The organism is Streptomyces violaceorubidus (assembly GCF_000717995.1).
In the GTDB taxonomy this organism is placed as follows: domain Bacteria; phylum Actinomycetota; class Actinomycetes; order Streptomycetales; family Streptomycetaceae; genus Streptomyces; species Streptomyces violaceorubidus.
Map to the genome: position 1 here is coordinate 1 of NZ_JODM01000032.1, position 57150 is coordinate 57150.

Sequence of the window (57150 nt, forward strand, 5' to 3'; positions counted from 1 at the left end):
CTGGTGGCCCTTGCGGCAGATCTTTACGGTGGCGGCACTGCCCCGGGTCACGGTGTGGTGGATCATCACCCCGTGCACCGGCCCCCAGGCGCCCTTGTGGTTGCGGTTGTGGTCCCGCCAGTCGCCGACCTCGACGACGGTGAGGCCCTCCGCCTTCAGTGCCTTGAGGAAACTGCTCGCGGACATGGGTGAGGCCACGGCCGGCTCCTTCACGCTGCGCGACGGCCGCCCGACGCGACTGCCTCGTACGGAGCTTGTACCGAAACGGAGCACCTCCTACTGCTTGCTCGGTCCGTGTGCGAATCGTTTCGGACAACATCATCTTGGCCAGGGGTGCCGCACAGGGCGGGGCGGAGAGGAGCGAGTCGCCGAGCCGCCGGACAAGCCCCCATATCTGCCCCGGACATCCGTGATCCATTCCCGCTCTTTCGTGTAATAGCACCGGCACGCTCCGTGAGGAAGGCTGGTCCACGCACATCGATGCCGGGCGTAGCCGTCCGGCATGACCGGGAGGGCAATTCCTTATGTCGGTAGGCGAAGAGGTCCGCACCGAGCAGACCAGGCCGCAGCAGAGCCTCGGCACGGCGGCCGCGCGGAACCTGGCCACCACCACCAAGTCCGTTCCCCAGATGCAGGAGATCAGCTCGCGCTGGCTGCTGCGCTCGCTCCCCTGGGTGGACATCCAGGGCGGCACGTACCGGGTCAACCGGCGTCTGACCTTCGCCGTCGGCGACGGTCGCGTGACGTTCGTGAAGACCGGTGACCGCGTGGAGGTCATCCCCGCGGAGCTGGGCGAGCTGCCGGCCCTGCGGTCCTACGAGGACGACGAGGTCCTGTCGGAGCTCGCACAGCGCTGTGAGCAGCGGGAGTTCGGCCCCGGCGAGGTCATCGCCTCGTTCGGCGGCCGGGCCGACGAGGTCTACCTGCTGGCGCACGGCAAGGTCGAGAAGATCGGCACCGGTCCCTACGGCGACGACGCGGTGCTCGGCGTCCTCGCCGACGGCGCCTACTTCGGCGACCAGGCTCTGCTCGACGGGGACGCCATCTGGGAGTTCACCGCCCGCACGGTCACCGCCTGCACGGTGCTGGTGCTGCCCCGCCAGGAGGTGGAGCAGGTCGCGGAGCGGGCGGACTCGCTGCGCGAGCACCTGGAGCAGCAGCGCTCGATCCCGGAGCAGCGCTCCAACAAGTACGGTGAGAAGGAGATCGACCTCGCGGCCGGTCACAGCGGCGAGCCGGACATCCCGCACACCTTCGTCGACTACGACGCCCGTCCCCGTGAGTACGAACTCAGCGTCGCCCAGACCGTGCTGCGCATCCACTCGCGCGTGGCCGACCTGTACAACCAGCCGATGAACCAGACCGAGCAGCAGATCCGGCTGACGGTCGAGGCGCTGAAGGAGCGCCAGGAGCACGAGCTCATCAACAACCGTGAGTTCGGCCTGCTGCACAACTGCGAGTACGACCAGCGCATCCAGCCGCACGACGGCGTGCCCGGCCCGGACGACCTCGACGAGCTGCTGAGCCGCCGGCGCGGCACCAAGCTGCTCCTCGCCCACCCCCGTGCCATCGCCGCCATCGGCCGCGAGCTCAACAGGCGCGGTCTCGTCCCGGAGACGATCGACGTCGCCGGGAACCGCATCCCGACCTGGCGCGGTGTGCCCATCTATCCCTGCAACAAGATTCCGGTGACCGAGGCCCGTACGTCGTCGATCATCGCGATGCGTACCGGCGAGCAGGACCAGGGCGTCATCGGGCTGCGGGCCACCGGCATCCCGGACGAGATCGAGCCGAGTCTGTCGGTGCGCTTCATGGGCATCAACGAACAGGCCATCATCAAGTACCTGGTCACGGCCTACTACTCGGCCGCGGTCCTGGTGCCGGACGCGCTCGGCGTCCTGGAGAACGTCGAGATCGGCCGCTGGCAGTGACGCCACTGTCCCGAACACCGTGTTCCCGCCCTCCCGGGCGGGTACACCCCCGGGGTACGGACGGGCCCAGGGGGAAGGTGAGTCCATGACGGAGATCCGGCGTGGCGCCGTCGCGACGCGCCGTCCCACCGGAACGCCGCCGGAAAGGCACGGGCCCATCGGCACACAGCGCGAGAAGGAGCCGGGGGAGTCGTCCGACGGGCACGAGGCAGCGGTACTCCTGAGCGAGTCGCGGGCGTCGGTCGACCCCGAACTGCGTTCCGCCCTCGCGTCGCTGCCCGAGTCGATGCGCCGGATCGCGCTCTACCACTTCGGCTGGCAGCACGCGGACGGCACACCGGCGGCGGACAACGCGGGCAAGGCGATCCGGCCCGCGCTCGTCCTCACCGCGGCGACCGCGCTGGGCGGGTCGGCGGCCCGCGCGGCGGCCGGCCGGGCCGCCGCGGCGGTGGAGCTGGTCCACAACTTCACCTTGCTGCACGACGACGTGATGGACCGGGACGCCACCCGGCGCCATCGGCCGACCGCGTGGGCCGTGTTCGGTGACGCCGACGCGATCCTCGCCGGGGACGCCCTTCAGGCGCTCGCCCTGCGGCTGCTCGCGGCCGACCCGCACCCGGCGTCCGCGGCGGCTGCGATCCGGCTCGCCGACTGCGTCATGGAGCTGTGCGAGGGCCAGCACGCGGACACGGCCATGGAGCGGCGCCCGCCGACTGAAGTCACGCTCGACGAGACCCTCGTCATGGCCGAGGCCAAGACGGGTGCCCTGCTGGGCTGCGCCTGCGCCCTCGGCGCGCTGTACGCGGGTGCCGCCACGGAGGAGGTCGAAGCGCTGGACGCCTTCGGCCGTCAGGCCGGACTGGCCTTCCAGCTCATCGACGACGTCATCGGCATATGGGGCGACCCGCGCCACACCGGCAAGCCGGCCGGTGCGGACCTGGCCGCCCGCAAGAAGTCACTGCCGGTGGTCGCCGCCCTCACCTCCGGCACCCCGGCCGCCGCGGAACTGGCCGAGCTGTACGCGGCTCCGTACGAGGACCAGGAGGACCTGGAGCGCACGGCCCTGGCCGTGGAGCGGGCCGGCGGCCGGGACTGGGCGCAGGCCCAGGCGGCCGACCGGATGGCGAGGGCCATGCAGGAGCTGGCCCGTGCCGTGCCCGAGCCGGAAGCGGCGGGCGGCCTGCTCGCGCTGGCCGAGTTCGTGACCCGGCGCAGCACCTGAGCGCCGCCACACAAGACCCCGGAGCCCGTGCAGGGCCGTACGGCACCTGACCGACGTACGGCCGCACCGCCGACGGCTCCGGTCCGGTGGGTCCCGCACTTCCCCACGGTGTGCGGGGCCCGCCTCTCTCTTTTCTCGCGGGGCCGCATGCCCGGCGGCTGGTCCCAACCGCCATACGCACATGCGGCGTTGAGCGGAAGGGGCCCCGGACAATCGCATATCCACTCCCATATGACTACGCATGCAGTACTCTGCCTGTAGTGGTCACAGTGAAGGGGAGACCGGTTTGCGCAAACTCACGTACTTCGTCGCCTGCTCGATCGACGGCTTCATCGGCGGCCCGGACGGCGACGCGTCGTTCATGGTCCCGTTCGTGGACGAGGAGTTCTTCGAGTTCCTGAAGTCGGAGTACCCGGATACGCTGCCGACCCACGGCCGTCGGCCACTGGGCATCGACGACCTGCCGAACAAGCGGTTCGACACGATCGTCCAGGGAAGGGCCAGCTACGACCTGGCCCTCAAGGAGGGCGTCACCAGCCCGTACGCGCATCTGCGCGAGTACGTCGCCTCGCGCACGCTCACCGAGTCGCCCGATCCGAACGTCGAGATCATCTCGGCGGACCTGGTCGGCAGGATCAGGGAGTTGAAGGCGGAGGACGGCGACCTCGGCATCTACCTGTGCGGCGGATCGGTCGTCGCCGGCGAGCTGTTCGACGAGGTCGACGAACTGGTCGTCAAGACCTACCCGGTGGTGCTCGGCACCGGCATGCCGATGTTCGCCTCCGGCTTCGAGGTCACCGAGTTCGTGCCGGACTCGGTGCGGACCTTCGGCAACGGCGTCGTGGTGCGGACATACCACCGCAAGCGCTGAGCCGCCGTCCGGCGCGTGGGTCCCGGCCTGGACGCCCGGTCTGAGGAAGCAGGGCGGCGGCCCGCGCCGCCGAAGCCGGCCGGAGGGGGGACCATGGACAACCCCTGACCCCGAGAACGCCGCAGGACAGCCCGAAGGGGCCCGGCCAGGAATGGCGGCCGGGCCCCTTCGGGCTGTCCTGCGGCCTGCGATGGTGCACCGATCGCCGGCCCGGGAGGCTGACGTCCGTCAGGCCTTCTTGGTCTCCCAGAAAATCTTGTCGATCTGGGCGATGTAGTCCAGGGCCTTCTGGCCGGTCGCCGGGTCCTTCGAGCCCTTGGCGGCCGACAGGGCCTTGAGGGTGTCGTTGACCAGCTGGTGCAGCTCCGGGTACTTCTCGAAGTGCGGGGGCTTGAAGTAGTCGCTCCACAGCACGGAGACGTGGTGCTTCGCGAGCTCGGCGCGCTGCTCCTTGATGACCGTCGCGCGCGTCTGGAAGTGCGGGTCGTCGTTGCCGGCCATCTTCTCCTGGACGGCCTTCACCGACTCCGCCTCGATGCGGGCCTGGGCCGGGTCGTACACGCCGCAGGGCAGGTCGCAGTGGGCGCTGACCGTGACCTTGGGGGCAAACAGGCGGGAAAGCATGAAGCGTTCCTTCCTCGTGATCGTCTTCTCAGGGGGGACATTACTCCCTGGGAGACCCGATTTCGCGAGTGCCCCCGTGGGCTTAGGACAAAAGTCCGGGGTGAGACTGAGACTGGTGGAGGAAAGACCGGGGAGGTGCCGGGTGATGCCGGAGCAACTGTCGCAGGAGACCGAGCGTGCCAGAGGGGCGTTGCCCTTCGGGCCGGCCGAGGTGACCGGGCCGTCGATGGTGCCCACGCTGCACCACGGTGACGTGCTGCTCGTGCATTGGGGAGCGCGGGTCCGGCCGGGTGACGTGGTCGTCCTGCGGCACCCCTTCCAGCAGGACCTGCTCGTCGTCAAGCGGGCGGCCGAACGGCGCGGGACCGGCTGGTGGGTGCTCGGGGACAACGCGTTCGCGGGCGGGGACAGCACCGACTACGGGGTGGTCCCGCCGGACCTGGTGCTGGGCAGGGTGCGGTTCCGGTACCGGCCGCCGCGGCCCGGTCAGCGCTCGCCGCTCGCCGTGGTCCGCTGGGCGCTGTCGGCACTCAGGCCGGTGCCGGCCGACCGGTCCGCCTCCAGGCGCTTGCGGGCGCGGTAGGCCGCCACGTTGGCGCGGGTGGCGCAGCGGTCGGAGCAGTAGCGCCGGGAGCGGTTGGTGGAGGTGTCCAGGTAGGCGTTGCGGCAGGGAGCCGCCTCGCACAGGCCCAGCCGGTCCACGCCGTACTCGGTGAGGTGGAAGGCCAGGCCCATCGCCGCGATGGCCGCGAAACCGGCGGTCGCGTTGGAGGGGTGGTCCGCCAGGTGCATGTGCCACAGCGGGCTGCCGTCGTCGTCGCGTTGGTCGTGCCCGGAGATCTGCGGGCTCACCGGGAACTCCAGGAGCAGTGAGTTCAGCAGGTCCACGGCGAGGGTCTCGTCGCCGCCGTCGGCCGCCTCGAAGACCGCGCGCAGCCGCGCCCGGACCGAGCGGAACCGGGTCACGTCGGCGTCGGAGGCGCGCCGGGCCGCCGACTGGTTGGCACCGAAGAGCTCCCGGACGGCCTCCACCGAGGTCAGGGAGTCCTGCCCCCGCGTCGGTTCCTCGGTGTTGACGAGACGCACGGCGTAATCCGAGTAATAGGCCAGTTCCACTTGTAGTCCTTACGAAGGGGCTCTAGGGTCGTGCCTGCGGTCAGGTAACAGCTGATCGTGCTCCCAGGGTATTACGTGACGCAGCATGGAGGGGCTCGATGACGAACGCGGACACCACCACCACGACCACGACCACCACGACCGCCGGGGCGGGTGCCGACTGGCAGGCCTGGCAGCAGAGCTGGGACCGGCAGCAGGAGTGGTACATGCCGGACCGCGAGGAACGGTTCCGGATCATGCTCGACATGGTCGAGGCGCTCGTCGGTCCCGCCCCACGCGTGCTCGACCTGGCCTGCGGCACCGGCACCATCACGGCCCGGCTGCTCGACCGGTTCCCGGAGGCCACCAGCACCGGCGTGGACCTCGACCCGGCGCTCCTCGCCATCGCCGAGGGCACCTTCGCGGGCGACGAGCGGGTCTCCTTCGTCACCGCCGATCTCAAGGACCCCGACTGGCCGTCGAAGCTGCCGTACGACGCCTACGACGCCTACGACGCCGTGCTGACCGCGACGGCCCTCCACTGGTTGCACGCCGAACCCCTCGCGGATCTCTACGGCCGGGTCGCGGGGCTGGTCCGCGACGGTGGTGTGTTCATGAACGCGGACCACATGATCGACGACACGACGCCCCGGATCAACGCGGCCGAGCGCGCCCAGCGGCACGCGCGGATGGACGCCGCCAAGGGCGAGGGCGCGCTGGACTGGTCCGAGTGGTGGCAGCTCGCCGCCAAGGACCCGGTGCTCGCCGGGCCCACCGCCCGCCGCTTCGAGATCTACGGCGAGCACGCGGACGGCGAGATGCCCTCGGCGGCCTGGCACGCGCGCGTGCTGCGCGAGAAGGGCTTCGGCGAGGCGCGGCCGGTGTGGTGCTCGCCGTCGGACACCCTGCTGCTGGCGCTCAAGTAGGAGCACGCGCCGAGGGGCGGTACGGAGATCCGTACCGCCCCTCGGCGCGTCATCGTGCGGTCGGTCAGAGGACCTTGGACAGGAACGCCTTCGTCCGCTCGTGCTGCGGATCGGTCAGGACGTCGCGCGGGTTGCCCGACTCGACCACCACGCCGTTGTCCATGAAGACCAGGCTGTCGCCGACCTCGCGGGCGAAGCCCATCTCGTGGGTGACGACGACCATCGTCATGCCGGACTCCGCGAGGTCGCGCATCACGTCGAGGACGTCGCCGACCAGCTCGGGGTCGAGCGCCGAGGTCGGCTCGTCGAACAGCATCAGCTTCGGGTCCATCGCCAGGGCCCGCGCGATGGCGACGCGCTGCTGCTGGCCGCCGGAGAGCTGCGAGGGGTAGTTGCCGGCCTTGTCGCCCAGGCCCACGCGCTCCAGCAGGGCCCGTGCGCGGTCCCGGGCCTGGGACCTGCTCATGCCCTTGACCTGGACCGGCGCCTCCATGACGTTCTCCACCGCGGTCATGTGCGGGAACAGGTTGAAGCGCTGGAAGACCATGCCGATGTCCCGGCGCTTGAGGGCGACCTCGCTGTCCTTCAGCTCGTAGAGCTTGTCGCCCTTCTGGCGGTAGCCGACCAGCTCCCCGTCGACGTAAAGACGTCCGGCGTTGATCTTCTCGAGGTGGTTGATACACCTGAGGAAGGTGGACTTGCCGGAGCCGGAGGGGCCGATGAGGCAGAACACCTCGCCCTGCCTCACCTCCAGGTCGATGCCCTTGAGGACCTCGACGGCACCGAAGGACTTGTGGACGCCTTCGGCCTTGACCATGGCGGTCATGCCGCACCTCCCGTCGTGCTGGAGCGGTTCGACAGGGAGAACAGGTTCGCCCTGATCTTCTGCAGCGGGGTCGGCGGCAGACTGCGGCTGGAGCCGCGGGCGTAGTAGCGCTCCAGGTAGTACTGACCGATGCTGAAGACCGAGGTCAGCAGCAGGTACCAGGCCGCCGCGAGGAACAGCATCTCGGCCGGGGCGCCCGAGGTCTGGCCGATGTCCTGGGCGACCCGGAACAACTCGGCGTACTGGACGACCGACACCAGGGAGGTCGTCTTCAGCATGTTGATGACCTCGTTGCCCGTCGGCGGCACGATCACGCGCATCGCCTGCGGGACCACGATCCGGCGCAGCGTCTTGGCATGGCTCATGCCGAGCGCGTGCGCCGCCTCCGTCTGGCCCTCGTCGACCGCGAGGAGCCCGGCGCGGCAGATCTCCGCCATGTACGCCGCCTCGTTGAGGCCGAGTCCGAGCAGCGCCGTCAGGAACGGCGTCATGAAGTCCGACCACTCGTCGCGGTAGAACGGGCCGAGGTTGATGTACTCGAAGACCAGGCCGAGGTTGAACCACACGACCAGCTGCACCAGGACCGGCGTGCCCCGGAAGAACCAGATGTAGAACCACGCGATGGACGAGGTCACCGGGTTCTTCGACAGCCGCATCACGGCGAGCAGGATGCCGCCGACGACACCGATCAGCATCGCGAGGACGGTGATCAGCAGCGTCTTGCCCATGCCGGTCAGGACGCGGTCGTCGAAGAAGTAGTCCGGGATCGCACCCCAGTTGATCTTGCCCTGGGAGAACGCGTAGACGACCGCGACCAGCAGCGCGATCGCGACGACCGCCGAGACGTACCGCCCGTAGTGCCTCACCGGGATGGCCTTGATGGCCTCCGGCGGGGTCGGCGGGGTGCCGGACGGGCCGCCCGCCGTCTTGTCGATGTCAACAGTCACGGATGTTGCCTTTCAGCGCCCGCCGCGGGGTCACTTGCCGCCGTTGACGGTGGACTGGGTGACGGCGCCTTCGGCGACGCCCCACTTGTCCATGATCTTCTTGTACTCGCCGTTCGCGATCACCGCGTCCAGCGCCGCCTTCAGGGCGTCGCGCAGCTGCGTGTTGTCCTTGGCGACCGCGATGCCGTACGGCGCGGCCTCGACCTGCTCGCCGACGAGCTCGAAGTCCTTGCCGCCGCCCGAGGTCTTCACCGCGTACGCCGCCACCGGGAAGTCGGAGGAGCCGGCGTCCGCGCCGCCCGCGCGCAGGCGGGTCTGGGCCTGCTGGTCGTTGTCGAAGGCCTCCATGGAGATCTTCTTGCCGGCCGGGCACTTCTTGTTCTCGGTCTTGGCGAGGTCCTCGGAGACCGTGCCGCGCTGGAGCACGAGCTTCTTGCCGCACAGGTCTGACCAGGTCTTGATGCCCTGGTCGTCGCCCTTCTTGGTGTAGATCGAGACACCGGCGGTGAAGTAGTCCACGAAGTCGACGCCCTGGCCGACCTTCTTGCCGGTGTCGGAGTCGATGCCCTCCTGGCGGTCCTTGGTGTCGGTCATCGCGGACATCGCGATGTCGTAGCGCTTGGAGCGCAGACCGGTGATCAGGGTGTCGAAGGTGCCGTTCTCGAACTCGAACTTCACCCCGAGCTGCTTGCCCAGGGCGTCCGCGAGGTCCGGGTCGATACCGACGGTCTTGCCGGAGTCGTCCTTGAACTCGACCGGGGCGTACGCGATGTCGGAGCCGACCTTGATGGTGCCCTTGTCGCGGATCGACTGCGGCAGCTTGTCGGCGAGCGGAGCGCCGCTCGCGGACTGGTTGTCGCTGCCGGAGTCGCTGTTCTCGGTCTGGTCGCCGCATCCGGTGAGCAGCAGGGCGCCTGCGACCGCGATCGCACCGACCGCTGCTAGCCGGGAGTGCGCGGCGGTCGTACGACGGGTGGAGCGTGCGGTCATGGTGGTTCCTCCGGCGGATGAGGGAGTTGCCGATGGGACGGGACGCCGGCCGGGGGACCGGCCGGTGCCGCGGGTCGACGAGAGCACACACCTTCGAGTGCCGCGACCTCGTGTGATTACGGCATCTTGCCATTCGGACTCGGCCGTTCAGGGGGGCCGTCATGTCAAAATCGGATAACGGGTCGGCCCCCGAACCGGACCAGGTCGGTACATCCCGACCGAACCTTTACGGGAATCTGCCCCTCCGGCCGGAAGATCTGCGGAATTTCTCGTTATCCGGGCATGGATCACGGGTGGACGGGGTCGTCGAAGGTGTCGTTCGCAGCCCTGTCAAGAGGCGCCGGGAGGTTGTCCGGAACCATGGCTATGAGCCATGTCACCGACATGCGGCGTTCGGGGTCCGGCATGTGAGCTTGCGCTTATCGGACTCGTCGCGGGGGGTGCCCGTCGGGTAAGAAGGTTCTTTACACCCCTCATCAGGGGCTCAGGGCGCGTGTGCGGCGCGCCCGTCGCGCAGGGGCCCGCGTGGCCCAGACAGCCATCTCCCTGTGCGGTGCCCGCCCACTCCTCACCAGGAGTGGACAAACCCTCAAACCATGAACTCTTAAGGGGTAAGACAAAGTGGCAGCGGAGATCGTCAATCCTCGCAGCGACAGCGAAGCCGGTGCGGAGCAGGGGGAGGGCGCCGAGCCGCTCGACTCCTTCGACCCCGCGTTCGCGCTGCACCGCGGCGGCAAGATGGCCGTGCAGGCCACCGTGCCGATCCGCGACAAGGACGACCTGTCCCTGGCGTACACGCCCGGCGTCGCGAAAGTGTGCAGCGCGATCGCCGAGCAGCCCGACCTCGTCCACGACTACACCTGGAAGTCGTCGGTCGTCGCGGTCGTGACGGACGGTACGGCGGTGCTGGGACTCGGTGACATCGGGCCCGAGGCGTCGCTCCCGGTGATGGAGGGCAAGGCCATCCTCTTCAAGCAGTTCGGCGGGGTGGACGCGGTCCCGATCGCCCTGAACTGCACGGACGCCGACGAGATCGTCGAGACCGTGGTCCGGCTCGCGCCCTCGTTCGGCGGCGTCAATCTGGAGGACATCTCGGCGCCGCGGTGCTTCGAGATCGAGCGCAAGCTCCAGGAGCGCCTGGACATCCCGGTCTTCCACGACGACCAGCACGGCACGGCCGTCGTGACGCTGGCCGCCCTGCGCAACGCGGCGCGGCTGAGCGGGCGGACGCTGGGTGAGCTGCGGGCGGTGATCTCGGGCGCGGGCGCGGCCGGTGTCGCCATCGCCAAGATGCTGGTGGAGGCCGGCATCGGGGACGTCGCGGTCGCCGACCGCAAGGGTGTCGTCTCGGCCGACCGGGACGACCTGACCCCGGTCAAGCAGGAGCTGGCCTCCTTCACCAACAAGGCCGGGCTGTCCGGCCCGCTGGAGGCGGCCCTCGCGGGTGCCGACGTCTTCATCGGCGTCTCCGGCGGTACGGTGTCGGAGCCGGCGGTGGCCTCGATGGCCGAGGGCGCGTTCGTCTTCGCGATGGCCAACCCGAACCCCGAGGTGCATCCGGAGGTCGCCCACCAGTACGCGGCGGTCGTCGCGACGGGGCGCTCGGACTTCCCGAACCAGATCAACAACGTGCTGGCGTTCCCGGGCATCTTCGCGGGCGCGCTTCAGGTGCGGGCGTCGCGGATCACCGAGGGCATGAAGCTCGCGGCGGCCGAGGCGCTGGCCTCCGTGGTGGGGGACGACCTCGCCGCGGACTACGTCATTCCGTCGCCGTTCGACGAGCGGGTCGCGCCGGCCGTCACGGCGGCGGTGGCGGCGGCGGCCCGGGCGGAGGGGGTCGCGCGCCGGTGACGGTGTGAGCCCTGTGGGTGGCGTGTGGTGAGCGGCCTCGTCCTTGGTGGACGGGGCCGTTCGCCTTTGGGTGCGGGTGCGGGTGCGGGTGCGGGTGGGGTGGCTGGTGCTGGGCGGGGTGGGGCGCAAGAGGGGGTGTGTCACACGGTGCCGTGGTTCCCGTGGGGCGGTGGGGAACCTATCGTCAAGGTCATGTTCGCTGTCTACGCCGCCCGAATCGACCGCGACCAGCCCTTGGCCGGCCTGGAGTCGGGAGAGCTTCCGGCTCCCGAGGTCCGGCCCGGCTGGAGTGTCGTCGATGTCCGGGCCGCCTCCCTCAACCACCACGACCTGTGGTCCCTGCGCGGCGTCGGCCTCCCCGAGGACCGGCTGCCGATGATCCTCGGCTGCGACGCCGCCGGGATCGACGCCGACGGCAACGAGGTCGTCCTGCATTCCGTGATCGGCCAGACCGGCCACGGGGTCGGCCCCAAGGAGCCCCGCTCCATCCTCACCGAGCGCTACCCGGGGACGTTCGCCGAGCAGGTCGCCGTGCCGACCTGGAACGTCCTGCCCAAGCCCAAGGAGCTCTCCTTCGAGGAGGCCGCCTGTCTGCCGACCGCCTGGCTGACGGCGTACCGGATGCTGTTCACCAACGCCGGGGTACGTCCCGGTGACTCGGTGCTGGTGCAGGGCGCCGGCGGCGGGGTCGCCACGGCCGCGATCGTGCTCGGCAGGGCGGCGGGGCTGCGCGTCTTCGCGACCAGCCGGGACGAGGCCAAGCGCAAGCGGGCCCTGGAGCTCGGTGCGGTGGAGGCCGTCGAGACCGGTGCGCGGCTGCCGCAGCGGGTGGACGCCGTGATCGAGACCGTGGGCGCCGCCACCTGGTCGCACTCGATCAAGTCGCTCCGGCCGGGCGGCACGCTGGTCATCTCCGGTGCCACCAGTGGCGACCGGCCCTCCCACGCCGAGCTGACCCGGATCTTCTTCCTGGAGCTCAAGGTCGTCGGCTCCACGATGGGTTCCAAGGACGAGCTGGAGGACCTGCTCTCCTTCTGCGCCGCCACCGGTGTGCGGCCCGTCATCGACGAGGTGCTCCCCATGGACCGGGCCCGTGAGGGGTTCGAGCGGATGGCCTCCGGCGGGCAGTTCGGCAAGATCGTGCTCAGCAACTCCTGACGCGTACCCCTGCATACGGCGGGTCCGGCTCCCCGGGCCCGCCGTTTCGCGTTCACCGGCCGGCCACCACATGTCAACCAGGGTTGACACCCCGGGGATGTCAACTTACGTTGACGGTATGAGTGAAGCAACGGATCTCGCCACGCGTGCGGGTGACCGCGATCCCCGGGTCGGGCTGCGGGCCGTCGCCGCCCTGCGGAAGCTGGGGGAGCAACTGGAAGCCGTACAGGTGCGCAGTGCCCGGCAGCAGGGGTGGTCGTGGCAGGAGATCGCCACGGAACTCGGAGTCAGCAGGCAGGCCGTGCACAAGAAGTACGGGAGGCATTGATGTTCGAGCGATTCACCAAGGACGCCCGCGCGGTCGTGCAGGGGGCGGTCGGACACGCAGAGGAGGCACGGGCGGGGACCGTCGAGCCCGAGCACCTGCTGCTCGCCCTGCTGGACCGGGAGGGCAGCCGCGCCTCCTTCGCGCTCGCGGCGCTCGGCGTCGGCGAGCACCGGGACGCGGTACGACGGGCCCTGCGGGACGCACGGCGCCGTGCAGGCCTGTCGCAGTCCGAGACGCAGGCCCTCGCCGGACTGGGGATCGACGTCGCGGAGATCGTCGCCAAGGTGGAGGAGGCCCATGGCGTGGGGGCGATGTCCGCCGACGACCGGACGGGCGGGCGCCGGTGGTCCGGGCACCGGAGCTTCGGCCGGGGCGCCAAGGAGGTCCTGGAGAGGGCGCTGCGGGTCGCCGTCGCCCGCCGTGACCGGCACATCGGGGACGAGCATCTCCTGCTCGCCCTGACCCTGCGCCCCGGTGTGCCCGCAGAGGTGCTCGCCGACCACGGAGTGACCCACGCGTCGCTGACCAGGGTGCTGGGCGGCGGCGCCGGAAAGGCCTGTGCCTGACACCGGTGCCTCACCGGCGCCGCGGCGCCCCCCACGGAGCGGCGGGGCGCCGTCTCAGGGCCCCACCGGTCTCAGCCCTTCGGCGTGCGCAGGATCGCCCCGATGTGGGCCGCTGCGTCCGACAGCCGACGCCGGGTGTCGCGCAACTGGTCGGCCGTCACACCGTGGTCCCGGGCCGCGTCGCGAATGTCGTCGCGGAAGCGGTCGAGCAGCCGGTCCAGGTCGCGGGCCGGGTCGCCGGTCGACTCCGAGGCGTCCTCGTGGGCCCAGCTCGGCGCGTACCCGGCGGGGAAGTCCTCGGGCGTGACGGAGTACTCGGGCTTGCGGGTGGTGCTCCCGGAGTCGGTGCGGCCGAATCCCCAGTCCCTGCCGAACTCCTTCCCGAAGTCCTTGCCGAAGTCACCGACCTCCTTGGCCAGTTCGCTCAGCCCCTCGCGCAGTCCCGTCGGCCAGTCGCCCCGCGAGAAGTGGTCCTGCACCTGCTCCTGCACCCGCTGGGCGATGCGCTGGACCTCCTCCTGCGCCTGGGCCCGGGCCCGCTCCTGGGCCTCCTTGGCCTGGCGCCGGGCCCGCTGGGCCTCGTCGCGGGCGCGGCGGCTCTCGTCCTTGGCGCGGCGGGCCTGCTCCTTCCACTCCTGCTTGACCCGCCGCATCTCCTCCTTGGCGGCCTGCCAGGCCTCCTTCTCGTCCGTGTCCCCGGCACCGCCGGGGACACCGGGCCCCTCGTCGTGCGCCCCGGAGGTGCCCCTGCGGGCGGCGGTGGCCGCGGCCCTCATCTCCCGCCGCAGATCACCGGCCGCGCCCCGCACGTCGGCCCGGATCTCGGCGGCCAGCTCGGCGACCGACTCGCGGATCTCCAGCTCCAGGTCGGCCAGCTCACCGCTGCGGTCGGCCAGCTCGGCGCGCCCGGCGTCCGTGATGGCGTACACCTTGCGGCCGCCCTCGGTGGTGTGGGTGACCAGGCCCTCCGCCTCCAGCTTGGCCAGGCGCGGATACACCGTGCCCGCGGACGGGGCGTACAGGCCCTGGAAGCGTTCTTCGAGGAGCCGGATCACCTCGTAACCGTGGCGCGGGGCCTCGTCCAGGAGCTTGAGGAGGTAGAGGCGGAGGCGGCCGTGGGCGAAGACTGGGGGCATGTCAGAGCACCTTCTTGTCGGTGGTGCCGTCGGAAGGGGCGCCGGTGGTGCCCTGGTCCCGGACGGCAGCGGAATTGTCCCCCGAGTCGCCCTGCGTCCGGCCCGCCGGGGCGGAGTCCTCCGGCTTTTGCTCGGACGGTGAGTCCTGCGCCGTCGGGCGGCGGAGCAGGGCGATCGAGCCGGTGACCGTGGTGGCCTTCAACCGGCCGTTGCCCGCGCCGAGCCGGCCGGTGATGCGCTTGGCCCCCCACTGGCCGCCCACCCGGAGGTCCTCGAAGGCGCTGCTGACCATGCCGCTGGCCGTGTTCGCCTCGACCTGGGCGTCGGCCGGCTGGGGCAGCCGGATGGCGATCTCCCCCGAGACGCTGTTCAGCTTGATGTCGGTGGGGCCCCCGGCCGGGTCCAGGTCGACGATCATCGATCCGGTGACCGAGTCGGCCCGCACGGAGGAGCCCGCCTCCACCACCGTCAGGTCGCCGGAGACGGAGGTGAAGCTCAGGTCGCCGGTGAGGGCCTGCGCCTCCACGTTCCCCGAGACGGTCTCCGTGCGGACGGGGCCCGCGAGGCCCACCAGGGTGGTGTCCCCGGAGACGCCCTTGACCTCGGCGGGTCCGTCGAGGCCCGAGACCACGGCGGCGGCGCTGACCGCGCCCACCTCCACCCGGGTGCCGGTCGGCACCGCGAGGGAGACCACCGCGCTGCGGCGCCAGCCCTTGCGGTCCAGCCACTTGAGGAGGCCCTTCCAGGGCAGGTCCTCGTAGGCCACCGTGAGCACGCCGTCCCGGTGGGTCACGACGAGAGGTGGTCCCTCGATCTCGGAGACCTCCAGACGGGCGGAACCTTCGTCCGTGCCCACCACGTTCACCGTGCCGCTGACGATGCGTACGTGGAGACGGCTCACGGACTCGTCGAAGGTGAGCTTCCTGGGCTCTGCGACGGACCACTCGGACATGGTGCAGACCTCCTCGACCGAACGCGCCATATCGCGTCCCTCCCCATTCACGATATATCGCGGCCGCGGAAAGTCAAGACACCCGTTCTGCTGATCAACGATCGGCCGGGCGGACCGACCTGCCCCGACCTGCCCCGACTTGGCACTGCGCCGGCGCCCTGTTGCTGTGCCGCGCCGAGCCGGACCCGCGGGCCCGCGCCCTGTCCGGCGCCCGGTGGACCGCCGAGCCGGCGCGAGGGCGCGACGCCGCCCGCCCCGCCGTCCGGCGCGTACGGCCCTGCCGTCCGTCCACCGCACGTTGCTCCTGCGCCGCCCCGGGCACCCGCGCGGCGCCGTTTGCATAGGCTTGGGGGCGGATTCGGAACACGGACGCACGCAGGAGAACACCACATGTACTTCACCGACCGCGGCATCGAGGAACTGGAGAAGCGGCGCGGAGAGGAAGAGGTCACCTTCGAGTGGCTCGCCGAACAGCTGCGTACGTTCGTCGACCTCAACCCGGACTTCGAGGTGCCCGTCGAACGCCTCGCCACCTGGCTCGCCCGGCTGGACGACGAGGACGAGGACGAGGAGTAAGGGCCACTCGGCACGGCCAGGGGTTTAGCCTGCTCCCCCCGACGGGGTAAGAGACCCTCCACAGCGGCGGGGGAGCCGGAAGCGAACGGACGGGGGCGCCGTGGCCGGTGGGATCGAACAGATACGGCTCGACGACGGGACGGTCGTCTGGGCCAGGGTGAACGCGTCCGACGACGCGGCGACCGGGGACGGCTTCGAGGACACCGGAGTGCGGGACCGCGTCATCGACATGGCCGGGGGCCTGGCCGACACGGTCGGCGGTGTCGTGCGCTCCCTGCGCGCCGGACTGGACACCCAGGAGTCCGTCGAGGTCTCCGTCGGCTTCGGCATCGAGCTGTCGGCGCAGGCCGGCACCGTCGTGGGCGCCATCGCGGGAGGCGGCGGCAACGCCTCGCTGACCGTGTCGTTGACCTGGACCGAACCCGCCCGTCGGGACGGCGCACCGCGACCCGGACCGGAAGGCGGTGCCGTTCCTCCGCCCGGACCTCCGGCGTCCGGGGCCGTATGAGCGCCCTCGAAGACCTGGTGCGCCCCTCGCTGGCGCGCATCGTCGCACCGGGTGACGGGTATGCACCGGAGCGTGGCGAGTACTGGGGATCGGGATTCTTCATAGCGCCCGGCTGGCTGTTGACCTGTGCCCATGTGGTGGGGAAGGGGGGAGCGGAGGTGTGGCGGAGTCGGAGCCCCGTGGGGGTCACCTGGCAGGGCGGCACCACCACGGGCGAGGTGGTCCTCGCCAAGCCGAGGCCCGAGCCGGCGCACGCGGGTCGCGGCCGCTGGGAGTTCCCCGACATCGCGCTCGTCCGGGTGCACGGCGCGGACGACGCCCGGTGCGTCTGGCTGAGCGATCGCGCCCCGACCATCCCCGCCCCGGTCTCCCTGCACGGCTGGTCGCGGCAGACCGGCGCCCTCGGCCTGCGGCACGGCGTCGGTGAGGCGAGTGGCCGGGACGGCAAGGCCCTGCTGCTCACCGGCGCGCTGCCGGTCGAGGGCCTGTCCGGCGGACCCGTGGTCGACCTGCGCCACGGCTCCGTCATCGCGATGAACAAGGGCGTCAGGCAGACCGAGGGGGCCGCCGTCCCGGTGACCGCGCTGCGCGAGCTGCACGACCTCCGCGGGGGCGACATCCTGCACACCGTCATGCGCGAGCACGACCTGTACCACCTCGCCCGCTTCAACCGGCCCGGAGCGGACACGGACTGGACGCGGGTCCAGGCCGGGCTGCGCGATCCGGGCGCCCCCGGCCTCACCCCCGCCCAGCGCCTCCATCTCTACGGCCACCTAGCCCAGTTGCCGCCGCCCAGCGGTCCGGGCGAGATCGCGGACCTCGTGCAGGAGGCCAAGTCCCGCGTGGTGCAGTCGGACTTCCGCTCGCCCTTCCCCGAGGACCTGCGCACCTGGCGGGAGGGCGCGGCCCTGCTGCACGGGCTGCGCGACCTCGGCGACAAGGGCGGCAGGCCCGAGCTGGACCTGGACGCCGTACTGCTGTACGCCGCCAAGGTGGCCCGGCACACCGTGCTGGAGCGCCCCGGCGACACCGACCCCGAAACGCTGCGGCACTTCACCCGGTGGATCGGGGAGCAGGCGGTCCTGTACGCCCAGCCGGTGATCCGCGAGGACATCGTCCGGCTGCTCGGCGAGGTGAGCGAGCCGTTCCCCGCCCGGCCCGCCGCTCCCGTCCTCACGCGCGAGAGGTCGCCCCGCACCGGGGCCGACGTCCTCGTCGACATCGGGGAGCCGGTCTACGGGGAGCGCTACCCGCTGAGCGTGCGCCTCCTGTACGACGGCCGGGACGTCACCCCCCTCTACAGCAACGACCTCGGCGTACGGCGCCACGAACTCCAGGAGCACCTGAGGGAGCCGCTCGCCGAGGCCCTGCGGCTGGGCGACCGCGGTGAACACCTGGCGGTGATCGAGGCGTTCCTGCCCCGCGCCCTGCTCGACGAGCCGATAGACGAGTGGCGGCTCGTCCCCGAGGGCGGCGCGGCCGGTGACGGGGGCGAGTACGAGGAGGACGACTTCTTCGACGAGCAGTCCATGCCGCTCGGACTGCGCCGTACCGTTCTCGTCCGCGACCGCCGCCGCAACGCCAAGGCGCCCATCCCCGAATGGCGCCGGCGCTGGACGGCCACCGCGCGCGGGCCCCTTGCCGGAATCCCGCTGCGCGGCGAGTCGACGGACACCGGGCACCAGTCGGGAGGGCGCCGGGAGAGCAGACTCGGCACCTTCCGCCGGCTGTCGGGCAGCGGCGACGGCTGCGTCCCGGTCTTCTGCGGACCTGTGGGAAGCGGCGCCGGGCGGGAGGCCATGGACGTCGCCCTCGCCGCCGGTCACCCCCTGGTGCTGTGGCGCAGGGACGGCCACGACCACGACGGGTGCCGGGCGTTCCACCGCAGCGCCGCCCGTCTGCTGTCCCTCGCGGGCCGGGCCGAGGGCCTGCACGCGCACGTGCGCGACCTGCGCATCGGCGCCTTGGACCCCGAGATCGCCCTGAGCGAGGGGCTCATGGGCAGGATCGCCGTCCTCTACGACCCGCCGGACCGTCCGCCGTACGCGTCGGAGATCATGCGACCGCCTCCGCCGGCCGGGCCGTAGATCGCCTGATGTTCCCTCAGGATCCGTGGAACTGCCGGTGTCCGGGTAACAGGAAAGCAGGAGCGGCCGGGAGTCTCGGCAGGCCCGGCGGCCGGACGGTAACGTCGTACTCGAACGGCCCGGACCGCTGCAAGATCACCAGAGCTGGAAGGAGCCCATGGTGAACGACTGGCGGATCTACCGCGGAGTGGGTCAGCCGCACGACGGCGTACGGCGGTTACCGGAGCCGCCCCCCTGGCGGGACTTCACGCGGGCGCAGGACGGCGCACCGGCCGGGTCGCAGGACCCCAGCGGCGCCCGCCGGCTCGGCGTCCGCCGCCGCCGTGCGGAGAACTACGCGCCCCGCCCCGCCGAGGTCGACGCCGTCAACGCGGCGCTGTACCTGCGCCGCCCGCTCCTCGTCACCGGCAACCCCGGCACCGGGAAGTCCACCCTCGCCTACGCCGTCGCCCACGAGCTGAAGCTGGGCCGGGTGCTGCGCTGGCCGATCGTCAGCCGGACCACGCTCCAGGACGGTCTGTACCGCTACGACGCGATCGGACGGCTCCAGGACGTCCAGTTGGAGCGCGCACGCGGCGCCGCGGGCGACGGGAGCGGCGGGAGCGACCGGGGCGACCCCGGCGACGCGGACGGCGGGGACCGCGGGGACGACGCAGCGGACCGCGCCCCGGGGATCGGGGCGTACATCCGGCTCGGGCCGCTCGGCACCGCGCTGCTGCCTTCCGAACTGCCCCGGGTCCTGCTCATCGACGAACTCGACAAGAGCGACCTCGACCTGCCCAACGACCTCCTGAACGTCCTGGAGGAGGGCGAGTTCGCCATCCCCGAGCTGGAACGCGTCGCCGACCGCCGGCCCGTGGTCGAGGTGCTGTCGCACGACAGCGGCCGGGTGGCGGTCCACGGCGGGCGGATCGCCTGCACCAACTTCCCGCTGATCGTCCTGACCTCCAACGGCGAGCGGGACTTCCCCGCGCCGCTGCTGAGGCGCTGCGTCCAACTGGAGCTGGAGCCGCCGGGGGAGGAGCAGCTCACCGCCATGGTCGAGGCGCACCTCGGCGAGGAGGGGGTCGCCGCGGGACAGGACCTGATCGGCAGGTTCCTCGACCGGGAACCGGGCGAGGTGATGGCCGCGGACCAACTCCTCAACGCCCTCTTCCTGACCCAGCACACCCCCCACGCGGAACGGCTCACCCGCGAGCGCATCGCGGACCTGCTCATGCAGCGGCTCGACCGGTCGAGGTGAGGGCCCGATGCAGGGGGCGCCGCTGGAGGAGCTGATCGGCCGACTGCGCCGCGCCGGCCTCGACGTCACCGCCGAGGACGTGGCGGACGCCGTCTGGCTCGCCCGCCGACTCGGCGCGGCACCGCCCCGCGCCGCCGTCGGCCGCCCCGACCCCACCACCGACCCCACCACCGACCCCGACACCGTCACCGACTCGGGCTCCGACTCCGAACCGGTCGGCAAGCCGGACGGCGGATCGCCGTCCCCACCGCCACCCGGGCCGTCGGACCCGGCCGGCGGAGACGCTGCGGCACGGCACGATCCCACCACCCCCGGAACAAGGGCGTCCACCCCGGTCCCGCTGCGGGCCGCGGGCGCCGTCACCGGCCGGGGCGACGGCGGCGGCACCCACGCCACCTTTCCGGTGCGCGCCCCCGCCGCCACCGCGCTGCCCGGTCTCCTCGGCCTGGAGAAGGCCCTGCGCACCCTGGGCCGCTACCGGGCCACGGGCACCGGGTTCACCGAAGGCGGCATCGACGAGGAGGCGACCGCCGAGCGTGCCGCCGTCACCGGCTTCGTCCTGCCCGTACGGCGACCGGGCCGCAGCAGGCGGTGCGACATCCGCCTCCTGATGGACACCGGACCCGCGATGGCCGTGTGGGGACAACTGGTCGAGGAACTGCGCCAGGCCTGTCAGCAGTCGGGGGCCTTCGCCGCCGTCCGGGTCCACCACCTGTACGCCGACGCCGCCGGGAACCCGGCCATCGGTCCGGCCGCCGGACCCGGCCGTCCGCCGCCGCTGCGCTCGCCGGACGAGCTGCACGACCCCTCGGGCCGCTCCGTCACCCTGCTGGTCAGTGACTGCGTGGGCACCCTCTGGCAGAGCGGAGGGGCCCAGCGGCTGCTGCGGGATTGGCCGCGTTCCTCGCCCCTGGCCATCGTCCAGCCGCTGCCACCGCGCCTGTGGGGCCGTACGGCCCTGCCCGCTGAGCCCGGACTGCTGGTCCGGCCGGCCGACTTCGGCGGGCGTCTCACCTTCCACCCGGACGACGAGCCGTGGGACGAGCCCGACGCGCCCGCCACGGCCGTACCGGTGCTCCAGCCGACACCCGAGGCGTTCGAGACCTGGGCGCGGCTGCTGGCCGGCACCGGACCCACCAGCGAGCGCGCCTGGGCCGCCCGGACGGCGCACCGCCCCGCGCCGCTGGCCCCGGCCGGCACGGTCGCGCGCGGCGACGACGAACTCGTCCGCGCGTTCCGGGCGACCGCCTCCCCGGGGGCGCTGCGCCTCGCCGTGTACCTGGCCGCCGCCCCCCTGACCCTGCCCGTCATGCAACTCGTCCAGCGCGCCATGCTCCCCGACACCGGCCCCATGGAACTGGCGGAGGTCCTGCTGGGCGGCCTGCTGCGGCGGTTGCCCGGCACGGAGGAACAGCCCTGCTTCACCTACCCGGGCCGGGTGCAGGACCTGCTGCTGTCCACCCTCGACCAGGACACCGCCGGACTGGTCCTCAAGCACTGCTCGGACTACGTGGAGCGCCGCTTCGGCAAGGGCACCCGCAACTTCGCCGCGCTGGCCGCCGTCCGCCTCGCCGGGCGCGACGCCGGGGCCGCCGACGCCGGTCCGCTCACGGACGACGACTTCGGGCCGAACGCCGGGGACAGCGCCGAGGCCGAGCTGTTCGCCCGCGTCCCCGCCCGCGTGCTGCGCTTCTACCTGCCCGACCTGGTCACGCCCGAGCCCCTGACGGAGGCGGAACGACTGCTCGGCCAGTGGCGGACGCTGGCCGACCCGGACGTGCTGCACCGGGCGCGGGAGCACGCCGAGGCCGCGGTGCGGGCCGCGACCAGGGCCGACGCCGCCACGGCACCCGACGAGGGCGACGGCGCACGGGCCCGGCTGGTCCTCGGCCGGGTGCTGCGGGCCGAGGCCGACACGGTGGCGGGCCGGGCGCCCGAGCGCCGGGCGGACCTCCTCGCCGCCGCCACCGAGGAACTGGCCGCGGCCCACCGCGCGGCGCCGGACCACAGCCCCGCGCAGGCGCAGGCCGCCCTCGAACTCGCCGCCGGGCTGCACGCGTTGTGGCGCGTCACCGGCGACCCGGCCCACCTCACGGCGGCGCTCGCCGTCCTGGCCCCCGACGCGCCCCCCTGGCCCGCCGCCGGCCGCCGGGGCACCGCGCCCACGGAGGGCGCCTCCGGCGAGGAACGCCGGCGCGCCGAGACCTGGCGGGCCGTGCACCGGGCCCGGCTGCTGCGCCGTGGCCGGTTCCTGCTGGACCTGCGGCGCCACGGCGAGGCCGCCGCCGACCTGCGCCCCGGCTGCGCCCTGCTGGACGAGTCCGACGCCCCCGCCCGCGTACGCAGCCGGGCCCTGCTCGACCTGGCGCGGGCACTGCGCGGCGCCTCGGCGGACGAGGCGGGCGAGGAGGCGACCCGGGACGCGCTGCTGCGGGCGGAGCGGGCCGCCGGCGACGACCCCGACCTGCGGCTGCCCTGCCTCGCCGCCCGGGCTGCGTTCCACGACACGGCGGGCGAGGCCCAGGAGGCCGACGAGGCGTACGAGACGGCCGTGCTGCTCGCGCCGCCGGAGAGCCTCGTACGCTGCGGCCTCCTCACCTCCTGGGGCGAGTCGCTGCTGAGCAGGGCCTCCCGGGGGGACGGCGCGCATCTCGTGGACCGCGCGGAGTCCGTCCTGCGGGAGGCCCTCAAGGACCTGCCGGCCCGTTCCGCGCAGCGCGGCCGGTTGCAGGCGCTCGTGGGCAGCGCCCTCGCCCAGCGCTTCCGGCACCTGGGCTTCCTGCCCGACCTGTTCGAGAGCCGGCACCTGCTGGGGCAGGCCGTGCGCGCGGCGGCCGACGTGGGCGTACGCGGCGAGGCCTGGCTGCAGCTCGGCCGGGTGCGCCTCGAAGGGTGGTACCGGGCCGGCGCGCCCGTGCTGTTCGAGGCCCTGCACGCGTACGAGAACGCCGAGCGCGACGCACGGGAGGCGCACCCGGGAGAGCCCGGCTCGGTGACGGTGGCGCGGGCCCGGCACGGACGCGGCGCGGTGCTGGTGCTGCTGGGCCGGCCGAGCGCGGCCGGGGCGGCCTACCGGGCGGCGCGGGAGCAGTGGCAGCGGCTCACGGGAGCGTTGCGGGAGGTGGACTGGGACGAGGTGCAGCTCACACGGCGGGCGGAGAGCGAAGCGCGGCGCGGGCTCGAGAGCGGGTGGGGCGTGACCGCGTCCCGGGCCATGAGCGAGGAGGAGTGGAGACGCCTCGCACCGCCGTGGCACGCCTGGGATGAACGGGCCGAGTCGGCCGAGTTTCAGCGCAGTTGATCCAGTCGGGGTTTCTGTTACCGGTCGGTCGGGAAGAACTGGGCAACCGTTGCGACCGTGCGGTGCGGACTTGGGGGGAGGAGCCGAGCGTGGCGGAGCAGGGGAAGGGGACCGCCGTCCCGGGCAGGGGCGCCGGGCGGACCGTGCTGCCGCCCGGGTTGGACGGCGTCGACCTGCGAACCTTGCGTGCCATGGACCGCCCGGAAGTCCTGGAGGCCGTCGACCGGGTGCTGGCGGGGGCGGCCGGGTCCCGGCAGGTCTGGTACTCCGGCGGCAACGAACCCTCGTCGACCTCGCCCGGCCCCCGCGCCGAGCCACGTACCTTTTCAGCCGGACCCGACGAGACCGCCCCGATCCGGGCGCTCCGGGAATGACCCGGGCGTCCGTCCCGCCCGAAGTCCTCACGGCTCTCGCCGGGACGCGGCCCACCCCCGCCGGTACGGAGGCACTGCGCGCCGCGGTCCACGCGCGCCGCATGCTGCTCTTCAAGGCCCTTCTCGTCCGCGTCGAACGGGAGCACGCCCGTCTGCCCCACCCGGTGCGCCGGGGCTTCGAGGACGACTGGGCGCTGCTGGAGCGCGCCGAGCGGACCGACGCGGGAGCCGTGCGCGAGGTGCTCGACTACCCGACGACCGGCGCCTGGCTCACCGAGGCGCTCGCCGCGCCGGCCGGACCGGAGTTCGAGGCGCATCTGGCCCATCTGACCGGAGTCGCCGTCGTCGCCGCGGCCCGCGCGGGCTGCTCGGCCACCGGCACCCTCCGGGTGCCCTCCGGGCTGCTGGGCCTGCCCGGTCTGGGCGTACTGCGCTGCCCCTCGGGCCGGGCCCGGGTGGGCGGTAGGGACGGCCGGCTGAGGCTGGTGGAGGCCGCCGGGCACGGCGCCGTCGACCTGCCGCGACGCGGGACCCGGCCGCAGGACGGGACACTGGAACGGGCCGGTCGCGGATCCGGATCCGGCTGGTCCGCGCTGCGCGCCCTGCCGGGCGGCAGGGCCGTCCTCGACGACCTCGACCCCTACCGGGTGCCGCACCCCGGCATAGGCCCCACGGCGGTTCCCGCGGCCGACCGCGCGCACACCGACCACCCGGCGTGGGCCGGACGGTGGCGTCGGGCCCGGGCCCTGCTGTCGGCGACCGATCAGGGGCGGATCTTTGAGACGGACGCCCTGGTGCACGCCCTGGTGCCGCTCGCCGCGGCGGGACGCGCCGGCGGAGTGCCGACGGGGGCCACCGTCCGCTCCGCGCCCGGCGCCGTGCTGACCCAGCTCCCGGCCGGTGCCGCGGAGCTGGCGGAGACACTGGTCCACGAGACCCACCACACCAAGCTCGCCGCCCTCGACGACTCCGTGCCCCTGTGCCGGCCCGGGGGCGCCCTGCACCGGGTGGCTTGGCGCCCCGACCCGAGGCCCGCCTCCGCGGTCCTCCAGGGCACCTATGCCCACCTCGCCCTGCTCGACCTGTGGTGGAGGGCGCAACGGGCGTCCGGTGCTCCCGCGACCTGGCGGCAGCGCGCCGCGGAGCGCTACGGACGGTACCGGGAACAGGTGGGCGAGGCCTTGTCCGTGCTCCGGGGATCCGATGAACTGACCTGTACGGGACGGCACTTCGTGGAGGAGATGCACCGGCACCACGCGGACCTCGCAACGGCGGTCGGGAACTCCACATGACAGAGCGCACAGCATTGACCTCGGTGCGTTAGCGTGTGCGCGAGCGCGGCGGACGCGGCGGGAACGGGAGCGGTGATGACGGAACAGCGGCGGTCCGGTGCGGACGGCGCCACGGCGTCCGAGCACATTCTGGTGGTCTTCCCCGGCTACCACCGTTCGTGGGCGGCGTGGATCGGGCGGTGCCTGGAGCGCCACGGCCACCGCACCACCCTGCAACGCTGGGACCCGCCGCGCGAGGTCCCCCTGGAGGACTCGTTCGGCGACCTGCTCCTGTCCAGCGGGCGCGTCCTCCTCGTCCTCGACGACTGGTTCTTCGAACTCGGCCCGCGCCCCGCCGGCGAGTGGAACGACGTGCTGCGCGGCTTCGTCGCCGCGCACGCCGACCGCATCGCGGCCGTCAACCTCACCAACCGCCCGCTCCTGCCGGCCACCGCGGTCCTGGAACCGGCCAGCCTGTGGGGGATCGGTGAGGACGGCGCCGAGGAGCGGCTGCTCAACCGGCTGGGGCTGAACCGCCTGCGCATCCCGCGTACCCCGGCCACCCCGGTGCGCTATCCGGACACCCGCTGCGACGTCTGGGGCGAGGTCCCGCACCGCAACCCGCGCTTCACCGGCCGCGACGACCTGCTCACCACCCTCCACCAGCGCCTCGCCGACGCCGAGCGCGGGGCCGCCGTCTGCACCCTGCTCGGCATGTCCGGCATCGGCAAGACCCAGCTCGCGACCGAGTACGCGCACCGTTTCAGCACCGACTACGACGTCGTCTGGTGGGTCAACTCCGACGATCGCAACATCCAGCGCGACCGCTTCGGCGAACTCGCGGTCGAACTCGGGCTGCGCAGCGGAAGCGAACCGGGCGAACGCATCCGCGCCGTGCGCAACGCGCTGCGCCGCGGCGATCCGCACGCCAAGTGGCTGATCGTCTTCGACGGCTGGGACGACACCGCGGGCGCCGACACGCTGCTGCCGCAGGGCGCCGGTCACGTCCTGGTGACCTCCCGCAACCGCGGGTGGAGCGAGCGGGCCGACATCCTGGAGGTCCCGGCCTTCGTGCGCGCCGAGTCCGTCGGCTATCTGATGCGCCGGGCCGCCCACATCACCGCCGCGGAGGCCGACGAGGTCGCCGCCGAGTTCGGCGACGTACCGCTGCCGCTGGTGCAGGCCGCCTCCTGGCTGGGCGAGTCCCGGATGGAGGTGCCCGAGTACCTGCGGATGGTGCGCGAACGCCGGCTGTCCACCGTGGACGAGCCCGTCACCGGCGAGGGGTTCCCGCAGTCCTCCATGACCTCCTGGTCGATACTGCTCAACCGGCTGCGCCGGGCGCAGCCGCAGGCCCTCGACGTACTCGGGCTGTGCACCTCCTTCGCCCCCGGCCGCATCCCGCTCGGGCTCATCCGCGCCTACCCGCACGCCGACCTCCCCGAGGAGCTGCGGTGGATGACGGCGGACCTGCCGGCCTGGACGCGGGCCCTGGACACCCTGGTGAACTACTCCGTGCTCACCCGTGAGACCCGGGGACCGGTCGGCGTCGAGATGGGGCCCCACCAGGAGTCGGTGCACATGCACCGGCTCGTCCACGACATCATCACCAAGCTGATCGGCACGGACAGCCGCGAAACGCACCGCCGGGCCGTACGCACCCTGCTCGCCGAGGCCGACCCGGGCAACCCCCTCGACAGCCGGAACTGGCCGCGGTACGCCGAACTGCTGCCGCACCTGGAGCCCTCAGGAGCGTTCGACAGCACCCGGCCACGCGTCCAGGAGGCGGTCCTCAACAGCCTGCGCTACTGCGTCCGCAGCGGCGAGTACACCACCGGCCTGGCCCTGGCCCAGCGGATCCGCGACCGCTGGTCGCAGCTGCTCGCGCCGCTGTCCCAGCCGATGCTCGACCTGACCGCGCAGGAGAGCAACCTCATGCAGGCCGGCGGCCGGTTCCGCGAGGCGTACGAACTCGACCGGTCCGTGCTGGAGCGGTTGCGGGCCGCGTCCGGCGGCAACACGATCGCCGAGCTGGTCACCCAGGACTCGATGGCCAACAGCCTGCGCAGCCTGGGGCGTTACGACGAGGCGTACCGGCTCCAGCAGCAGGTCCTGGACGGCACCGCGGAACTGCTCGGCGCCCACGAGCCCACCACGCTGCGCGCACGCCACAACCTCGGGGTCAGCCTCCGCCTGCTGGGCAGGTACCGGGACGCCTACGAACTGAACCTGGAGAACCTCGGCACCCGCGAGAGCGTCCTGCGGGTCCGGCACATCAGCACCCTCAACTCCGCCAGTGCCGTCACGCACGACCTGCGGCTGCTGGGCCGCTACCGTGAGGCGATGGCCCGGCAGGAACCGGTGGTCCGACTGCATGTGCAGGTACTCGGCGCACAGCACCCGCAGACCCTGGGCGCCCGCACCCACCTGGTCATGTGCCGCCGCCGCGAGGGCGGGTACCAGGACGTGGGCCCCTCGATGGAGAGCCTCCTGGAAGAGCTGGCCCAGGTGCACGGCCGCGAGCACTACCGCACCCTCAACTTCATCACCAACTACGGCAACTACCTGCGCGAGCACGGCGACCTCAGCCACGCCCGCGAGCTCATCGAGGAGGCCGAGGCCGGGTACCGGGCGCTGCTCGGGCCCGCCCATCCCGTCGCCACCGGCATGCTCGCCAACACCGGGCTGATCATGCAGGCGGCCGGGGAGCGGGCCGAGGCCATGTCCATGTTCGAGTCGGCCCTGGCCGGGCTCACCGCCACCCTGGGCCCCGACCATCCCTGGGTGCTCGGCTGCGCCCTGTGCGCCACCGGCGCGCGCAACTTCAACGGGCGGATCGCCGACGCGGTGGAACTCGGCCGGGACACGGTGCGCCGGGCGCAGCGCTCCCTGGGCGGTGAGCACCCCCTGACGCTGTCCTGCCAGGTGGCCCTCGCCGCCGACCTGAGGGCCGTCCGGGAGCACGAGGAGGCCGGGAAACTGGAGGAGGACGGGCTGCTGGGCCTGACCCGGACGCTGGGCGCGCAGCATCCGCACACCCTCTCCGCCCGCCAGCGCACCCGGCCCTACTGGGACTTCGAGCCCTACCTCGGCTGACCGAGGCGGACAGCCGCCCACGCGAAGAGACCGGCCCCGGGGAACGGGGCCGGCCTCCTCGGTCGGACGGGGGACGAAGCCCCGGACCTCAGGCCTCGAAGACCTCACGCACGAGCTGCTCCTGCTCGGCCTGGTGCCGCTTGGCCGAGCCGACGGCCGGGGACGAGCCGTGCGGCCGCGAGATGCGGCGCAGGCGCTCGCCGTGCGGGACGTCGGCGCCGACCGCCAGGTCCAGGTGGTCGATCAGGTTGAGCGCGATGAACGGCCAGGCACCCTGGTTCGCCGGCTCCTCCTGGGCCCACAGGTACTTCTCGGCGTTCGGGTACTTGGCGATCTCCGCCTGGAGCTCGGCACCCGGCAGCGGGTACAGGCGCTCGATGCGGATGATCGCCGTGTCCGTCACGCCGCGCTTCTGCCGCTCGGCCTCCAGGTCGTAGTACAGCTTTCCGGCCACGAAGACGACCTTGCGGACCGAGGCCGCGTCGACCGCCGAGTCGCCGATGACCGGGCGGAACTGACCCGACGTGAACTCCTCCGTCTTCGACGCGGCGGCCTTCAGACGCAGCATCGACTTCGGGGTGAAGACCACCAGCGGCTTGTGGTGCGGGTTGTGCACCTGCCACCGCAGGAGGTGGAAGTAGTTCGACGGCAGGGTCGGCATCGCGACCGTCATGTTGTTCTGGGCGCAGAGCTGGAGGAAGCGCTCCACACGCGCGGACGAGTGGTCCGGGCCCTGGCCCTCGTAGCCGTGCGGGAGCAGGAGCGTGACGCCGGACGTCTGCCCCCACTTCTGCTCGGCCGCCGAGATGTACTCGTCGACCACGGTCTGCGCGCCGTTGACGAAGTCGCCGAACTGCGCCTCCCACATCACGAGCGCGTCGGGGCGGGCCAGCGAGTAGCCGTACTCGAAGCCCATGACCGCGTACTCGGAGAGCAGGGAGTTGTAGACGTTGTAGCGGGCCTGGTCCTCGGCGAGGTACTGCAGCGGGGTGTACTCCTCGCCCGTCTCGCGGTTGATGAGGACCGCGTGGCGCTGGCCGAACGTGCCGCGCTGGGAGTCCTGGCCGGACAGGCGCACCGGGGTGCCCTCGATCAGCAGGGAGCCGACGGCCAGCGTCTCGCCCATGCCCCAGTCGATGGTGCCGTCCTCGACCATCGCCGCCCGGCGCTGGAGCTGCGGCAGCAGACGCGGGTGGACGTGGAAGGTGTCGGGGATGTTGACCTGGGACTCGGCGATCCGCTTGACGACCTCCGCGGAGATCGCGGTGTTCACGGCGACCGGGAACTCCGCCTGCGGGTCCGAGACCGGTCCCGAGGCCGAGGTGGCCGTGACGGCCTCGCGGACCTCGGTGAAGACCTTCTCCAGCTGGCCCTGGTAGTCCTGGAGCGCCTGCTCGGCCTCTTCCAGGGTGATGTCGCCGCGACCGATGAGGGACTCGGTGTACAGCTTGCGCACCGAACGCTTCTTGTCGATCAGGTCGTACATCAGCGGCTGGGTGAAGGCCGGGTTGTCCGACTCGTTGTGACCGCGGCGGCGGTAGCAGATGAGGTCGATCACGACGTCCTTGTTGAACGCCTGGCGGAACTCGAAGGCCAGACGGCCCACGCGGACGACGGCCTCGGGGTCGTCGCCGTTCACATGGAAGATCGGCGCCTCGATCATGCGGGCCACGTCGGTGGCGTACATCGAGGAACGCGACGACTCGGGCGCCGCGGTGAAGCCGACCTGGTTGTTGATGACGATGTGGACCGTGCCGCCGGTGCGGTAGCCGCGCAGCTGCGACATGTTCAGGGTCTCGGCCACCACGCCCTGGCCCGCGAAGGCCGCGTCACCGTGCAGGGCGACCGGCAGGACGGTGAAGTCCGTGCCGCCCTTGTTGATGATGTCCTGCTTGGCGCGGGCGATGCCCTCGATGACCGGGTCGACGGTCTCCAGGTGGGACGGGTTGGCGGCCAGCGAGACGGTGATCTGCTCGCCGTCCAGGCCGGTGAAGGTGCCCTGGGCGCCCAGGTGGTACTTCACGTCGCCGGAACCGTGCATCGACTTCGGGTCGAGGTTGCCCTCGAACTCGCGGAAGATCTGCGCGTACGACTTGCCGACGATGTTCGCCAGGACGTTCAGCCGGCCCCGGTGGGCCATGCCGATGACGACCTCGTCCAGACGGGACTCGGCGGCCGAGTCCAGCACCGCGTCGAGCAGCGGGATGACGGACTCGCCGCCCTCCAGGGAGAACCGCTTCTGGCCGACGTACTTGGTCTGGAGGAAGGTCTCGAAGGCCTCCGCCGCGTTCAGCCGGCGCAGGATGCGCAGCTGCTCCTCGCGCTCCGGCTTGGTGTGCGAGCGCTCGATGCGGTCCTGGATCCACTTGCGCTGCTTCGGGTCCTGGATGTGCATGAACTCGACGCCGGTGGTGCGGCAGTACGAGTCGCGCAGCACGCCGAGGATGTCGCGCAGCCTCATCAGGGACTTGCCGGCGAAGCCGCCGACCGCGAACTCGCGCTCCAGGTCCCACAGGGTGAGCCCGTGCTCGGTGATGTCCAGGTCGGGGTGCTTGCGCTGCTGGTACTCCAGCGGGTCGGTGTCGGCCATGACGTGGCCGCGGACCCGGTAGGAGTGGATCAGCTCGAAGACGCGGGCGGCCTTGGTGACGTCGTCGTCGTGCGAGGCGTCGATGTCCTTGAGCCAGCGGACCGGCTCGTAGGGGATGCGCAGCGCCTTGAAGATCTCGTCGTAGAAGCCGTTCTCGCCGAGCAGCAGGTTGGCGACCTGGCGCAGGAACTCGCCGGAGGCGGCGCCCTGGATGACCCGGTGGTCGTAGGTCGACGTGAGCGTCATGACCTTCGAGATGCCGAGCTTGTTCAGGGTGTCCTGGCTGGTGCCCTGGAACTCCGCCGGGTAGTCCATGGAGCCGACGCCCAGGATGACCGACTGGCCGGGCATCAGGCGCGGCACGGAGTGGACGGTGCCGAGGCCGCCCGGGTTGGTCAGGGAGACCGTGACGCCGGTGAAGTCGTCCATCGTCAGCTTGTTGTCGCGGGCGCGACGGACGATGTCCTCGTAGGCCTGCCAGAACTCGAAGAAGTTCAGCGTCTCGGCCTTCTTGATCGCCGCGACGACCAGCTGGCGGTCGCCGTTGGGCTTGACCAGGTCGATGGCGAGGCCGAGGTTGATGTGGGCCGGCTTGACCAGGGTCGGCTTGCCGTCCTTCTCGCCGAACGAGTGGTTCATCGACGGCATGGCCTTGATGGCCTGCACCATCGCGTAGCCGATCAGGTGCGTGAAGGAGATCTTCCCGCCCCGGGCGCGCTTGAGGTGGTTGTTGATGACGATGCGGTTGTCGAACAGCAGCTTCACCGGGACCGCGCGCACGGACGTGGCCGTGGGCAGCTCCAGCGAGGCGTTCATGTTCTTCGCGACCGCGGCGGCCGGGCCGCGCAGGGTCACCAGCTCGGGGCCCTCGGAGGCGGCGCCGGCGTCCTTGGCGGGCGCGGCGGCCTTCGCCTGCGGCGCGGCGGCGGGCTTGGCCGGCGCGGGTGCGGCGGCGGCGGGCTTCGCGGCCGGGGCGGGCGCGGCCGGAGCGGGTGCGGCCGGAGCGGGTGCGGCGGCGGCGGGTGCGGCGGGCTGCGCGGGAGCGGGAGCCGCCGCCTTCTGCTGGGCCGGGGCGGGAGCCTGCGCCTGCGGGGCGGGGGCGGCCGGTGGCGTGCTGCCGGAGTCCGTGGTCACCGCGCCGGACGCGGGCTGCGCCGCCGCACCGGGCTTGTAGTCGGCGAAGAAGTCCCACCAGGCTCGGTCCACGGAGTTCGGGTCCTGGAGGTACTGCTGATAGATCTCGTCGACGAGCCACTCATTGGCACCGAACGCGGCCGCGGGGTTCTTTCCCGCGGTGCCCGCTTGGTCGGTGTCGGTCGAGATGCTCGAGTTACTGGGGGACTGTGGCGACACGGCGAGAACCGCCCTCTTCCGCTTCACAAGATGGTGGACAGCGGGAATCAAGGCTACGCCTACCGGCACCGGAAGGTCAGGCTGGGCCCGTTCATCGTCGCGTAAGTCACATCACAGACCGCGTTTCGGCGCTGGAAATGGCGGGAAACAAGCGAGGTTCTGCTGCGTGAGGGATCGGGAGACCGGGGCCCGGCGCCTCGAAAAGGCGGGCCCGTGCCTGATCACACGTGCCCGCCAGCGCGGATGCAGTGGATCTTGACGCTCCGCTTCGAACCCTACGTCAACCCGTCGTCGACGGCAGGCCCGGAAGAGTGATGAGGATCCGGCAGCCCCGCTCGGATTCGGCCACCCCGATCCGGCCGCCGTGCAGATCCACCGCCCAGCGCGCGATCGCGAGGCCCAGACCGGTGCCGCCGTCGCTGCCCGGACCGTGCGGGCGGGACACCGAACCCCGGTTGAACCGCTCGAACACCCGCCGCCACTCCGAACGCGGAATGCCGGGACCCTCGTCGAGAACCTCCAGTTCGAGGGATTCCGGGCTCTGGCCGCGCCGCGCCCTGACCGTCACCCGGCCGTGCGGCGGACTGTGCTTGACGGCGTTGTCGATGAGGTTGGCGACGACCTGGTGGATGCGCTCGGGGTCGGCGTGCGCGGTCAGGTCGGACGGGAAGACGTCCAGGGCCAGGTGCACGTCGGTGCGGGTGTGGCTGCCGGAGCCGGAGGCGATGCCCGCGCGTGCCGAGGCGACCATGTTGGCCTCCTTCAGCACCCCCGACAGGTACGGCCACACCTCGAAGCGCCGCTTGCGCAGCGGTATGACCCCGTTGTCCAGGCGGGAGAGGTCCAGCAGCGTCTCCACCAGCCGGCCGAGCCGCTCGGTCTGGCCGAGCGCGGTGCGCATGGTCTCCGGGTCGGCCTCGGTGACGCCGTCGACGATGTTCTCCAGCACCGCGCGCAGCCCCGCGATCGGGGTGCGCAGCTCGTGCGAGACGTTCGCCACCAGCTCCTTGCGCTGGAGGTCCTGGGCCTCCAGGTCGTCGGCCATGCGGTTGATGGTGACGGCCAGGTCGCCCAGCTCGTCGCGGCGGTTCTCCCGCACCCGGCGGGTGTAGTCGCCGTGCGAGATGGACCGGGCCACCGCGTTCATCTCGTCCAGCGGCGCGGTCAGCGAGTGCGCCACGAACTGCGTGATCAGCAGCGTGGCGATCATCGAGAACACCGTGATGAAGCGCAGCTCCGTCTTGGTGTGCACCGCGATCACCGACAGACCGGTGGTGATCAGTACCGACGAGACGACGAGCGCGCCCAGCTTGGTCTTGATCGAGAACGGGCGTACGCCGCCCCAGGGCTCCCCGGAGTTTCGGGGGCCGGGGCTCCTCCGTGCGGCTTCCCGTCCCCGGCTCATGGCGTCGGCGTCTCCAGCGCGTAGCCCACGCCGTGCACGGTGCGGATGCGCTCGGCGCCGATCTTCCGGCGCAGCGCCTTGATGTGGCTGTCCACGGTCCGGGTGCCGGAGGCGTCCGCCCAGTCCCACACCTCCGCGAGCAGCTGCTCGCGGGAGAGCACCGCGCGCGGGGTGTTCGCCAGGCAGACCAGCAGGTCGAACTCGGTCGGCGTGAGGTGGACGTCCTCGCTGCGCACCCGCACCCGGCGCTGCGCGTGGTCGATCTCCAGCTCGCCCAGGCGCAGGATGCCGCTGCGCGGCGTCGAGGCGGCCACCACGGCCCGCTCGACCCGCCGCAGCAGCACGTGCACGCGGGCGGCCAGCTCGCGCATCGAGAACGGCTTGGTCATGTAGTCGTCGGCGCCGACGCCGAGGCCGACCAGCATGTCCGTCTCGTCGTCGCGCGCGGTGAGCATCAGCACCGGCACCGGCCGCTGGGCCTGCACCCGCCGGCAGACCTCCAGGCCGTCGAAGCCGGGCAGCATGATGTCGAGGATCAGCAGATCGGGCTGCCATGCCTCGGCCGTGTCGACGGCGGACGGGCCGTCGCCCGCCGTTTGCACCAGGAACCCCTCGGCGCGCAGACGGGTCGCGATGGCGTCCACGATCGTCTGATCGTCCTCGACCACCAGCACCCGGCGCTGGGCGCCCTGGGTGGCCGTGCCGTTGTGGGAGGTCTGTGTCTGCTCCATCGCCCGCCCCTGAGGTGTGCTTTCCGGAATCCGTGGGGTGATCCCATGACTGCGCTCGACGCTTGAATGATCCGCGTCAGGGCAGCAGCGTACGGGGAGTCACCGCGCCTTTGCTATCCAGGCCCGACGCCGATGTGCACGACGTCCGGAACGCCCCGGGCAACGGGGATCTCTTCGGTACGCACCTGTTGGAAACCGGCATTACGCAAGGTTTCTTCGAATTCCGGAGAGGGCTGCGCGGACCACACGGCGAGCACCCCGCCGGGCCTCAACAGGCGGACGCAGCCTGCCAGTCCGGAGGGCGCGTACAGCCCGTCGTTGCCCTCGGTGACGGTCCAGCCGGGGCCGTTGTCGATGTCCAGGCACAGGGCGTCGTACGTGTCGGATGTCTCATTGACGTACTCGACCAGGTCGGCCTCGACGATCTCCGTGCGGGGATCGGCCAGCGCCCCGGCGGAGAGCGCGGCCAGCGGTCCGGCGCGGTGCCAGTCGATGATGGCGCGCTCGCGTTCGACCACCGCGATCCGGCCCCAGCGGGGATCGGCGGCCGCGTGGACGAGGGAGAAGCCGACGCCGAGTCCGCCGACGAGCAGGTGCGGCGCACCCCGTCCGCCGGAGGCGGCGAGCGCGTCGGCCGCCGCGTCGACCAGGCGCCGCTCGGAGCGTCCGTCGGAGGTGTCCATCAGGAAGCAGCCGTTCGCGATGATCTGCAGCAGCGTCCCGTGGCGGCGCAGGACCACCTCGCCGTACGGACCCTCGCGACGGTCCAGCACCTCGGGGGTCTCGGGGGAGTCTTGGGTAGTGAGGGGCATCGGCCCATCCTGGCACCGCCCGGCCGGAGGAATGCGGGCCGGTGCGACGGTGCTGTGCCGGGAGACGGGAAATCCCCCGGAACGCTTGATCGCTCATGGCGAACATCCCTTGGGGAACAATCCCGGGCTCCCTTTCATTGAGTCGATGTAACTCAACTTGACTGCCGAAGGGGAGATCATGGCTGCTGAGTCCGCCGCCTTCACACCGCTCACCCTGCCCGTGCTGCCGCTCGACGACGAAGTGGTCCTGCCCGGAATGGTCGTCCCCCTGGACCTGAGCGACGCCGAGGTACGGGCCGCGGTGGAGGCCGCCCAGGCCGCCGCCAGGTCCGAGCCCGGCAAGCCCCGGGTCCTGCTCGTCCCGCGCATCGACGGCACCCACGCCGCCACCGGCGTGCTCGGCACGGTCGAGCAGGTCGGCCGCCTGGCCGACGGCGACCCCGGCGCCCTGATCCGCGGCCGGAGCCGGGTGCGCATCGGCGCCGGCACCACCGGCCCCGGCGCCGCGCTCTGGGTCGAGGGCACCCGCGTCGACGAGACCGTCCCCGATCCGCTGCCCGGCCAGATCGCCGAGCTGGTGAAGGAGTACAAGGCGCTCGCCACCGCCTGGCTGCGCAAGCGCGGCGCCTGGCAGGTCGTCGACCGGGTCCAGGCCATCGACGACGTGTCCGCGCTCGCCGACAACTCCGGGTACTCGCCCTTCCTCACCACCGAGCAGAAGGTCGAGCTCCTGGAGACCACCGACCCGGTCGCCCGCCTGAAGCTCGCCACCCAGCAGCTGCGCGACCACCTCGCCGAGCAGGACGTCGCCGAGACCATCGCCAAGGACGTCCAGGAGGGCGTCGACAAGCAGCAGCGGGAGTTCCTGCTGCGCCGCCAGCTCGAAGCCGTCCGCAAGGAGCTGCGCGAGATCAACGGCGAGCAGGAGGGTGAGGAGTCCGACGACTACCGCGCCCGCGTGGAGGCCGCCGACCTGCCCGGGAAGGTCCGCGAGGCCGCGCTCAAGGAGGTCGACAAGCTGGAGCGCTCCTCCGACCAGTCCCCCGAGGGCTCCTGGATCCGCACCTGGCTCGACACGGTCCTGGAGATGCCGTGGAGCGAGCGCACCGAGGACGCCTACGACATCCGGGGCGCCCGGGCCGTGCTCGACGCCGAGCACGCGGGCCTGGAGGACGTGAAGGAGCGGATCACCGAGTACCTGGCCGTGCGCAAGCGGCGCGGCGACCGGGGCCTCGGCGTGGTCGGCGGACGACGCGGCGGTGCCGTACTGGCCCTGGTGGGTCCGCCCGGCGTCGGCAAGACCAGCCTCGGCGAGTCCGTCGCCCACGCGATGGGCCGCAAGTTCGTCCGCGTCGCCCTCGGCGGCGTCCGCGACGAGGCCGAGATCCGCGGCCACCGGCGTACGTACGTCGGCGCGCTGCCCGGCCGGATCGTACGGGCGATCAAGGAGGCGGGGTCCATGAACCCGGTCGTCCTGCTCGACGAGATCGACAAGGTGGGCTCCGACTTCCGGGGCGACCCGGCCGCGGCGCTGCTGGAGGTGCTGGACCCGGCGCAGAACCACACCTTCCGGGACCACTACCTGGAGGTCGAGCTGGACCTGTCCGACGTGGTCTTCCTCGCCACCGCCAACGTCCTGGAGGCCATCCCGGAGGCCCTGCTCGACCGCATGGAGCTGGTCCGCCTCGACGGCTACACCGAGGACGAGAAGGTCGTCATCGCCCGTGACCACCTGCTCCCGCGCCAGCTGGAGCGGGCCGGACTGGACGCCGACGAGGTCACCGTCGAGGAGGGCGCGCTGCGCAAGCTGGCGGGCGAGTACACCCGCGAGGCGGGCGTGCGCACCCTGGAGCGGTCCATCGCGCGGCTGCTGCGCAAGGTGGCGGCCCAGCACGAACTGGGCCGGCGCGAGCTGCCGTTCACCGTCACCGACGGCGACCTGCGCGAGCTGATCGGCCGACCGCACCACGTGCCCGAGTCCGCCCAGGACCCGGCCGAGCGGCGCACCGCGGTGCCCGGGGTGGCCACCGGCCTCGCGGTCACCGGCGCGGGCGGCGACGTCCTCTACGTCGAGGCGTCGCTGGCCGATCCGGAGACCGGCGCGGCGGGGCTGACCCTCACCGGTCAGCTGGGCGACGTGATGAAGGAGTCGGCGCAGATCGCGCTGAGCTTCCTGCGCAGCCACGGCGCCGAGCTGGAACTGCCGGTGGGCGACCTCAAGGACCGGGGGGCGCACATCCACTTCCCGGCGGGCGCGGTCCCCAAGGACGGCCCGAGCGCCGGCGTCACCATGACCACGGCCCTCGCCTCGCTGCTCTCGGGCCGGCTGGTCCGCACCGACGTGGCGATGACCGGCGAGGTCTCGCTGACCGGGCGGGTGCTGCCGATCGGCGGGGTCAAGCAGAAGCTGCTCGCCGCGCACCGGGCGGGGATCACCACGGTGATCATTCCCAAGCGCAACGAGCCCGACCTGGACGACGTCCCGGCCGAGGTGCTGGACACGCTCGACGTCCACGCCGTCACCGACGTGCGCCAGGTGCTGGAACTGGCGCTCGCACCGGCGACCAACGGTGCCGAGCGCGAGGTTCCGGTCGCGGCGACGGGGGTACCTCCCAGGCTTTCGGCACTGGGGGAGGGCGCGACCGGATGAGGAAAGGGGACGGCCCGGACTCCGTGTGGAGTCCGGGCCGTCGCCGTACGCGTCGTGCGTCAGCCGTTCGCGAGCGCCTGGACGCGGTCCAGCGCGCCGTTGAACTGGTTGTGGTCGCCGACCGTCGGACCGGACGACGTGTACTGCCACATCGTGTAGTAGCCCCAGCCGGCCGGGAGCGTGCCCACCGTCGAGGCGTACCGGGCGATCCACAGCGGGTTGTACGCGGCGAAGCCGCCGTAGTTTCCGGTGCACTGGGTCCACCAGCTGGTGGCCGTGTAGATCACGGCGTCCCGGCCGGTACGGGCCTTGTAGGTGTTCAGGAAGTCCCGGATCCAGGAGACCATCGCACTCTGCGACTTGCCGTAGCAGGCGGCGCCGTACGGGTTCCACTCGATGTCGAGCGCGCCCGGCAGCGTCCTGCCGTCCCTGGACCAGCCGCCGCCGTGGTCGACGAAGTAGTTGGCCTGGGTGGCGCCGCTCGTGGTGTCCGGGGTGGCGAAGTGGTACGCGCCCCGGATCATGCCGACGTTGTAGGAGCCGTTGTACTGCTGGGCGAAGTAGGGGTTGGTGTAGTACGTCCCCTCGGTGGCCTTGGCGTAGGCCCACTTGACGCCGCTGTTCCACAGGGTCGACCAGGCGACGTTGCCCTGGTGGCTGGAGACGTCGACGCCCTCCGTCTGGGCCGCGCGGCCGGGGACGGGGGTGCCGTGCTCGCCGTCGTGGGCCGCGACGCCCATGCCCATGCGGGCGGAGCCGCGCGGCGGGACGTCCGCCGACGACGCGGCGTCGGCGGGAAGGGTGAGGACGAGGGAGAACGCGGCGAGCAGGATCCCGGTGACGGCGAACCGCCGTCCGCGGGCCGATCCGGATCTGTGCACGGGCATGACGTGCCTCCGCTGGCTCGGTGGTGCTCGGTGGGGGATGCGCGGGTGGGGAGAACCCCTGGATGGCGTGCGCATGCCATCCGGGGGTCCGGTGACGACTCTACGCACGTAGAAACGGCGGGTGGAAGAGGACCGGGAGCCGCCGTTGGTCTAAGCCTGCGAAATACTTGGTGAGCTGCGGCGACGGCGGCCCGTGGCGGAAACTTTCAGGACCGGGAAACCGGAAAAGAGCGAGGCAGGGACTGACGTGCACGAAGACGGGAACGGCGGCGGTCGCGGAGGCGTATCCCGCCCGTCCGGCGATGGTGTGAACCAACCCGAGTTCCTCGCCCTGGAGCGCGAGTTGACCGTCCTGCTGCGGCGGGCCCGTGCCAACCAGGGGGAGATGGCCCGGGAGGTCCACCCCGACCTGGAGTCGTCCGCGTACGGCCTGCTGGTCCGGCTCGGCGAGTGCGGCGGCCAGCGCGCCACCGACCTCGCCGCCTTCATCGGCGTCGGCAAGGCGACGATGTCCCGCCAGCTGCGCGCCCTGGAGGAACTCGGACTCGTCGCCCGCGAGCCGGATCCCGCGGACGGCCGGGCCTGGCTGGTCACCCTGACCCCGGAGGGCCAGGAGCGCGTCGGCCGGGTCCGGGAGGCCCGCCGCGCCCGGTACGCCCGCCGGCTCGCCGACTGGGACCCGCGCGAGGTGACGGAACTGGCCCGGCTGCTGCACGAGCTCAACCGGGGGACGGAGAAGTAGGACCGGCGCCGTCCCCCCGGCTCACAACTCGGCGTAGACCACCGTCGCGTCGTCGTGCGTCTTGCTGCGCCCGAGGAACACCCGGTCGCCCGCCGCGTCCGCGCGTTCCAGCTCCCGCACCCGGTCCACCAGGGCCCGCGCGCCCTGCTTGCGGACCAGCGCCAGGCAGTCGGCCCAGTCGCCCTCCCCGAACCTCTCCACCCACCGCGCGGCCCCGTCCGACAGCGCCACCAGCGTCCGCACCCCGGCGCGCGGCAGCACCCCCGTCACGGCACGCGCCGCGACCTCCGGGTCGGCCGCGGCCGTGAAGAAGCCGCCCTCCCTGTTGCGCAGCTCCGCGTCGATCACCGCGTCGCTCACCAGCGCCGAGCGGGGCAGCCGGGACAGCCGGTCGTCCAGGACGGGGGTGACGGTGCCGTCGGGGGCCTCCAGCAGCAGGGCCGAGTCGGACAGGACCAGGTACTCGAGAGCGGCCGGGGACCAGCGGGCGAGGACCACCGTCGCCTGCGGCGTGCGCGGGTGAGAAAGGTCACAGGTTTCCGCGTGAGCCGCCGCGGTACGAGCGAGGGCGCGGGACAGGGCCTCGACGAGGGGAAGATCCGGGAGTGAAACGGTCAGTTCGGTCAGCGCCCCACCCAGGCGCGCCGTGAACCAGGGCACGGAATGCAGACAACCCGTCGCGGTCCGTGGCGGCGTCACGCCGTCCAGCACGACGAGTGAACCGCCTTGCCCCGAGGCCGGTAGTCCGACGCTCGCGAAGTCCTCGTTGGGCTGGTCGGCGAGACCTGGTTCCGAGACGAGTTCCGTACGCATCCGGCCAGTCTGCACGAGCCCTTCACAGCGTTCGCAAAAGGCTGGCACCTTCCTCGGATTCTCCCGGAATCGGGGCGGCGACGCAGGTCAGGCGCCGCATTTGCGGGGGAATCACAACCTCCGGCGGCGCGTGGCGGCACATAGTGCCACCGCCCGTCGCAGACGTCCAACCGGCACGCCGGACGACCGCACGGCACGAGCCACGGGAACTTGCCCCTCAACTCCCCTCCGGGGTTCACTCCTTCGGGTGGCGGGTCGGATGATGCGCGCTCACCGCCCACCGGCACTGGGAAGGTCGGGAACCGGTGGGGGGACTGCCCCGCTCAAGCGGTCTCCTCGCCCGACGCACTGCCGGCGGCCGGGGAACAGCCCAGCGCCCGGCGGAGGGTGCACGCGCCCCCGACCGGCAAGTTGACGGAGCGCCACCCGGACCCCCGGGTACACGAGTCAGGAATGCGAGCACCGGTGCAGAAGACGCGGCCTCGTCGCACAGGCAAGCAGACGGCCCCCGCGGGGGGCGCGGAGCGCGCCCCCGGCACCTCCACCCCTCCGCAGCCGCCGGAGGCCCCCGTCGGCAAGGGCCGTCCCACCCACGTACGCAACCGCCTCATCGTCGCGGTCGCGGTCGTGGCAGCCGCCGTCGCCGGGGCCGGAGCCCCGTCGGTCGTGGCCGCCTCCGAGCAACTGCACGACTCCCAGCAACTGGTGACGCTCGCCCAGCAGACCCAGGGCGCGCTGACCCTCGCGCACTCCCTCGCCGACGAGCGCGACGAGGTCACCCCGTACATCGCGGCCGGACGCCCCAAGTCCAAGGCGCCCTCCGAGCAGCGCAGCGCCCGGGTCGACCGGCAGGTCGAGGAGCTGCGCGCAGACACCGACATGCCGGCCTCCCTGCGCGAGGGCCTCGACGCCGTCGCGGCGCTGCGCCGCGCCGCCCTCACCGGCAAGAGCACCGCGCTCCAGGCCCACCAGGCGTACTCCGAGGCGATCACCGAGCTCCACGCCCTGGCCGAGAAGCTGGGCGAGGAGATGCCGCCCCGCGCGGGCTCCGGCGCGTACGCCCTCGCCGAGCTGGACACCGCCGTCCAGCAGGCCGCCGCCACCCGCGGTCTGCTCCTGGCGGCCCTGAACGTGCCGAGCACCACCCAGACCGTCATCGACCCGCTCACCGGCCTGCCGACCGAGACGTCCACCACCTCGGACGCCGACGCCGAGCAGCGCGACGCCCTCGCCGCCGCCGCCCAGCAGGCCCGGGTGCGCTCCGACGCGGCCCTCGCCGACTTCCGCGAGGGCGCTCCCAAGGAGGCGCGGAGCAGCTTCGACGCCACCGTCGCCGGACCCGACGTCAACTCGGCCGAGAAGTACCTCGCCGGCCTCACCGACGAGCCGACGCTCTCCGACCGCGACCTCGGCACCAGCACCAAGCGGCTGGACGCCGCGCTCTCCGCCCGTGTGGACGCGATGCGCGGCGCCGAGTCCGCCCTGTACGAGAAGCGCGTCCAGGCCCTGGAGCAGCTGCGCGACGACGACGTCACCGCGCTGGAGATCCGCATCGCCGTCCTCGGGGCCCTGGTCCTGCTCGCCGTCGGCATCGCCACCGCCCTGGCCCGCACCCTCACCCGCCCGCTGTCGGTACTGCGCCGCGGCTCGGCCCGGCTGGCCGCAGCGGAGGACCCCACGGCCGAGGAGCCGGTCGCCTTCACCGGCCGCAACGACGAGTTCGCACAGGTCGTGCGCTCCGTCAACGCCCTGCACACGCACGCCGCCACGCTCGCGGGGCGGGTCGCCACGCTGGAGTCCGACCGCAAGCACCTGGTCGGCCAGCGGCAGAAGATGGCCGACGCCCGCGAGGAACTGCGCGCCGAACTCGCCGAGTCCGCCGCCCGGCTGGAGGTGGTGCGCAAGAGCATCGGCTCCACCTTCGTCAACCTCGCGCTGCGCACCCTCGGCCTGGTCGAACGCCAACTCGCCGTCATCGAGAGCCTGGAGGAGCGCGAGCAGGACCCGGACCGCCTCGCCACGCTGTTCAAGCTCGACCACTTCGCCACGGTCATGCGCCGGCACAGCGAGAACCTCCTCGTCCTCGCCGGTACCGAGCACGTCCAGCACAGCGCCTCCCCGGTGCCGCTGGTCGACGTGGTCCGGGCCGCGGTCAGCGAGATCGAGCGGTACGAGCGGGTCCGCATCGCCGCGCTGCCGCCGCACGCGCACGTGGCCGGGTTCGCCGCCGACGACCTCTCCCACCTGCTGGCCGAGCTGATGGAGAACGCCACCTCCTTCTCGCCGCCCGACCTGCCCGTCGAGGTCTCCGGCTGGCTCCTGGAGAACGGGGAGGTGATGCTCTCCGTGCAGGACGAGGGCATCGGCATGGCCACCGAACGCCTCCAGCGGCTCAACGCCCGCCTCACCGACTTCGACCCGGACGCGCCGTACGACCAGGAGGGCGAGGACGGTCTCGGGCTCGGCCTCTACGTCGTCGCCCGGCTCGCCCACCGGCACGGGGCGCGGGTGCGGCTGCGGGAGCAGAAGCAGGGCGGCGTCGCGGCCGTCGTCGTCCTCCCGAGCCCGCTGCTGGCCGCCGCACCGCCGGCCGCGCTGGCCCCGACCGTGCCGGTGTCCGACGGCACCGGCTCCTTCTCCCTGCCCGGCGCCGACGCGGAGGCCAACTCCAACGTCCTGCACGGACGGGCCGAGAAGGGCACACAGGAGAGCACGGACCCGCTGGTCGCCTCGGCGGAACGGGCCGTACAGCGGGCCGAGTCGGAGGCGGACACCGCGGCCGATCCGGGTGCCGGGCCCGAGACCGGCACGGGGGCCGAGGCGCTCGCCGGGTCCGATCCGGGTTCCGGGTCCGAGCAGGTCGCCGGGTCCGATCCGGGCTCGGGGGCCGAGGGGGGCGCCGCGTCCGAGGCGGGCGCTGGGGCCGACCCGGGCTCCCGGTCCGAGTCTGGCTCCGGACCCGTGGCCGGTATCGGGGCCGAGGCGGTCGCGGGGCCCGAGGCTGGTTCCGGGGCCGGTACGGGCTCCCGGTCCGAGGCGGGCACCACGTCGGACGCGGGGTCCGAGACGGCTCCGTGGTCCGTGGCGGGACCTGGGGCCGACCCGGGCTCCCGGTCCGAGTCTGGCTCCGGACCCGTGGCCGGTATCGGGGCCGAGGCGGTCGCGGGGCCCGAGGCTGGTCCCGGGGCCGGTACGGGTTCCCGGTCCGAGGCGGGTACCACGTCGGATGCGGGGTCCGAGACAGCTCCGTGGTCCGAGGCCGGTTCCGGGTCCGAGGGGGCCGCCGCGCCCCACCCGGGCTCCGGGTCCGAGGCGCGCTCCGGGTCCGACGCGGGCTCAGAGGTCGAGCCGGGTTCCGGGACGGGCGTCGGGGCCGGGTCGGCGGGTGCCGAGGCTGTCGTGACCGGCGAGGGGGAGCGGTCGGAGCCGGTCGCCGCCCCCGGGTCGGTCTCCGTGACGCCCCCGGCGCCGGAGTCCGACGCGGACCCGGTCCGCGGGACCGACCCCGCCCCCGCCACCGCCCCGTCGCGGTCGACGCGACCGGCGGCCGACCAGGCACCGGACGCGGGCATCCCCGCGGACCCGCGCCGTGGCACGTACACCGCGGCGGATCCGGAGCCCGCGGGGACGTCGTCCCCCGAGGCGCCGAAGGCACCCGGGCACGACCTCCCCGACGACGCGACGATGGCGCTCCTGCTGCCCCCGGTGCCCCCGGACCCGTCCGAGGCACCGGAACCGGCACCGGAACCGGCACCGGAACCGGAACCGGCACCGGCACAGCCCGCGCCGGAGCCCGACGCCGCCCGCATTCCAGGCCCCCGTACAGCCGACCCCTACGCCATCGGCCCCGACGCCCACGACCGCACCCCGGACGAGGCCGCCGAGCCCGTCACCGAGAAGGGGCTGCCCAAGCGAACCCCGAAGCTCACCACCCCCGCGGCGGCCCCACGGCCGCGCCCGTCGGGTTCCGTCGACGCCGACGCGCTCCGCCGCCGCCTGGGCGGATTCCGCCGGGGGGCGGAGGCGGGCCGCCGCGACGTCGAAGCGGAGATCGCGGACCGCACCGGACCCCACCGGGCGCCGGTCGACGCGGACACCACCGAAGAAGCCACGGGGGGCACTGTCGAGGAGGCAAGCAGTTGACCGCGCCCAGTACCTTCGGACTGAGCAGTGAAGCCCGCAATCTCCACTGGCTGCTGACCAACCTCGTCGAGGAGGTGCCCGGCATCCGGTCGGTCGCCGTGGTCTCCTCCGACGGGCTCCTGCTCCTGTCCTCCGATCCCGGCCGCAACGAGGAGGCCCGGCAGGTCCGCGAGACGCCCCGGGCCGGCCCGCGCGGCTCCGCCGCCGACCTCGCCACGGTCGTCTCCGGCGTCGGCAGCCTGACCGTCGGCGCCGCCCGGCTGATGGACTTCGGCGGCGTGAAGCACACGATGGTCGCCATGGACGAGGGCAGCCTGTTCGTGATGTCGATCAGCGACGGCTCGCTGCTCGGCGTGCACGGCTCCGCGGAGTGCGACATGAGCGTCGTCGCGTACCACATGGCGCTCTTCGTCGGCCGCGCCGGCCACGTCCTGACCCCCGAACTCCGCACCGAGCTGCGGAAGTCCCTGGAGTCCGAGACGACGGGGAGCGCCCGATGAGCAGCAGTCCCAAGAAGCCCGGGAAGAACGGCCGGGGACACCTCCCCGTCCGCGGCGCCGAGCGGAAACCGGCCCGCGTACGTCCCTACTCGCTCACCGGCGGCCGCACCCGCTTCGGCCACGTCCTCCTCGTCGAGACGTTCGTCGGCGCCACGGCCGGCACCGCCGCGCTCGAAGCCGCCGAGGAGCGCAGGGAACTGACGAACGGCGGCCTCACCTCCCGCGTGATGCCGGAGATGCGGGCCATCGTCGAACTGTGCCGCCGTATGCGTACGGTGGCCGAGATCGCCGCGCTGCTGAAGATGCCGCTCGGCGTGGTCCGCGTGCTCCTCAGCGACCTGGCGGACCAGGGAAAGATCCGTGTGTACGGCACCGGGACCGGCCACGGCACGGGCCGCCCGGACCGCGCTCTGCTCGAAAGGGTGCTCAGTGGACTCCGTCGTCTCTGACGCCGCCGCGTTCGGCGTCCCCCCGCTCGTCGACACCGACGGGCCCGTGCAGCCCTGGCAGACGGATCCCACCCGTGCGCCGATCGCCACGAAGATCGTCGTCGCGGGAGGTTTCGGTGTCGGCAAGACCACACTGGTCACCACCGTCTCGGAGATCACGCCCCTGCAGACCGAGGCACTGATGACCGAGGCGAGCGAGGAGACCGACGACCTCACCGCCACCCCGGGCAAGCTCACCACCACCGTGGCCATGGACTTCGGCCGCATCACGCTCGACGACGACCTGGTGCTCTACCTGTTCGGCACCCCGGGCCAGCAGCGGTTCTGGTTCATGTGGGACGACCTGGTGCGCGGCGCGATCGGCGCCGTGGTGCTGGCCGACACCCGCCGCCTGAAGGACTGCTGGCCCGCGCTCGACTACTTCGAGAGCTGCGGACTGCCCTACGTCGTCGCGGTCAACCACTTCGACGGCAGCGAGCTGTTCGAGGCGGAGGACGTGCGGGAGGCGTTGACGATCCCGGCGCACATACCTGTCATGATCATGGATGCGCGCCGTCGGATCTCGGCCATCGAGACCCTCTTGTCCCTCGTGGGCCACGCGCTCGACGAAACACCCGAGTAGACGAACCCCGAGCAGGAGAAGGAAGAACCGCATGCGCAAGATACTCGTCGTCGGAGCCGGCCAGTCCGGCCTCCAGCTCGCCCTCGGCCTCCAGTCGCACGGCTACGAGGTCACCCTGATGTCCAACCGGACCGCGGACGAGATCCGCACCGGCCGGGTCATGTCGACGCAGTGCATGTTCCACACGGCACTCCAGCACGAGCGCGATCTCCAGCTGAACTTCTGGGAGTCCCAGGCCCCGAAGATCGAGGGACTCGGCGTCTCGGTGGCCGCCCCCGGCTCCTTCGACCCGGGCCCCTCGCAGCGCGCGATCGACTGGCTCGGGCACCTGGACGGCTTCGCCCAGTCGGTCGACCAGCGGGTGAAGATGGCGGGTTGGATGGAGACCTTCGCGCAGCGCGGCGGCCAACTGGTCATCCACGGCGCGGCCGTCGGCGACCTGGACTACTTCTCCCGCGCCTACGACCTCGTCCTGGTCTCCGCGGGCAAGGGCGAGCTGGTCCAGATGTTCGGCCGCGACGCCTCCCGCTCCCCGTACAGCGAGCCGCAGCGCGCCCTCGCCGTCGCCTACGTCCACGGGATGGGCCCGCGCCCCGAGCACCCGGAGACGGAGGCCGTGCGCTGCAACCTGGTGCCGGGCGTCGGCGAGATGTTCATCATGCCGACGTTCACCACCTCGGGCCGCGCCGACATCCTCTTCTGGGAGGGCATACCCGGCGGCCCGCTGGACGCCTTCAAGGACGTCAAGGACCCCTCGGAGCACCTCTCCCTGACCCTGGAACTCATGGAGAAGTTCCTCCCCTGGGAGTACGCGCGGGCCACCAAGGTCGAACTGACCGACGCCGGCGGCACCCTGGCCGGCCGCTACGCCCCGACCGTCCGCAACCCGATCGGCCGCCTCCCCGGCGGCGGGCTCGTCCTCGGCGTGGCCGACGTGGTCGTCGCCAACGACCCGATCACCGGCCAGGGCTCCAACTCCGCGTCCAAGTGCGCCGCCTCCTACCTCGCCTCGATCCTGGAGCAGGGGGACAAGGAGTTCGACGAGGCGTGGATGCGGCAGACCTTCGACCGCTACTGGCAGACGGCCCAGCACGTCACCAAGTGGACCAACGCCATGCTGGCCCCGCCGCCGGAGCACATCCTGAACCTGATCGGCGCCGCCGGCCAGCTCCAGCCGGTCGCCGACCGCTTCGCCAACGGTTTCAACGACCCGGCGGACTTCGAGAACTTCTTCTACGACCCCGCGAAGACCGAGGGCTACCTCATGGAGGTCTCGGGCGCCGCCGGCGCGTAGGGGCTTTGACGCTCGGCCGCGAATCCACCCGGCGGACACCCACCGCGCCGCCGGGACCCCGCTCCCGCCCGCGCGGCGCCCGGGGCACGGCCGTCCGGCGGGTGGGGCCAGGAACTCATCGGGCGGGCCCCGCGGCCGCGTACCCCTCGTCCGACCCGTCCGTGGCGCCCGCGGGAAGCCCCGGTGGTGTGTAGCGCCGTACGGGCTCGCCACCGGGGTCGGGGCGCACGGCGCCCAGGACCGGGTTGGCGGCGATCGGGGACACCTTGACCTCGGCGCCGGGGCGCGGTGCCTGGACCACCATGCCGTCGCCCAGGTAGATCGCCACATGGGTGGCCTCGGGGAAGTACACCACCAGGTCACCGGGGCGCAGGGCGTCCAGCGGCACGCGGTCGAGGCGCGCCCACTGCTCCTGGCTGGTCCGGGGGATCGGCGTCCCCGCCCGCTCCCAGGCCACGGAGGTCAGCCCCGAGCAGTCGTACGACGCCGGGCCCTCGGCGCCCCACTCGTACGGCTTGCCCAGCTGCTCCACCGCGAAGCGCACCGCCCGCTCGCCCTCGGCGGACGGCTTGGCGTCGTCGCCGAGCGCGCCGGACGCAAGGAAGCGCTCCTGCTCCTCCTCGGCCCCGCTCTTCTCCAGCTCCGCCACGGCGGCCAGCTGCTCGGGGGTGAGCGAGGCGAGCAGCTCCTCGACGGCGCGCAGGCGTGCGCGCACACCGTCCCGTTCCCTCTCCTGGCGTTCGGCGAGGGCGGTCTGCCGGGCCAGGGCGGCACGGGCCCGGCCGGCCAGCTCGTCGGCCTTCCTCGTGTCGCCGGTCAGCCGGCCCACCGTCTCGGCCCGCTCCTTGGAGAGCCGGCCGATCACATGCCCCTGGTCGAGGGCGTGCTGGGGGTCGCGGGCCAGCAGCAGCCGCAGGTAGGGGGAGAGGCCGCTGCTGCTCTGGTACTGCTGCCGGGCCAGCCGCCCGGCCGCGCCGCGGCTGTCCCGCAGCGAGAGCCGGGTCCGGGTCAGCTCGGCGTTCAGCCGCAGCACCCGGGCCCGCTGCGCCTTCAGCCGCTCCTCGGTGCCGTTGTAGGTCTCGGTGGCCTTCTCCGCCTCGCGGTACAGCCGCTGAAGGTCCGTCAGCAGCCCGGCCACGGTACGCTCGCCGGCCGCGCCCTGGGCCGGACCGGGCTCGGGTTCGGCCGCGGCGGACACGGGTGCGAGGACGATCCCGGCCGCGAGGGCCGCGGTGCACGCCAGACGCGGAAGCCTTCCTGACACGCCATCACCTCCGGTGCGGGGCGGCGGGTCCGCTCCGCACGGTGAGCATGTGGCGCCTTTCGGGCCTTCGCGCGCCGAGTGTGCGCGGTTCGGCGCAACCGGGTCACCCGTCCGCGTCGTCCGGCTTGCCGCGCGGCGTGGCGTCTGGATCGGCGCCCGGCCCGGCCTCCGGCCTCGACCAGGGCCACTTCCGGCCGGAGCCCCGCCTGCCCGAGGGGTCGTACGCGTACTTCCACCGGGCGAACCGCAGCCCGCCCCGCGCGTCCCGCGGCACGCGCCGGTACACCAGCACGGTGGGCGGACCGCCGTCCGGGTCCGGGACGGGGATGCGGTACGTCTTCGGCGGGTGCCCGGTCATCCCGACCAGGACGGGCAGCACGCGTCCGTCCATGGGGCCGCCCTCGAAGGGGGTGTCTTCGCTCTTCACGGCACCAGTGTCGGTGATCGGCGCACCGGTGCCGCAGGACGGCGCACGGTCAGAGGTCCGCCGCCAGTGCCCCGACCAGCGTCGCGGTCTGCGGGTCGCGGCGGGCGGTGACCGTCAGCACGGCGAGGAACTGCTCCACCAGCCAGTCCCGCAGCTCGTCCACGGGCGGCTGCTTGTCCTCGTCCAGCCAGATCAGCGAGGCCGCCTCCACCGCCGTGATCCACATCCGGACGGTCATCCGCAGCCGGGGACCGGCTTCGGCGACGTCCAGGTGGCGCATGATGTGGTCGGCTGCGGCCCGGCGTACGCCGTCCACGATGCCCGAGGTCTGCGAGGTCTCCACCACGCTGCCGCCGCGCAGCAGGGCGCTGAAGCCGGTGTCGTGCTGGTCGACGAAGGCGAGGTAGCGGTCCAGGGCGCGGGAGAGCCGGGTCAGCAGCGGGCCCTCGCGGGGCTCGTCGAAGCACAGCCGGAGCTCGTCGGCGGCCGACCTGAGCGCGGCCTCGTACAGCTGCTGCTTGCCGCCGGGGAAGTACCGGTACACCAGGGGCCGCGAGACCCCGGCCCGCTCGGCCACGTCGTCCAGGGAGACCTCCTCCGGGGCCCGGTGCGCGAAGAGGGCGAGCGCCGCGTCCAGCAACTGGACGCGGCGCTCCTCCACACTGAGGCGGCGGTAGGCGGGGGTGGGGGCCGGCGGGGTCATGAACCGCAGCGTAACCCGCACCACCGGGCGACCACCCACGTCGGCGGAACGGACCGGCCGGACTACGCCAGCAGCCCCGAGGACCGCCACAGCCTCCGGCCGACGCCGCGCAGTACGCCGATGTCGTCCAGGAAGTCCGTGAGGCGCTTCGCGCCGGTCTGCATGATCTCCTGGCGGTGGCCGCTGGCCTGGACCTGGGCCAGGGCCTCCCGCTTGTCCAGGCCGACGTTCGTGTAGACCTCGGGGTTGACGAAGGCCTTGGAGAAGACGCGGGCGAACTCGCCGGAGGTGACCCGGGTGAACTCCTGCGACCACTTCGGGGCCGTCACCATCTGCCGGCGCAGCTCCTCACGGGCGTACCGCACGTGCCGGGCCTCCTCCACGACGTGGATGCGCGTGACGCCCCGGATCAGCGGCTGGACCCGCTCGTCCGGGAAGGTCAGCCGCTGCATCCAGTCCAGGACCTCCTCGCCGAGCAGCGTGGCGGTGAAGGAGCCGGGCGTGGTGGAGATCGTCTTGAACAGGCGCCCCAGGTGCTGGTGGGCCGGGCTCACCGGGTACCACGGCGTCTCGCCGCGGGATATCAGCCGGGCGAACATCTTCGAGTGCCGGCACTCGTCCTCGATCTCGGTCAGCGCGTAGCGCACGTGGGCGCTCGTCGCCGCCTTGTCGTAGATGTGCCGGACCAGGAGCTGCATCAGGATCAGCTCGAACCAGATGCCGAGCGAGGCGAGCGCGGCGGCCTCGTGCTGGGAGAGCAGGATGCGCTGCTCCTCGCTCATCCGCTGCCACATCGGGGTGTCGTACAGCGACACCAGCTCCGGCGGCCAGAACCACTTGCCGTCCTCGAACGGCGCGTCCCAGTCCAGCTCCTTGTCCGGGTCGAAGGAGTGCTTGGCGGACGAGTCGAGCAGCCGTTCGGCCACCTGCTCGCGGTCCTTGAGCAGGCCGAGCGCGTCGCGCAGGCCCTCGAGCGCGTCGGCTTCCGTCAGGGTCGTCATGGCTGTGTCCCACCTCGTCGAACGATCGTGTTACCCGCGGTCACTCCAGCGTGCTGCGTCTTATGAGACTGCGTGTCAGCAAGCTCGTCAATCCCCTGCGCGGAAGTTGTTGACCGCGAGTAAAGGTGGGGCGCCTTCAATGCCTCGGCGCGGGGTCGCTCGATGGGGCGCTCCGTCGGCGCTCGTCCTGGGTACGCTGGCCGTGTCGGTCAGACTCCGGCACATGGGAGCGATCATGAGCGCCGCGCGTGACTACGGGCTGGACGACGACTACGAGTGGCCCCGTCCGCCGGAGCGCGGCTGGACGGCGGACGACCTCGACGAGCTTCCCAACCTGCCTCCGCACACGGAGCTGATCGACGGGAGCCTCGTCTTCGGGAGTCCGCAGACCCGCTTTCACCTGCGCACCATCCGGCTGTTGGAGTACGCGTTGCTCAGCCAGGCGCCGGACGCGTACGACGTCGACCGGGAGTTCAGCGTCAGGCTCGACCGGCGCAACCGACCGGAACCGGACGTGTTGGTGTATCGGGCGGACGCCGACACCGGACCACGGCAGACCTGGCACCACTCGGATTCCGTCGTCCTCGCCGTCGAAGTGGTGTCCGAGGACTCCCTGGAAAGGGACCGGGAAGTGAAGCCGCACAAGTACGCGGCCGCAGGGATCCCGTACTACTGGAGGGTGGAGGAGAACGACGGACTGCCCGTCGTCTACACCTACGAACTCGACCCCGCCACGGGTGCCTACAGCGTCACCGGCATCCACCATGACCGGATGAAACTCAACGTCCCCTTCCCCCTCACCGTCGATCTCACCGCCATCAACCGCCGACCGCCGGGTCTGCCCCCTTCCTGACCGCGGTGGCGGGGGCGCTGACTCACCCCCCGAGCACCGCCTCCATCACCGCCCGCGCGATCGGCGCCGCCAGCCCGCCCCCGCTGATCCCCTCCCGGTCCGCCGCCGAGCCCTCGACCACCACCGCGACCGCGACCTTCGGCTCCACGTCCCCGTCGCCCCGCGCCCAGGAGACGAACCAGGCGTACGGGATGCCCGAGTTGCCGACGCCGTGCTGGGCCGTGCCGGTCTTGCCGCCCACCGTCGCACCCGGGATCGCCGCCTTCGCGCCGGTGCCCTTGTCCACCACCCCGGTCATCAGCTCCTTGAGCAGCGCCGCCGTCGAGGGGCGCATCACCTCCCGGGAGGGGCGCGAGCCGGCCGCCGCCACCAGGCTGCCGCCCGCCCGCAGGGTCCGCTCCACCAGGTACGGCGAGCGCACCCGGCCACCGTCCGCCACCGCCGCCGCCACCATCGCCATCTGCAACGGCGTCGCCCGCGTGTTGTACTGACCGATCGACGACAGGCCGAGCTGCGCCCGGTCCACCGAGGTGTCGAAGGTGCTCCGTGCGACGGGGAAGGGGACCCGCAGCCCGTCGTCGTTGAAGCCGAAGGCCTCCGCCGTCGCCGTCATGCCGCGCACGCCCACGTCCACGCCGAGCTTGGCGAACACCGTGTTGCAGGACCACTCGAACGCCTCCCGCAGCGAGGCGTCGCGGCACCCGTCGGCCTCGTTGGTGAGCCTCGTCCGCGTCCCGGGCAGGGTGTACGGGTCGGGGGAGCGGGTCGGCGCGTCCAGGCCGCGCACCACGCCCGCGTCCAGCGCCGCCGCCGCGGTGACCACCTTGAACGTGGAACCCGGCGGATAGGTCCGGCTCACCGCCCGGTTGAGCATCGGCTTGTCCGGGTCGTCGTTCAGCCGGTGCCAGGTCCGGGTGGCGGCGGCGCTGTTCCCGGACAGCAGCTGGGGGTCGTAGGACGGGGTGGAGACCAGCGCGAGGACGCGGCCCGTGGCCGGCTCGATCGCCGCCACCGCCCCCTTGCGCCCGCGCAGCCCCTCGAACGCCGCCCGCTGCGCGGCCCCGTCGATCGTCGTCACCACGTCGCCGCCCGGGTTGGGGGCGCCCGTGACGTCGTGCCACAGCGGCAGCGGCGCGAGCATCGGGTCGGCGCCGGACAGCAGGCCGTCCTCGGCGTGCTCCAGCAGCGTCGTCCCGTACGCCTGGGAGGCGAAGCCGGTGATCGGGGCGTACATCGGCCCGTCTGCGTAGGTCCGCTCGAAGCGCAGGTGCTCGCCGGTGTCCCGGGAGCCGGTGACCGCCTCGTCGCCGACCAGGATGTCGCCGCGGGGCTGCTGGTAACGGGCGATGTCGGGGCGGCGGTTGGCCGGGTTGCCGTCGTACTCCGGCTTCTGGACGATCTGCACCCGGGCCGCGTTGACCACCAGGGCGACCAGCAGCAGGGCGCAGAAGACGGCCGCGTGCCGGATGTTCCGGGTCACGAGGGCGTCCCCCGCCGGGCCGCGTGGCTGACCCGGATCAGCAGCGCCACGATCGCCCAGTTGGTGACGACCGAGGACCCGCCCTGCGCCAGGAACGGCATCGCCATGCCGGTCAGCGGGATCAGCCCGGTCACCCCGCCCGCGATGACGAACACCTGGAGCGCCACGATCGAGGAGAGGCCGACCGCGAGCAGCCGGCCGAAGGGGTCGCGGGCCGCCAGCCCCGCCCGGTAGCCCCGCTCCACCAGCAGCCCGTACAGCAGGAAGACGGCACTCAGACCGAGGAAGCCCAGCTCCTCCCCGGCCGTCGCCAGGATGAAGTCCGACTTGACGGCGAAGCCGATCAGGACCGAGTGGCCGAGGCCGAGCCCCGTGCCGGTCACCCCGCCCGCCGCGAAGGCGAACAGGGACTGGGCCAGCTGGTTCGGGCCGTCGCCCGCCTCGATGGACGCGAAGGGGTGCAGCCAGTCCTCCACCCTGCTGTGCACGTGCGGCTCCAGCCAGCCCACGGCGACCGCGCCCAGCGAGGCCAGCAGCAGCCCGACGGCGATCCAGCCGGTGCGGCCGGTGGCGACGTAGAGCAGGACCACGAACAGGCCGAAGAAGAGGAGCGAGGTGCCGAGGTCCCGTTCCAGGACCAGGACGCCGACGCTGACCAGCCACACCGCCAGGATCGGGCCCAGCACCCGGCCGGTGGGCAGCTGCAGCCGCCACACCCGGCGGCCCGCGTACGCCAGCGCGCTGCGGTTGGCGGCCAGGTAGGCGGCGAAGAACACCGCGAGCAGGACCTTCGCGAACTCGCCGGGCTGGATGGAGAAGTCCTCGATCCGGATCCAGATGCGGGCGCCGTTCACCGCCGGGAAGAAGATCGGCACGGTGAGCAGGGCGAGCGCCGCGGCGACGCACACGTAGGCGTAGCGCTGCAGGACCCGGTGGTCGCGCAGCAGCAGGACGACCACGATGAACAGCGCGACACCCAGCGTCGACCACACCAGCTGGGTCGGGGCCGCCCGGTCGCCCGGCGTCTCCAGGTCGAGCCGGTAGATCAGCACCAGGCCGAGCCCGTTGAGCAGCACCCCGATGGGCAGCAGCAGCGGGTCGGCGTACGGGGCGCGCAGCCGTACCGCCAGGTGGGCGAGGAGCGCGAGCACACCGAGTCCGGCGCCGTAGCCGGCGGCGCCGGGCGGAAGGGCGTCGTGCTGGGCGAGGCCGACGTTGCAGTAGCCGAAGACCGACAGCAGGACGGCCATGACGATGAGCGCGAGTTCGACGCCCCGGCGCCGGGGGAGCCGGGCGACGGGAGCGGGGATGTCCGCCTGGGCCACGGTGATTCCGGTTCCGGTTCCGGCCTTGGTCATGTCCGGAACTTACCCATGTGGTGTGGTGTGCGCGGCTTGTGGTTCAGCACCAGCGCGGCGCGGGGCCGATGTTGTCGATGTATCGGGCCGCGCCCCAGGCCCAGGTGCCGTCCGTGAGGAGGTACCAGAGGGGGTTGCCCCGCACCCGGTCGCCGGGAGTCTTGCAGTGGATGGAGACGACCTCGCCGCGACGGGCGTACCGGATGACCTCCGCACCGCGGGTCGGCGAGGTGCGCAGGGCGAGCCGGTCGGCCGTCACACGGCCCCGGTAGCGGCCCTGCTCCTGGCGGCCGTCGCTCCCGCCCCACTCCTCGCCGCCGTTCCCGCCGCGGCTCTCCTGGCCGGTGACGGCGGACGGGGAACCGGCCTCGCCACCCCACCCGTCGTCAGCGGCGGCGGCGGCGGGCGCGACGGCGACGGCGGTGGCGAGCGCGCCGGCCGCGAGGGCGGTGGCGAGACCGCGGACCAGGGGTGAGCGCGTGACCGGTGCGGACACTGGCGGCATGGGAGTACCTCCCGGGAGCGAACGGGTCTTCAGCTGACTAACCGCCACATTAGGAGCGCCCCGTGCCCACCGCCCGCCGCGCTGAGCCATCGGGGAAGGGGCCGTGGTCGGGGGTGGTCGGGGTGGTCAGGGCTGCTGAGGGAGCGTCAGCCGGGCCAGTGCCCCGCCGTCCGGCGGGTTGGTGAACTCCAGCCGCGCCCCGAGGACCTCGGCCTGCCCCAGCGCGATGGTCAGCCCCAGCCCGTGCCCCTTCGTCCCGCCCTCGGTGCGAAAACGCTGCGGCCCGTGCGCCAGGAGGTACTCCGGATAGCCGTCCCCGTGGTCCCGTACGGTGACCACCGCACCGTCCACGGTCAGCACCACCGGCGCCCGGCCGTGCCGGTCCGCGTTCGCGACCAGGTTGCCCAGCACCCGCTCCAGGCGCCGCCGGTCGGTCTCCACCCACGCGTCCCGCACGACGTCCACGCGCGTGCCGGTGCCCGAGCCCCGCACCACCCGCCGGGCCAGCGCCCCCAGCTCCTCCGGCTCCGTCGCGGGCCGCTCCCGCCCGCTCTCCAGCCGGGAGATCTCCAGCAGGTCCTCGGTGAGGGTGCGCAGCGCCGCCACCCGGTCCCGCACCAGTTCGGTGGGGCGGCTCGGCGGCAGCAGCTCGGCCGCCGCGTGCAGGCCGGTGAGCGGGGTGCGCAGCTCGTGCGCCACGTCTGCGGTGAAGCGCTGCTCGGCGAGCAGCTTGCCCTGCAGCGACGACGCCATGGAGTCCAGCGCGGCGGCGACCGAGGCCACCTCGTCCTGCGGGCGGGTCGGATCCTGGGCGCGCGGGTCACCGACCCGGGCGTCGAGGTCGCCGGCGGTGATCCGGCGCGCCACCCGCGCCGTGGTGTGCAGCCGCCGCGTCACCCGCGTCACGGCGATCGCGCCGACCAGCAGCGTCGCCCCGATCGCCAGTGCCGAGGACCACACGATCGCGCCGTCCAGGCCGTCGATGGTGGCCTGGCCCTGGGAGTGGTCGACCCGCACCGCCAGCACCCGGCCCCGGTCGGCGGGGCCCGCCGCCCACATCGTCGGGCGTCCCGCGTACTCGGCGAGCATCGTGCCGCGCCGGCCCGAGACGGCCAGCTCCCGCAGCGGCCGCGGCAGCGCCGGCGGATCGACGCCGGCCCCGCGGCGCAGCGGGTCCCCCGCCTCGTAGGACTCGGTGGCGTCCCGCAGCCGGGCCAGGGCGGTGTCACGCGCCTGGCCCACGGTCTGGTTGGTCACCGAGACGTGCACCAGGACACCGAGCAGCGCGGCGAGCCCGCAGCACATCACGGTGATGAACACGGCCGCCTTCACCGCGAGCGGTCCGGCCCACCGGGGGAGGGGGACTCTCACCGGGCACTCGCCGAGGGCGACGGGGAGGACGGCGAGGAGGGCGGCGGGGAGGCGGACGGCGCGGCGGACGGACGCTTCGTGTGCTGTCCGCCGTCGTCGGTGCGCAGCATCTCGTCGCTGGTCAGCAGCATGGCCCGCTGGTCCGCGTCCCAGGTCCACTGCAGGCGGTACTCGTACCCGGCGACCTCCGAGGGCGAGCGGACGATCACCGTCCGCCCGGCCAGCTCGACCGCGCTCACGGCGTCCTCGTAGGACATCACCCGCACGAGCCGGTCCTTGTCGACGGTGTACACGCGCACGGCGGTCAGTCTGTCCGGCAGCAGCCGGAAACCCAGCGTCATCTCGGGCCGCCCGTCACCGGTCAGGTCCCGGTAGTACGGCCGCAGCACCGGGCAGCCGCCCCGCTCGTCACCGGCGCCGTCCGTGCCGCAGTCCGCCATCCGCTCGGACGTCTCGTGGTACCGCGCCTTCGCGCCCGCGTAGTCCTCCGGGTGCTCGGCGATCTCGGCGCGCACCGCGGCCACCGGGTCCGCCCTGCGGATGTCGCCGCCGGGCACCGCGACGCCCTTCACCGGCGCGTGCTCCACCTCGCCGATGTCGTACGCCGGAGTGGACGCCGGGGTCAGGCCGGGCCACAGCCGGGCCGGATCGCGCGCGGCGGCCGTCGCCCCGGCGTCCTCGAGCCCGCCGGTGTCCCCGCAGGCCGCCAGCGCACCGGTCGCCGCGGTCGCCAGGAGCAGCGCGAGAGCGGCGGGGACACGGGCGGGGTGCCCGCGGCGGCTCGGGAGCACTGCACTCCTGGGGGTTCGGTGATCGGCGTCGGCGGTCCGCACGGCCACGGGCGGCACCACGGACCGCGGCACCGTACGCATCGCCGCACGGAAGGCCATTCTGCGTGCGCACGGGCCCGCCGGGCTACTCGGCCAGGTCCTCCAGCAGCCGCACGGTGGCCAGACCGGCCCGGAGGTAGGCCACGAACAGGTCGTTGTGCAGCGCCCACGGCGAGCGCCGGGCCCGGATCAGCCGGATCGCCTCCTCGGCGCCGCTGCCCCGGCGCATCAGCGTGTGCGCGACGACGAGCCCGGAGCGGTTGTACCCGTGGTAGCAGCGGACGAGGACCTTCCGGCCCTCGTCGAGCGCCTCGCCCGCGGCCTGGGCCAGCCGGATCACCCCGGCGAGCTGCGTGCCGTCCAGGGGCCCGTCCGGGATCGGCCAGACATGGTGCTCGACCCCCTCGTCCGGCCCGTGCCCGGGCAGCCGCAGCAGCGTCTGGACGAGGTCGAACTCGTCGCGCACCACGGCGAACTCCAGCCGCCCG

At 72.7% G+C, this 57150-nt stretch carries 48 protein-coding genes and 1 pseudogene (1 of these 49 only partly in view); 25 read left to right on the forward strand and 24 right to left on the reverse strand.

The features are described 5' to 3' along the window. Positions 1 to 186 (reverse strand): annotated as a pseudogene (locus IE94_RS0128810) (N-acetylmuramoyl-L-alanine amidase); the annotation flags it as partial. A 338-nt stretch (positions 187 to 524) separates the two neighbouring features. On the opposite strand from IE94_RS0128810, the gene IE94_RS0128815 reads away from it, so the two are divergent. The 3 genes from IE94_RS0128815 to IE94_RS0128825 all read left to right on the forward strand — a co-directional run bounded on the left by IE94_RS0128815 (position 525) and on the right by IE94_RS0128825 (position 4024). Then, the gene (locus IE94_RS0128815; RefSeq protein ID WP_030189982.1) at positions 525 to 1931 is read left to right on the forward strand and encodes a family 2B encapsulin nanocompartment shell protein; all 1407 of its coding nucleotides are present in this window, start codon (positions 525 to 527) and stop codon (positions 1929 to 1931) included. Positions 1932 to 2016: 85 nt separating this feature from the next. After that, a complete protein-coding gene (locus IE94_RS0128820; RefSeq protein WP_030189983.1) occupies positions 2017 to 3153 on the forward strand; it encodes a family 2 encapsulin nanocompartment cargo protein polyprenyl transferase in 1137 nt (378 codons plus the stop codon). A 286-nt stretch (positions 3154 to 3439) separates the two neighbouring features. Next, on the forward strand, positions 3440 to 4024 hold the full coding sequence (locus tag IE94_RS0128825; protein ID WP_030189985.1) for a dihydrofolate reductase family protein: 585 nt from the start codon (positions 3440 to 3442) through the stop codon (positions 4022 to 4024). 228 nt (positions 4025 to 4252) lie between these two features. Here IE94_RS0128825 and sodN read toward each other — a convergent pair whose 3' ends face one another. Further along, a complete protein-coding gene (gene sodN, locus IE94_RS0128830; RefSeq protein ID WP_003973716.1) occupies positions 4253 to 4648 on the reverse strand; it encodes a superoxide dismutase, Ni in 396 nt (131 codons plus the stop codon). 145 nt (positions 4649 to 4793) lie between these two features. On the opposite strand from sodN, the gene sodX reads away from it, so the two are divergent. After that, on the forward strand, positions 4794 to 5231 hold the full coding sequence (sodX, locus tag IE94_RS0128835) for a nickel-type superoxide dismutase maturation protease (RefSeq protein ID WP_030189989.1): 438 nt from the start codon (positions 4794 to 4796) through the stop codon (positions 5229 to 5231). On the opposite strand, the gene IE94_RS0128840 is transcribed toward sodX, so the two are convergent. Then, entirely contained in the window at positions 5135 to 5764 is a 630-nt protein-coding gene (locus IE94_RS0128840) for a CGNR zinc finger domain-containing protein (protein WP_030189992.1), read from the reverse strand. The two genes, sodX and IE94_RS0128840, sit on opposite strands and share 97 nt — an antisense overlap. 98 nt (positions 5765 to 5862) lie before the next feature. Here IE94_RS0128840 and IE94_RS0128845 point away from each other — a divergent pair, with 98 nt between their 5' ends. Then, complete coding sequence (locus IE94_RS0128845) at positions 5863 to 6669, forward strand: class I SAM-dependent methyltransferase (protein WP_030189994.1); 807 nt, start codon at positions 5863 to 5865, stop codon at positions 6667 to 6669. A 64-nt stretch (positions 6670 to 6733) separates the two neighbouring features. Here IE94_RS0128845 and IE94_RS0128850 read toward each other — a convergent pair whose 3' ends face one another. The 3 genes from IE94_RS0128850 to IE94_RS0128860 are packed head-to-tail and all read right to left on the reverse strand — an operon-like array spanning position 6734 to position 9432. Next, the gene (locus IE94_RS0128850; RefSeq protein ID WP_030189995.1) at positions 6734 to 7495 is read right to left on the reverse strand and encodes an amino acid ABC transporter ATP-binding protein; all 762 of its coding nucleotides are present in this window, start codon (positions 7493 to 7495) and stop codon (positions 6734 to 6736) included. Beyond that, the gene (locus tag IE94_RS0128855) at positions 7492 to 8442 is read right to left on the reverse strand and encodes an amino acid ABC transporter permease (protein ID WP_030189997.1); all 951 of its coding nucleotides are present in this window, start codon (positions 8440 to 8442) and stop codon (positions 7492 to 7494) included. Before IE94_RS0128855 ends, IE94_RS0128850 begins: the two co-directional genes overlap by 4 nt. Positions 8443 to 8472: 30 nt before the next feature. Then, a complete protein-coding gene (locus IE94_RS0128860; RefSeq protein WP_030190005.1) occupies positions 8473 to 9432 on the reverse strand; it encodes an ABC transporter substrate-binding protein in 960 nt (319 codons plus the stop codon). A 621-nt stretch (positions 9433 to 10053) separates the two neighbouring features. On the opposite strand from IE94_RS0128860, the gene IE94_RS0128865 reads away from it, so the two are divergent. The 4 genes from IE94_RS0128865 (at position 10054) to IE94_RS0128880 (ending at position 13335) form a co-directional block, all read left to right on the forward strand. After that, positions 10054 to 11283: an NAD(P)-dependent malic enzyme gene (locus IE94_RS0128865; RefSeq protein ID WP_030190007.1), complete on the forward strand. Its 1230-nt coding sequence runs from the start codon at positions 10054 to 10056 to the stop codon at positions 11281 to 11283. A 192-nt stretch (positions 11284 to 11475) separates the two neighbouring features. Next, positions 11476 to 12441: a zinc-binding dehydrogenase gene (locus IE94_RS0128870; protein WP_030190009.1), complete on the forward strand. Its 966-nt coding sequence runs from the start codon at positions 11476 to 11478 to the stop codon at positions 12439 to 12441. A gap of 118 nt (positions 12442 to 12559) precedes the next feature. Continuing rightward, positions 12560 to 12769: a helix-turn-helix domain-containing protein gene (locus tag IE94_RS0128875; protein WP_030190011.1), complete on the forward strand. Its 210-nt coding sequence runs from the start codon at positions 12560 to 12562 to the stop codon at positions 12767 to 12769. Beyond that, complete coding sequence (locus tag IE94_RS0128880; RefSeq protein ID WP_030190013.1) at positions 12769 to 13335, forward strand: Clp protease N-terminal domain-containing protein; 567 nt, start codon at positions 12769 to 12771, stop codon at positions 13333 to 13335. Before IE94_RS0128875 ends, IE94_RS0128880 begins: the two co-directional genes overlap by 1 nt. Positions 13336 to 13406: 71 nt before the next feature. Here the strand turns inward: IE94_RS0128880 and IE94_RS0128885 are convergent, their stop codons facing one another. Together IE94_RS0128885 and IE94_RS0128890 are read right to left on the reverse strand one after the other, a co-directional pair. Then, positions 13407 to 14471 (reverse strand): helix-turn-helix transcriptional regulator, encoded by a 1065-nt coding sequence (locus tag IE94_RS0128885; RefSeq protein ID WP_030190015.1) that lies wholly within the window; start codon positions 14469 to 14471, stop codon positions 13407 to 13409. 1 nt (position 14472) lies between these two features. Further along, positions 14473 to 15423 carry a DUF4097 family beta strand repeat-containing protein gene (locus IE94_RS0128890; RefSeq protein WP_157849405.1) on the reverse strand — a complete coding sequence of 317 codons (951 nt, stop codon included), beginning with the start codon at positions 15421 to 15423 and terminating at the stop codon, positions 14473 to 14475. 390 nt (positions 15424 to 15813) lie between these two features. Here IE94_RS0128890 and IE94_RS0128895 point away from each other — a divergent pair, with 390 nt between their 5' ends. The 8 genes from IE94_RS0128895 to fxsT all read left to right on the forward strand — a co-directional run bounded on the left by IE94_RS0128895 (position 15814) and on the right by fxsT (position 27879). Next, complete coding sequence (locus IE94_RS0128895) at positions 15814 to 15999, forward strand: DUF6104 family protein (RefSeq protein ID WP_030190019.1); 186 nt, start codon at positions 15814 to 15816, stop codon at positions 15997 to 15999. A 100-nt stretch (positions 16000 to 16099) separates the two neighbouring features. After that, on the forward strand, positions 16100 to 16507 hold the full coding sequence (locus tag IE94_RS0128900; protein WP_245235331.1) for a CU044_2847 family protein: 408 nt from the start codon (positions 16100 to 16102) through the stop codon (positions 16505 to 16507). Then, the gene (locus IE94_RS0128905) at positions 16504 to 18594 is read left to right on the forward strand and encodes a VMAP-C domain-containing protein (protein WP_078606608.1); all 2091 of its coding nucleotides are present in this window, start codon (positions 16504 to 16506) and stop codon (positions 18592 to 18594) included. Before IE94_RS0128900 ends, IE94_RS0128905 begins: the two co-directional genes overlap by 4 nt. Before the next feature lie 160 nt (positions 18595 to 18754). Then, complete coding sequence (locus IE94_RS0128910; RefSeq protein ID WP_030190025.1) at positions 18755 to 19837, forward strand: AAA family ATPase; 1083 nt, start codon at positions 18755 to 18757, stop codon at positions 19835 to 19837. A gap of 7 nt (positions 19838 to 19844) precedes the next feature. Then, entirely contained in the window at positions 19845 to 23138 is a 3294-nt protein-coding gene (locus tag IE94_RS0128915; RefSeq protein ID WP_030190028.1) for an SAV_2336 N-terminal domain-related protein, read from the forward strand. 89 nt (positions 23139 to 23227) lie between these two features. Beyond that, on the forward strand, positions 23228 to 23512 hold the full coding sequence (locus tag IE94_RS0128920; RefSeq protein WP_106978065.1) for a hypothetical protein: 285 nt from the start codon (positions 23228 to 23230) through the stop codon (positions 23510 to 23512). Continuing rightward, entirely contained in the window at positions 23509 to 24804 is a 1296-nt protein-coding gene (locus IE94_RS0128925) for an aKG-HExxH-type peptide beta-hydroxylase (protein WP_051777727.1), read from the forward strand. Before IE94_RS0128920 ends, IE94_RS0128925 begins: the two co-directional genes overlap by 4 nt. A gap of 75 nt (positions 24805 to 24879) precedes the next feature. After that, positions 24880 to 27879, forward strand: a complete 3000-nt coding sequence (gene fxsT / locus IE94_RS0128930) for an FxSxx-COOH system tetratricopeptide repeat protein (protein WP_030190034.1) — start codon at positions 24880 to 24882, stop codon at positions 27877 to 27879. An 88-nt stretch (positions 27880 to 27967) separates the two neighbouring features. On the opposite strand, the gene IE94_RS0128935 is transcribed toward fxsT, so the two are convergent. From IE94_RS0128935 to IE94_RS0128950, 4 genes are all read right to left on the reverse strand, one after another. After that, positions 27968 to 31822: a multifunctional oxoglutarate decarboxylase/oxoglutarate dehydrogenase thiamine pyrophosphate-binding subunit/dihydrolipoyllysine-residue succinyltransferase subunit gene (locus IE94_RS0128935; RefSeq protein WP_030190035.1), complete on the reverse strand. Its 3855-nt coding sequence runs from the start codon at positions 31820 to 31822 to the stop codon at positions 27968 to 27970. A 280-nt stretch (positions 31823 to 32102) separates the two neighbouring features. Then, a complete protein-coding gene (locus IE94_RS0128940) occupies positions 32103 to 33227 on the reverse strand; it encodes a sensor histidine kinase (protein WP_030190037.1) in 1125 nt (374 codons plus the stop codon). After that, on the reverse strand, positions 33224 to 33958 hold the full coding sequence (locus IE94_RS0128945; RefSeq protein WP_003973686.1) for a response regulator transcription factor: 735 nt from the start codon (positions 33956 to 33958) through the stop codon (positions 33224 to 33226). Before IE94_RS0128945 ends, IE94_RS0128940 begins: the two co-directional genes overlap by 4 nt. A 113-nt stretch (positions 33959 to 34071) precedes the next feature. Further along, positions 34072 to 34770 carry a spermidine synthase family protein gene (locus tag IE94_RS0128950; RefSeq protein ID WP_030190039.1) on the reverse strand — a complete coding sequence of 233 codons (699 nt, stop codon included), beginning with the start codon at positions 34768 to 34770 and terminating at the stop codon, positions 34072 to 34074. Between the two features lie 178 nt (positions 34771 to 34948). Here IE94_RS0128950 and lon point away from each other — a divergent pair, with 178 nt between their 5' ends. Continuing rightward, positions 34949 to 37420: an endopeptidase La gene (gene lon / locus IE94_RS0128955; RefSeq protein WP_051777729.1), complete on the forward strand. Its 2472-nt coding sequence runs from the start codon at positions 34949 to 34951 to the stop codon at positions 37418 to 37420. A 59-nt stretch (positions 37421 to 37479) separates the two neighbouring features. Here lon and IE94_RS0128960 read toward each other — a convergent pair whose 3' ends face one another. After that, positions 37480 to 38307: a lysozyme gene (locus IE94_RS0128960; protein WP_030190044.1), complete on the reverse strand. Its 828-nt coding sequence runs from the start codon at positions 38305 to 38307 to the stop codon at positions 37480 to 37482. Between the two features lie 247 nt (positions 38308 to 38554). Here IE94_RS0128960 and IE94_RS0128965 point away from each other — a divergent pair, with 247 nt between their 5' ends. After that, a complete protein-coding gene (locus IE94_RS0128965; RefSeq protein ID WP_030190046.1) occupies positions 38555 to 39049 on the forward strand; it encodes a MarR family winged helix-turn-helix transcriptional regulator in 495 nt (164 codons plus the stop codon). Between the two features lie 21 nt (positions 39050 to 39070). On the opposite strand, the gene IE94_RS0128970 is transcribed toward IE94_RS0128965, so the two are convergent. Further along, the gene (locus tag IE94_RS0128970; protein ID WP_030190049.1) at positions 39071 to 39862 is read right to left on the reverse strand and encodes a protein phosphatase 2C domain-containing protein; all 792 of its coding nucleotides are present in this window, start codon (positions 39860 to 39862) and stop codon (positions 39071 to 39073) included. 453 nt (positions 39863 to 40315) lie between these two features. On the opposite strand from IE94_RS0128970, the gene IE94_RS36195 reads away from it, so the two are divergent. Genes IE94_RS36195 through IE94_RS0129000 form a run of 5 tightly spaced genes read left to right on the forward strand, consistent with a single transcriptional unit; the run spans position 40316 to position 46870 of the window. Next, positions 40316 to 44005, forward strand: a complete 3690-nt coding sequence (locus IE94_RS36195) for a sensor histidine kinase (protein WP_245235332.1) — start codon at positions 40316 to 40318, stop codon at positions 44003 to 44005. Continuing rightward, positions 44002 to 44505, forward strand: coding sequence for a roadblock/LC7 domain-containing protein (locus IE94_RS0128985; RefSeq protein ID WP_030190051.1), 504 nt, complete (start codon positions 44002 to 44004; stop codon positions 44503 to 44505). The genes IE94_RS36195 and IE94_RS0128985 overlap by 4 nt, the downstream gene beginning before the upstream one ends. Beyond that, complete coding sequence (locus IE94_RS0128990; protein ID WP_030190054.1) at positions 44502 to 44954, forward strand: DUF742 domain-containing protein; 453 nt, start codon at positions 44502 to 44504, stop codon at positions 44952 to 44954. The genes IE94_RS0128985 and IE94_RS0128990 overlap by 4 nt, the downstream gene beginning before the upstream one ends. After that, positions 44935 to 45576, forward strand: a complete 642-nt coding sequence (locus IE94_RS0128995) for a GTP-binding protein (protein WP_030190055.1) — start codon at positions 44935 to 44937, stop codon at positions 45574 to 45576. The genes IE94_RS0128990 and IE94_RS0128995 overlap by 20 nt, the downstream gene beginning before the upstream one ends. Continuing rightward, positions 45500 to 46870, forward strand: coding sequence for a styrene monooxygenase/indole monooxygenase family protein (locus IE94_RS0129000; protein ID WP_106978066.1), 1371 nt, complete (start codon positions 45500 to 45502; stop codon positions 46868 to 46870). The genes IE94_RS0128995 and IE94_RS0129000 overlap by 77 nt, the downstream gene beginning before the upstream one ends. A 115-nt stretch (positions 46871 to 46985) precedes the next feature. Here IE94_RS0129000 and IE94_RS0129005 read toward each other — a convergent pair whose 3' ends face one another. From IE94_RS0129005 to IE94_RS0129020, 4 genes are all read right to left on the reverse strand, one after another. Then, positions 46986 to 48134, reverse strand: coding sequence for a C40 family peptidase (locus IE94_RS0129005; protein ID WP_030190057.1), 1149 nt, complete (start codon positions 48132 to 48134; stop codon positions 46986 to 46988). 103 nt (positions 48135 to 48237) lie between these two features. Continuing rightward, positions 48238 to 48561 (reverse strand): hypothetical protein, encoded by a 324-nt coding sequence (locus IE94_RS0129010; RefSeq protein ID WP_030190058.1) that lies wholly within the window; start codon positions 48559 to 48561, stop codon positions 48238 to 48240. 49 nt (positions 48562 to 48610) lie between these two features. Next, a complete protein-coding gene (locus IE94_RS0129015) occupies positions 48611 to 49264 on the reverse strand; it encodes a TetR/AcrR family transcriptional regulator (protein WP_030190061.1) in 654 nt (217 codons plus the stop codon). Between the two features lie 62 nt (positions 49265 to 49326). After that, on the reverse strand, positions 49327 to 50265 hold the full coding sequence (locus IE94_RS0129020; protein WP_030190063.1) for an AurF N-oxygenase family protein: 939 nt from the start codon (positions 50263 to 50265) through the stop codon (positions 49327 to 49329). Between the two features lie 235 nt (positions 50266 to 50500). Between IE94_RS0129020 and IE94_RS0129025 the strand changes: the two genes are divergently transcribed. Next, positions 50501 to 51118 (forward strand): Uma2 family endonuclease, encoded by a 618-nt coding sequence (locus tag IE94_RS0129025; RefSeq protein ID WP_030190064.1) that lies wholly within the window; start codon positions 50501 to 50503, stop codon positions 51116 to 51118. 22 nt (positions 51119 to 51140) lie between these two features. On the opposite strand, the gene IE94_RS0129030 is transcribed toward IE94_RS0129025, so the two are convergent. From IE94_RS0129030 to IE94_RS0129055, 6 genes are all read right to left on the reverse strand, one after another. Beyond that, positions 51141 to 52598 (reverse strand): penicillin-binding transpeptidase domain-containing protein, encoded by a 1458-nt coding sequence (locus IE94_RS0129030; RefSeq protein WP_030190066.1) that lies wholly within the window; start codon positions 52596 to 52598, stop codon positions 51141 to 51143. Then, a complete protein-coding gene (locus tag IE94_RS0129035) occupies positions 52595 to 53956 on the reverse strand; it encodes an FtsW/RodA/SpoVE family cell cycle protein (protein WP_030190068.1) in 1362 nt (453 codons plus the stop codon). Before IE94_RS0129035 ends, IE94_RS0129030 begins: the two co-directional genes overlap by 4 nt. 43 nt (positions 53957 to 53999) lie before the next feature. After that, positions 54000 to 54461, reverse strand: a complete 462-nt coding sequence (locus IE94_RS0129040; RefSeq protein ID WP_030190069.1) for an SH3 domain-containing protein — start codon at positions 54459 to 54461, stop codon at positions 54000 to 54002. A gap of 126 nt (positions 54462 to 54587) precedes the next feature. Then, positions 54588 to 55832 (reverse strand): ATP-binding protein, encoded by a 1245-nt coding sequence (locus IE94_RS0129045; protein ID WP_030190071.1) that lies wholly within the window; start codon positions 55830 to 55832, stop codon positions 54588 to 54590. Beyond that, the gene (locus IE94_RS0129050; RefSeq protein WP_030190072.1) at positions 55829 to 56623 is read right to left on the reverse strand and encodes a hypothetical protein; all 795 of its coding nucleotides are present in this window, start codon (positions 56621 to 56623) and stop codon (positions 55829 to 55831) included. Before IE94_RS0129050 ends, IE94_RS0129045 begins: the two co-directional genes overlap by 4 nt. Before the next feature lie 124 nt (positions 56624 to 56747). Next, positions 56748 to 57150: the 3' portion of a protein-tyrosine phosphatase family protein gene (locus IE94_RS0129055; RefSeq protein ID WP_030190074.1), read on the reverse strand. 77 nt of this gene lie beyond the right edge of the window; only the last 403 of its 480 coding nucleotides appear in the window; its start codon lies beyond the right edge, outside the window; the stop codon is at positions 56748 to 56750.

Excerpts from the sequence above, each read along its gene's own strand:
- IE94_RS0128815 (WP_030189982.1), top strand. The coding sequence starts at position 525 with ATGTCGGTAGGCGAAGAGGTCCGCACCGAGCAGACCAGGCCGCAGCAG.
- IE94_RS0128820 (WP_030189983.1), top strand. The coding sequence starts at position 2,017 with ATGACGGAGATCCGGCGTGGCGCCGTCGCGACGCGCCGTCCCACCGGA.
- sodN (WP_003973716.1), bottom strand. The coding sequence starts at position 4,648 with ATGCTTTCCCGCCTGTTTGCCCCCAAGGTCACGGTCAGCGCCCACTGC.
- sodX (WP_030189989.1), top strand. The coding sequence starts at position 4,794 with ATGCCGGAGCAACTGTCGCAGGAGACCGAGCGTGCCAGAGGGGCGTTG.
- IE94_RS0128845 (WP_030189994.1), top strand. The coding sequence starts at position 5,863 with ATGACGAACGCGGACACCACCACCACGACCACGACCACCACGACCGCC.
- IE94_RS0128850 (WP_030189995.1), bottom strand. The coding sequence starts at position 7,495 with ATGACCGCCATGGTCAAGGCCGAAGGCGTCCACAAGTCCTTCGGTGCC.
- IE94_RS0128860 (WP_030190005.1), bottom strand. The coding sequence starts at position 9,432 with ATGACCGCACGCTCCACCCGTCGTACGACCGCCGCGCACTCCCGGCTA.
- IE94_RS0128870 (WP_030190009.1), top strand. The coding sequence starts at position 11,476 with ATGTTCGCTGTCTACGCCGCCCGAATCGACCGCGACCAGCCCTTGGCC.
- IE94_RS0128875 (WP_030190011.1), top strand. The coding sequence starts at position 12,560 with ATGAGTGAAGCAACGGATCTCGCCACGCGTGCGGGTGACCGCGATCCC.
- IE94_RS0128880 (WP_030190013.1), top strand. The coding sequence starts at position 12,769 with ATGTTCGAGCGATTCACCAAGGACGCCCGCGCGGTCGTGCAGGGGGCG.
- IE94_RS0128885 (WP_030190015.1), bottom strand. The coding sequence starts at position 14,471 with ATGCCCCCAGTCTTCGCCCACGGCCGCCTCCGCCTCTACCTCCTCAAG.
- IE94_RS0128890 (WP_157849405.1), bottom strand. The coding sequence starts at position 15,423 with ATGTCCGAGTGGTCCGTCGCAGAGCCCAGGAAGCTCACCTTCGACGAG.
- IE94_RS0128895 (WP_030190019.1), top strand. The coding sequence starts at position 15,814 with ATGTACTTCACCGACCGCGGCATCGAGGAACTGGAGAAGCGGCGCGGA.
- IE94_RS0128905 (WP_078606608.1), top strand. The coding sequence starts at position 16,504 with ATGAGCGCCCTCGAAGACCTGGTGCGCCCCTCGCTGGCGCGCATCGTC.
- IE94_RS0128915 (WP_030190028.1), top strand. The coding sequence starts at position 19,845 with ATGCAGGGGGCGCCGCTGGAGGAGCTGATCGGCCGACTGCGCCGCGCC.
- IE94_RS0128925 (WP_051777727.1), top strand. The coding sequence starts at position 23,509 with ATGACCCGGGCGTCCGTCCCGCCCGAAGTCCTCACGGCTCTCGCCGGG.
- fxsT (WP_030190034.1), top strand. The coding sequence starts at position 24,880 with ATGACGGAACAGCGGCGGTCCGGTGCGGACGGCGCCACGGCGTCCGAG.
- IE94_RS0128940 (WP_030190037.1), bottom strand. The coding sequence starts at position 33,227 with ATGAGCCGGGGACGGGAAGCCGCACGGAGGAGCCCCGGCCCCCGAAAC.
- IE94_RS0128945 (WP_003973686.1), bottom strand. The coding sequence starts at position 33,958 with ATGGAGCAGACACAGACCTCCCACAACGGCACGGCCACCCAGGGCGCC.
- IE94_RS0128950 (WP_030190039.1), bottom strand. The coding sequence starts at position 34,770 with ATGCCCCTCACTACCCAAGACTCCCCCGAGACCCCCGAGGTGCTGGAC.
- lon (WP_051777729.1), top strand. The coding sequence starts at position 34,949 with ATGGCTGCTGAGTCCGCCGCCTTCACACCGCTCACCCTGCCCGTGCTG.
- IE94_RS0128960 (WP_030190044.1), bottom strand. The coding sequence starts at position 38,307 with ATGCCCGTGCACAGATCCGGATCGGCCCGCGGACGGCGGTTCGCCGTC.
- IE94_RS0128970 (WP_030190049.1), bottom strand. The coding sequence starts at position 39,862 with ATGCGTACGGAACTCGTCTCGGAACCAGGTCTCGCCGACCAGCCCAAC.
- IE94_RS36195 (WP_245235332.1), top strand. The coding sequence starts at position 40,316 with ATGCGAGCACCGGTGCAGAAGACGCGGCCTCGTCGCACAGGCAAGCAG.
- IE94_RS0128990 (WP_030190054.1), top strand. The coding sequence starts at position 44,502 with ATGAGCAGCAGTCCCAAGAAGCCCGGGAAGAACGGCCGGGGACACCTC.
- IE94_RS0129000 (WP_106978066.1), top strand. The coding sequence starts at position 45,500 with ATGCGCGCCGTCGGATCTCGGCCATCGAGACCCTCTTGTCCCTCGTGG.
- IE94_RS0129015 (WP_030190061.1), bottom strand. The coding sequence starts at position 49,264 with ATGACCCCGCCGGCCCCCACCCCCGCCTACCGCCGCCTCAGTGTGGAG.
- IE94_RS0129020 (WP_030190063.1), bottom strand. The coding sequence starts at position 50,265 with ATGACGACCCTGACGGAAGCCGACGCGCTCGAGGGCCTGCGCGACGCG.
- IE94_RS0129025 (WP_030190064.1), top strand. The coding sequence starts at position 50,501 with ATGAGCGCCGCGCGTGACTACGGGCTGGACGACGACTACGAGTGGCCC.
- IE94_RS0129035 (WP_030190068.1), bottom strand. The coding sequence starts at position 53,956 with ATGACCAAGGCCGGAACCGGAACCGGAATCACCGTGGCCCAGGCGGAC.
- IE94_RS0129040 (WP_030190069.1), bottom strand. The coding sequence starts at position 54,461 with ATGCCGCCAGTGTCCGCACCGGTCACGCGCTCACCCCTGGTCCGCGGT.